Annotated in this window: 52 protein-coding genes and 1 tRNA gene (1 of these 53 running past the window's edge); 31 read left to right on the top strand and 22 right to left on the bottom strand. The window is 67.0% G+C overall.

Going from position 1 to position 56,582, the window contains the following annotated elements; genetic code table 11:
• Window positions 1-26 carry the end of a serine/threonine protein kinase gene (locus F614_RS0110845; RefSeq protein WP_019558890.1) on the top strand. 970 nt of this gene lie to the left of the window's left edge, so only the last 26 of its 996 coding nucleotides appear in the window; its start codon lies beyond the left edge, outside the window; the stop codon is at window positions 24-26.
• A gap of 29 nt (window positions 27-55) precedes the next feature.
• On the opposite strand, the gene F614_RS0110840 is transcribed toward F614_RS0110845, so the two are convergent.
• The 4 genes from F614_RS0110840 to F614_RS0110825 all read right to left on the bottom strand — a co-directional run bounded on the left by F614_RS0110840 (window position 56) and on the right by F614_RS0110825 (window position 2,739).
• Window positions 56-826: a DUF2063 domain-containing protein gene (locus tag F614_RS0110840; protein WP_019558889.1), complete on the bottom strand. Its 771-nt coding sequence runs from the start codon at window positions 824-826 to the stop codon at window positions 56-58.
• Window positions 819-1,703, bottom strand: coding sequence for a DUF692 domain-containing protein (locus F614_RS0110835; RefSeq protein ID WP_026329853.1), 885 nt, complete (start codon window positions 1,701-1,703; stop codon window positions 819-821). Before F614_RS0110835 ends, F614_RS0110840 begins: the two co-directional genes overlap by 8 nt.
• Complete coding sequence (locus tag F614_RS0110830) at window positions 1,693-1,986, bottom strand: hypothetical protein (RefSeq protein ID WP_018867312.1); 294 nt, start codon at window positions 1,984-1,986, stop codon at window positions 1,693-1,695. The genes F614_RS0110835 and F614_RS0110830 overlap by 11 nt, the downstream gene beginning before the upstream one ends.
• A 117-nt stretch (window positions 1,987-2,103) precedes the next feature.
• Window positions 2,104-2,739 (bottom strand): DoxX family protein, encoded by a 636-nt coding sequence (locus F614_RS0110825; RefSeq protein WP_019583602.1) that lies wholly within the window; start codon window positions 2,737-2,739, stop codon window positions 2,104-2,106.
• 170 nt (window positions 2,740-2,909) lie between these two features.
• On the opposite strand from F614_RS0110825, the gene F614_RS0110820 reads away from it, so the two are divergent.
• Window positions 2,910-3,842 (top strand): AraC family transcriptional regulator, encoded by a 933-nt coding sequence (locus F614_RS0110820; RefSeq protein ID WP_018867310.1) that lies wholly within the window; start codon window positions 2,910-2,912, stop codon window positions 3,840-3,842.
• A 9-nt stretch (window positions 3,843-3,851) separates the two neighbouring features.
• On the opposite strand, the gene F614_RS0110815 is transcribed toward F614_RS0110820, so the two are convergent.
• The 6 genes from F614_RS0110815 to sdhC form a co-directional block, all read right to left on the bottom strand.
• Window positions 3,852-4,808, bottom strand: coding sequence for a NifU family protein (locus F614_RS0110815; protein WP_081619712.1), 957 nt, complete (start codon window positions 4,806-4,808; stop codon window positions 3,852-3,854).
• Window positions 4,762-5,016 (bottom strand): succinate dehydrogenase assembly factor 2, encoded by a 255-nt coding sequence (locus F614_RS0110810; RefSeq protein WP_019592807.1) that lies wholly within the window; start codon window positions 5,014-5,016, stop codon window positions 4,762-4,764. The genes F614_RS0110815 and F614_RS0110810 overlap by 47 nt, the downstream gene beginning before the upstream one ends.
• Before the next feature lie 136 nt (window positions 5,017-5,152).
• Window positions 5,153-5,854 carry a succinate dehydrogenase iron-sulfur subunit gene (locus F614_RS0110805; RefSeq protein ID WP_018882387.1) on the bottom strand — a complete coding sequence of 234 codons (702 nt, stop codon included), beginning with the start codon at window positions 5,852-5,854 and terminating at the stop codon, window positions 5,153-5,155.
• An 80-nt stretch (window positions 5,855-5,934) separates the two neighbouring features.
• The gene (sdhA, locus tag F614_RS0110800; RefSeq protein ID WP_018876834.1) at window positions 5,935-7,710 is read right to left on the bottom strand and encodes a succinate dehydrogenase flavoprotein subunit; all 1,776 of its coding nucleotides are present in this window, start codon (window positions 7,708-7,710) and stop codon (window positions 5,935-5,937) included.
• Window positions 7,711-7,720: 10 nt separating this feature from the next.
• Complete coding sequence (sdhD, locus tag F614_RS0110795; protein ID WP_018867305.1) at window positions 7,721-8,059, bottom strand: succinate dehydrogenase, hydrophobic membrane anchor protein; 339 nt, start codon at window positions 8,057-8,059, stop codon at window positions 7,721-7,723.
• Window positions 8,056-8,436, bottom strand: a complete 381-nt coding sequence (gene sdhC / locus F614_RS0110790; protein WP_019558885.1) for a succinate dehydrogenase, cytochrome b556 subunit — start codon at window positions 8,434-8,436, stop codon at window positions 8,056-8,058. Before sdhC ends, sdhD begins: the two co-directional genes overlap by 4 nt.
• Window positions 8,437-8,624: 188 nt before the next feature.
• Here sdhC and F614_RS0110785 point away from each other — a divergent pair, with 188 nt between their 5' ends.
• Complete coding sequence (locus tag F614_RS0110785) at window positions 8,625-9,671, top strand: folate-binding protein YgfZ (protein ID WP_019558884.1); 1,047 nt, start codon at window positions 8,625-8,627, stop codon at window positions 9,669-9,671.
• A 3-nt stretch (window positions 9,672-9,674) separates the two neighbouring features.
• Window positions 9,675-9,839 (top strand): hypothetical protein, encoded by a 165-nt coding sequence (locus F614_RS14915; protein ID WP_012983248.1) that lies wholly within the window; start codon window positions 9,675-9,677, stop codon window positions 9,837-9,839.
• A 37-nt stretch (window positions 9,840-9,876) separates the two neighbouring features.
• On the opposite strand, the gene F614_RS0110775 is transcribed toward F614_RS14915, so the two are convergent.
• The 4 genes from F614_RS0110775 to F614_RS0110760 are packed head-to-tail and all read right to left on the bottom strand — an operon-like array spanning window position 9,877 to window position 13,467.
• Window positions 9,877-11,310, bottom strand: a complete 1,434-nt coding sequence (locus tag F614_RS0110775; protein WP_019558883.1) for an FAD-dependent oxidoreductase — start codon at window positions 11,308-11,310, stop codon at window positions 9,877-9,879.
• Window positions 11,310-11,690 carry a DUF302 domain-containing protein gene (locus tag F614_RS0110770; RefSeq protein WP_018876837.1) on the bottom strand — a complete coding sequence of 127 codons (381 nt, stop codon included), beginning with the start codon at window positions 11,688-11,690 and terminating at the stop codon, window positions 11,310-11,312. Before F614_RS0110770 ends, F614_RS0110775 begins: the two co-directional genes overlap by 1 nt.
• A 54-nt stretch (window positions 11,691-11,744) precedes the next feature.
• The gene (locus F614_RS0110765) at window positions 11,745-12,884 is read right to left on the bottom strand and encodes an acyl-CoA dehydrogenase family protein (protein WP_018877843.1); all 1,140 of its coding nucleotides are present in this window, start codon (window positions 12,882-12,884) and stop codon (window positions 11,745-11,747) included.
• A 34-nt stretch (window positions 12,885-12,918) separates the two neighbouring features.
• Complete coding sequence (locus tag F614_RS0110760) at window positions 12,919-13,467, bottom strand: OsmC family protein (RefSeq protein ID WP_018867299.1); 549 nt, start codon at window positions 13,465-13,467, stop codon at window positions 12,919-12,921.
• A gap of 414 nt (window positions 13,468-13,881) precedes the next feature.
• Here F614_RS0110760 and F614_RS0110755 point away from each other — a divergent pair, with 414 nt between their 5' ends.
• The 9 genes from F614_RS0110755 (at window position 13,882) to F614_RS0110715 (ending at window position 25,257) form a co-directional block, all read left to right on the top strand.
• Entirely contained in the window at window positions 13,882-14,742 is an 861-nt protein-coding gene (locus F614_RS0110755) for an ABC transporter ATP-binding protein (protein WP_018867298.1), read from the top strand.
• A 43-nt stretch (window positions 14,743-14,785) separates the two neighbouring features.
• On the top strand, window positions 14,786-16,069 hold the full coding sequence (locus tag F614_RS0110750; protein ID WP_019558882.1) for an ABC transporter substrate-binding protein: 1,284 nt from the start codon (window positions 14,786-14,788) through the stop codon (window positions 16,067-16,069).
• Window positions 16,066-16,905, top strand: a complete 840-nt coding sequence (locus F614_RS0110745; protein WP_019558881.1) for an ABC transporter permease — start codon at window positions 16,066-16,068, stop codon at window positions 16,903-16,905. The genes F614_RS0110750 and F614_RS0110745 overlap by 4 nt, the downstream gene beginning before the upstream one ends.
• Window positions 16,906-17,104: 199 nt before the next feature.
• A complete protein-coding gene (locus tag F614_RS0110740; RefSeq protein WP_018877847.1) occupies window positions 17,105-18,748 on the top strand; it encodes a sigma-54-dependent Fis family transcriptional regulator in 1,644 nt (547 codons plus the stop codon).
• A gap of 185 nt (window positions 18,749-18,933) precedes the next feature.
• Window positions 18,934-20,388, top strand: coding sequence for an ABC transporter substrate-binding protein (locus tag F614_RS0110735; RefSeq protein ID WP_018876841.1), 1,455 nt, complete (start codon window positions 18,934-18,936; stop codon window positions 20,386-20,388).
• Between the two features lie 3 nt (window positions 20,389-20,391).
• Window positions 20,392-21,240, top strand: coding sequence for a nitrate ABC transporter permease (gene ntrB / locus F614_RS0110730; RefSeq protein WP_019558880.1), 849 nt, complete (start codon window positions 20,392-20,394; stop codon window positions 21,238-21,240).
• A 29-nt stretch (window positions 21,241-21,269) separates the two neighbouring features.
• A complete protein-coding gene (locus F614_RS0110725) occupies window positions 21,270-22,181 on the top strand; it encodes an ABC transporter ATP-binding protein (RefSeq protein ID WP_019558879.1) in 912 nt (303 codons plus the stop codon).
• Between the two features lie 33 nt (window positions 22,182-22,214).
• Window positions 22,215-22,661, top strand: a complete 447-nt coding sequence (gene cynS, locus F614_RS0110720; RefSeq protein ID WP_018867291.1) for a cyanase — start codon at window positions 22,215-22,217, stop codon at window positions 22,659-22,661.
• Between the two features lie 130 nt (window positions 22,662-22,791).
• Window positions 22,792-25,257: an EAL domain-containing protein gene (locus F614_RS0110715; protein ID WP_019558878.1), complete on the top strand. Its 2,466-nt coding sequence runs from the start codon at window positions 22,792-22,794 to the stop codon at window positions 25,255-25,257.
• A 50-nt stretch (window positions 25,258-25,307) separates the two neighbouring features.
• Here the strand turns inward: F614_RS0110715 and F614_RS0110710 are convergent.
• Window positions 25,308-25,383 (bottom strand) — tRNA-Ala (locus tag F614_RS0110710).
• 548 nt (window positions 25,384-25,931) lie between these two features.
• Between F614_RS0110710 and F614_RS0110705 the strand changes: the two genes are divergently transcribed.
• From F614_RS0110705 to F614_RS0110655, 11 genes are all read left to right on the top strand, one after another.
• A complete protein-coding gene (locus F614_RS0110705) occupies window positions 25,932-26,711 on the top strand; it encodes a 3',5'-cyclic-nucleotide phosphodiesterase (RefSeq protein ID WP_019558877.1) in 780 nt (259 codons plus the stop codon).
• A gap of 132 nt (window positions 26,712-26,843) precedes the next feature.
• Window positions 26,844-27,533, top strand: coding sequence for a phosphate regulon transcriptional regulator PhoB (gene phoB, locus F614_RS0110700; RefSeq protein ID WP_018867288.1), 690 nt, complete (start codon window positions 26,844-26,846; stop codon window positions 27,531-27,533).
• Window positions 27,534-27,548: 15 nt separating this feature from the next.
• A complete protein-coding gene (gene phoR, locus F614_RS0110695; protein ID WP_018867287.1) occupies window positions 27,549-28,892 on the top strand; it encodes a phosphate regulon sensor histidine kinase PhoR in 1,344 nt (447 codons plus the stop codon).
• A gap of 302 nt (window positions 28,893-29,194) precedes the next feature.
• Window positions 29,195-30,163: a PstS family phosphate ABC transporter substrate-binding protein gene (locus tag F614_RS0110690; RefSeq protein ID WP_018867286.1), complete on the top strand. Its 969-nt coding sequence runs from the start codon at window positions 29,195-29,197 to the stop codon at window positions 30,161-30,163.
• 239 nt (window positions 30,164-30,402) lie between these two features.
• Window positions 30,403-32,673: an ABC transporter permease subunit gene (locus tag F614_RS0110685; RefSeq protein WP_018867285.1), complete on the top strand. Its 2,271-nt coding sequence runs from the start codon at window positions 30,403-30,405 to the stop codon at window positions 32,671-32,673.
• 27 nt (window positions 32,674-32,700) lie between these two features.
• Window positions 32,701-34,368, top strand: coding sequence for a phosphate ABC transporter permease PstA (pstA, locus tag F614_RS0110680; RefSeq protein WP_018867284.1), 1,668 nt, complete (start codon window positions 32,701-32,703; stop codon window positions 34,366-34,368).
• A 349-nt stretch (window positions 34,369-34,717) separates the two neighbouring features.
• Window positions 34,718-35,548, top strand: coding sequence for a phosphate ABC transporter ATP-binding protein PstB (gene pstB, locus F614_RS0110675; protein ID WP_018867283.1), 831 nt, complete (start codon window positions 34,718-34,720; stop codon window positions 35,546-35,548).
• 26 nt (window positions 35,549-35,574) lie between these two features.
• The gene (gene phoU / locus F614_RS0110670) at window positions 35,575-36,297 is read left to right on the top strand and encodes a phosphate signaling complex protein PhoU (RefSeq protein ID WP_018867282.1); all 723 of its coding nucleotides are present in this window, start codon (window positions 35,575-35,577) and stop codon (window positions 36,295-36,297) included.
• 67 nt (window positions 36,298-36,364) lie between these two features.
• On the top strand, window positions 36,365-36,970 hold the full coding sequence (locus F614_RS0110665) for a DsrE family protein (protein ID WP_018867281.1): 606 nt from the start codon (window positions 36,365-36,367) through the stop codon (window positions 36,968-36,970).
• 441 nt (window positions 36,971-37,411) lie between these two features.
• Window positions 37,412-37,846, top strand: a complete 435-nt coding sequence (locus tag F614_RS0110660; RefSeq protein ID WP_018867280.1) for a glutathione S-transferase N-terminal domain-containing protein — start codon at window positions 37,412-37,414, stop codon at window positions 37,844-37,846.
• A gap of 22 nt (window positions 37,847-37,868) precedes the next feature.
• A complete protein-coding gene (locus tag F614_RS0110655) occupies window positions 37,869-38,696 on the top strand; it encodes an amidohydrolase family protein (RefSeq protein WP_018867279.1) in 828 nt (275 codons plus the stop codon).
• A 430-nt stretch (window positions 38,697-39,126) separates the two neighbouring features.
• On the opposite strand, the gene F614_RS0110650 is transcribed toward F614_RS0110655, so the two are convergent.
• A complete protein-coding gene (locus F614_RS0110650; protein ID WP_019558876.1) occupies window positions 39,127-41,037 on the bottom strand; it encodes a methyl-accepting chemotaxis protein in 1,911 nt (636 codons plus the stop codon).
• A 179-nt stretch (window positions 41,038-41,216) separates the two neighbouring features.
• Window positions 41,217-42,719, bottom strand: a complete 1,503-nt coding sequence (locus tag F614_RS0110645; RefSeq protein ID WP_019558875.1) for a DASS family sodium-coupled anion symporter — start codon at window positions 42,717-42,719, stop codon at window positions 41,217-41,219.
• Between the two features lie 172 nt (window positions 42,720-42,891).
• Between F614_RS0110645 and F614_RS0110640 the strand changes: the two genes are divergently transcribed.
• The 3 genes from F614_RS0110640 to argF all read left to right on the top strand — a co-directional run bounded on the left by F614_RS0110640 (window position 42,892) and on the right by argF (window position 45,698).
• The gene (locus F614_RS0110640) at window positions 42,892-43,473 is read left to right on the top strand and encodes a superoxide dismutase (protein WP_019558874.1); all 582 of its coding nucleotides are present in this window, start codon (window positions 42,892-42,894) and stop codon (window positions 43,471-43,473) included.
• Window positions 43,474-43,575: 102 nt separating this feature from the next.
• A complete protein-coding gene (locus F614_RS0110635) occupies window positions 43,576-44,772 on the top strand; it encodes an acetylornithine transaminase (protein ID WP_019558873.1) in 1,197 nt (398 codons plus the stop codon).
• The gene (argF, locus tag F614_RS0110630) at window positions 44,769-45,698 is read left to right on the top strand and encodes an ornithine carbamoyltransferase (protein ID WP_019558872.1); all 930 of its coding nucleotides are present in this window, start codon (window positions 44,769-44,771) and stop codon (window positions 45,696-45,698) included. The genes F614_RS0110635 and argF overlap by 4 nt, the downstream gene beginning before the upstream one ends.
• A 164-nt stretch (window positions 45,699-45,862) precedes the next feature.
• On the opposite strand, the gene F614_RS0110625 is transcribed toward argF, so the two are convergent.
• Together F614_RS0110625 and msrP are read right to left on the bottom strand one after the other, a co-directional pair.
• Window positions 45,863-46,510, bottom strand: a complete 648-nt coding sequence (locus F614_RS0110625) for a sulfite oxidase heme-binding subunit YedZ (RefSeq protein ID WP_018867273.1) — start codon at window positions 46,508-46,510, stop codon at window positions 45,863-45,865.
• A gap of 12 nt (window positions 46,511-46,522) precedes the next feature.
• The gene (msrP, locus tag F614_RS0110620; protein WP_019592804.1) at window positions 46,523-47,500 is read right to left on the bottom strand and encodes a protein-methionine-sulfoxide reductase catalytic subunit MsrP; all 978 of its coding nucleotides are present in this window, start codon (window positions 47,498-47,500) and stop codon (window positions 46,523-46,525) included.
• A 214-nt stretch (window positions 47,501-47,714) separates the two neighbouring features.
• Between msrP and F614_RS0110615 the strand changes: the two genes are divergently transcribed.
• Entirely contained in the window at window positions 47,715-47,915 is a 201-nt protein-coding gene (locus F614_RS0110615) for a PA3496 family putative envelope integrity protein (RefSeq protein ID WP_018867271.1), read from the top strand.
• A gap of 295 nt (window positions 47,916-48,210) precedes the next feature.
• On the opposite strand, the gene F614_RS0110610 is transcribed toward F614_RS0110615, so the two are convergent.
• The 3 genes from F614_RS0110610 to F614_RS0110600 form a co-directional block, all read right to left on the bottom strand.
• Window positions 48,211-49,353 carry a lipocalin-like domain-containing protein gene (locus F614_RS0110610; protein WP_019558871.1) on the bottom strand — a complete coding sequence of 381 codons (1,143 nt, stop codon included), beginning with the start codon at window positions 49,351-49,353 and terminating at the stop codon, window positions 48,211-48,213.
• 137 nt (window positions 49,354-49,490) lie between these two features.
• A complete protein-coding gene (locus tag F614_RS0110605) occupies window positions 49,491-52,031 on the bottom strand; it encodes an FtsX family ABC transporter permease (protein ID WP_019558870.1) in 2,541 nt (846 codons plus the stop codon).
• The gene (locus F614_RS0110600) at window positions 52,028-52,744 is read right to left on the bottom strand and encodes an ABC transporter ATP-binding protein (RefSeq protein ID WP_019558869.1); all 717 of its coding nucleotides are present in this window, start codon (window positions 52,742-52,744) and stop codon (window positions 52,028-52,030) included. The genes F614_RS0110605 and F614_RS0110600 overlap by 4 nt, the downstream gene beginning before the upstream one ends.
• 451 nt (window positions 52,745-53,195) lie before the next feature.
• Here F614_RS0110600 and mgtE (F614_RS0110595) point away from each other — a divergent pair, with 451 nt between their 5' ends.
• From mgtE (F614_RS0110595) to F614_RS0110585, 3 genes are all read left to right on the top strand, one after another.
• Window positions 53,196-54,554: a magnesium transporter gene (gene mgtE / locus F614_RS0110595; protein ID WP_018878935.1), complete on the top strand. Its 1,359-nt coding sequence runs from the start codon at window positions 53,196-53,198 to the stop codon at window positions 54,552-54,554.
• Window positions 54,555-54,566: 12 nt separating this feature from the next.
• A complete protein-coding gene (gene mgtE, locus F614_RS0110590; RefSeq protein WP_018877556.1) occupies window positions 54,567-55,925 on the top strand; it encodes a magnesium transporter in 1,359 nt (452 codons plus the stop codon).
• 423 nt (window positions 55,926-56,348) lie between these two features.
• The coding region (locus tag F614_RS0110585; protein WP_026329851.1) for a transposase at window positions 56,349-56,582 on the top strand (234 nt) is incomplete at its 3' end.

Here is a 56,582-nt window from a genome sequence, read left to right as displayed (position 1 = left end):
AGCCCGCCCTGGATCTCGGCTACTGACCCCTTGGCTCCGAGTCTCGCGCGGCAATTCAGACCGAATCGGCCTCGGGACGGCTGCCCGGGATAGCGCCCAGCCCACGGTAGTGCTCGAGGAGCTCACGGCCACTGGCGACCAGGTCATCGGTGACCTCCAGTCCGAAGTCGCCAGCCACCCGCCGGATCTGTTCGGCGCCCGTCGCCGGTGCCTCGAGCACGCGCCACAGCAGCCGCGCCCCCAGTGGATTCAACTCGGCGAAGCGCACCCGCTCCTCGCCCGAGCGATAGGCCAGCAGATAGGTCGGGACGTCGCCCGGCTGTTCCGGCTGAAATGCCGCCCCGATGCGATGCACTGGGTACTCGTAGGCGAGCAGACGCGCGGTGGCGGAGAACACCGGGACCCCGGTCATCAGGTCGCCGGTGCGGTCGAGGTCCGCGGGGCAGACGTCTTCGGCGTAGACCAGCTCGGTCTCCACCCGCTCGTAATGGGCCAGTTCCGCCAGAAACGGCGGATCGCCGGGCTGCGCCGAACGCTCGTCCGCCAGGTAGCGCACGAACTCCGCCGCCAGTTGCGGGAAGTACGGCGTCTCGCTGCCATGATCGCGGTAGAAGTCGCGCACCAGCTGTTCCCAGGCGGCGGCTTCCAGCAACCCCCGCAGGACCGGGAACCCCTTGCCCAGCAGGTTCGCCACGTTGTTGAAGAACAGCCGCCGGTAGATCGCCAGGCGCCGGCTTTCGATCCCCTCCGGCGCCGGGTGGCGCTCGGGGTCGCGCAGATGCCGCGCGAATGCCGCCTGGATCTGCTGGAAATCGGTCTCAGGCATGCAGGATGCTATCCTCCTCGCCGGCCCGCGCCTGGAGCTGCATATCCCGGATGCGGTCGGTCTCCGCCAGGAGCTCCTCCAGCGGCGGGAAATTGAAATCACGCTCGAGCAGCGTCGGCACCGGGCCGATGCGCGCGTAGGTCTCGCCCAGCAGATCCCAGACATCGCTGCAGATCGGCTGGCCATGGGTATCGACGCGCAGATCCGGCGCCTCGGCCTCGTGCCCCGCGATATGCAGATAGCGCACCCGCTCCAGGGGCATCGCGTCGAGAAACTCGGTCGGCGCGTAGCCGTGGTTGATGCTGTTGACGACCACGTTGTTCACGTCCAGCAGCAGGTCGCAGTCGGCCTCCTCCAGCACCGCGCGAACAAACGTGATCTCGTCGAGTTCGGCCCCCACCGGGGTGTAATACGAGACGTTCTCCAGGGCCATCCGGCGCCCGAGGATGTCCTGTACCTGACGTACGCGGTCGGCCACGTAGTGCACCGCCGCCTCGGTAAACGGGATCGGCATCAGGTCATACAGATGCCCCTGGCCATCGCCACAGGCCGAGAGATGCTCGCTGTAATCCTCGATCCCGTGAGTATCCAGGAAGGTCCGCAGGTCCTGCAGGAAGGTTCGGTCCAGCGGGCGCGGCCCGCCGATGTCGAGGGACAGCCCGTGGCAGACAAAGGGCTGGGCCTCGGTATATTCGCGAAAGATGCGCCCCAGGCGTCCGCCCAGGTGCATCCAGTTCTCCGGCGCCGCCTCGAAGAAGCCCAGGCGTTCCGTCGCCTCCGGGGCCTCGGCCAGCGGGCCCAGAAGGGCCCGCCGCAAACCGAGCCCGGCACCGCTGACGCGGGCCGGGTTGACGGGCCTGACGCTCCTAGCCGCCACAGGTCCCCTCGCCACAGGCCCCTTCGGAATCCTTGTCGTCGCCGGATCCGCCGCAGGTGCCTTCGCCACAGCTACCTTCGCTGTCCTTGGGTTCTCCGGCACCGCCGCAGGTACCTTCTCCGCAGGCCCCTTCGGCCAGCATCAGCGGCGACTGGCCACCCTGCTGATAGCCGTGGTTCAGGTCGGCCGATGCGAACACCGGGCTGGTGGCCATGGCCATACCGATCGCCGCGCTGCCGACGGCCCCGGCGAGGGTCTTGGTGGAAAACAGATCGTTCTTCATGATTTCACTCCTCGTCTTGCGATTATGGGCCCTTGGCTTATAGATCCTTGGGTTATAGACCCTTGAGCTATAGAACCCGGCCCCGTTCAGTAATGGCTGCTCGCACAGCTCTTGGTGTTATCCCCTGCTCATCATCCTCCGACGGATGTAGTAGTCGATGCTGACATAGCGCCCCGCCCCCCAGAAGAACAGGACCAGCAGCATCACGAAAAAGGTCGCGGCCATCTCGATCCCGTTGTTGACGATGGCAAAGTTCCCGGTCTCGGTCAGCCAGTTATAGTTGCCGTGTTCCTGCAGGATGGACTTGGCCCGGTCCAGGCGCATCTGCGCCTGCTCGATCCCGGAACAGTTGAACAGACACATCATCGGGTCGGAGATGCGCTGCCAGCCGTGTTCGAGATGCACGGTGACCGCCGCCACGACCATCGTGATCATCAGCGGGATGGAGAACCAGCGCGTGGCCAGCCCAAGCAGCAGCGCGATCGCGCCCAGCACCTCGGCATAGGCCGACAACAACACCATCAGATACGGGAACGGCATGCCCAGGCCCCAGTCCGCGTTGCCGAACCACATCACCACGCTTTCCTTCGGCAGCAGCCCGTCCAGCTTGTTGGTCCCCGCCATCCAGAAGATGGGGGCGAGGTAAAGCCGCAACAGCAAGGGCGCCAGGAAATCCGCGCCGCGCGTCCAGTCAAGCCAGCCCTGTATCCGTACCATCAAGTTTCCCGTCGCGCCCATGATGCCGTTCTCCATTTGCTCTGCTACTGGATGAAAGCCTAGACCGACCGCGCCGCCAGTACGCGAGGTCAGGCGCCAGCGTTTATGTTCGAGCGTCCAGACTCCTCCTCTCGACCACAAAACCGCGGAAACCGGGGGCGTAAGGGTCTAAGGTGAATCCCAACCACAAGGGAAAAGGACGTTCGATGGATATCAGCCCCCACGAAGACGTGCTGTCGACGGTACTCGCGGCTTACAACCTGCGGGCTCGCATCGACACCAACCCGCGGCTGTGCGGGGAGTGGCAGCTCAGCACTGCGGGTTCGGGGAATGCCAGCTTTCACCTGGTCGGCGAAGGCGGCTGCTATCTGCACATGGAGGATATGGCCCCGGTCTGGATGGAGGCCGGCGATCTGCTGTTGCTGCCCCACGACGACTGGCACCTGATGGCCAGCCGCGACACCGTGCCCGATCGGGACAACCACCTGACGCTGGTCGAGGGTGCGGATCCGCCGGACACCCCGGTCACGCAGCTCCTGTGCGGGCACTTCGAGTTCGATTCCGGCCGGCGCAACCCGATCCTGGCCGCTCTCCCCGACCACATCATCATCCGCCGTCGCGAATCGGGCGAACGCCTGGCGCATCTGGCGGATCTCATGAACATCGAACTCGCGGAGCGTTCCTCGGGCTACCGGCCGGTGCTGGATCGTCTGGCGGATACGCTGTTCGTGATGGCCGTGCGCCATCACATCTGCACCCAGCGCGAGCACTCGGAGGGATCCCTGATCGCGGCCCTGGCGGATGACCGCATCCGTCGCGCGCTGGATGCCCTGCACGCCCGGCCCGAGGCGAGCTGGACCCTGGAAGGCCTCGCCAGCGAGGCGGCCATGTCGCGCAGCAGCTTCGCCGAGCGCTTCCACACCCTGGTCGGGCAGACCCCCATCGACTACCTGACGCAGTGGCGCATGGTCCTGGCCGAGCGGCTGCTGCGCGATGGCCGCGAGTCGGTCGCCAGCGTGATGGACGCGGTGGGCTATACCTCGGAGGCGGCCTTTCGCAAGGCCTTCAAGCGGGTACACGGGTTCGGGCCGGGACGCCTCCGGCAACTGCTGCGCCGTCTGGGCTCCGGCCCGGCCTGAAGTCAGCCGTCAGAAGGTATTCGCGACGCTGGCCACGCCCGGTGCCCGCGAGCGGACCAGGCGTTCGACGACATTCTTGAGATCCAGCGTGGAACGCGGGCAGCCGACACAGGCTCCCTTCAACCGAACCCGCACGGTGCGCCCATCGAGTTCGACGAACTCGATATCGCCCCCGTCCTGCATCAGGATTCGCCGCGCCTCCTCGATCGCGGCGCGCACGGCGTCCTCGTCGATCGGACCGTCGGCGGGCACGTCCGCCGCCTCGCGCTGCGCATGGGTCTGGGCACGGTCCAGACGCAGCGCGAGTTCCGGGTCCAGCTCCTCGATCGCGTCGAGTTCTTCTTCACTGTAGACGTGATCGGGCTCGTCGCTCAGCAGATGCGAGACGTCCACCATCACCTGCGCATTGTCGGGTCCAGCCATGCTCGGGCCTCCGGGTACTCGGCTTTTGGCCAGTATAGCAACGCCCCGCTCCAGCCCAGCGCGAAGCCGCACCCGCCAGCCGGGATCCGCTTCCTCGCGCCCCGGAGGCCAGCGCAGGCGCATGCGCAAGCGGCGCAGGTCCTCCGGGTGCAACCGGCCCGCGTGCAGCCAGAGACGCCGGACCCGACCGGTCTCCGGGAGCCGGACCACCAGGATCACCATCCCGCGCAGCACCCGGGTATCGGGCAGGATCCCCACCCAGTCCACCCGCTCCTGGCGCAGTCCTTCGGCCGTGGCCAGCCACGTCGCGCCATCGGGCGTCTGGCCCAGCCAGTCCCAGGCCGGTGGCCGTGACCGCGCCTGCCATACCCACCCGGCCACCGCCAGTCCAAACACTGGCATGAGCGTCCACAACGGGCTGTACGTCAGCACGTACCCCACGACCGCCAGCAGCAGGAGGATCTGGCCCGCGAGCGCGAGCCGAGGAACAAGCGGATCAGGCCGGAGACGCAGCCTGAGCGGCGGCGCGGATCGCCGGGACAAGACGGGCTATCCCGTCGTCCACCGTGGTCTGGCGACCCATGACCACGTCCAGCAACACATTGTCGGGGTAGTCGAGCAGGCGCTCGAAGGCATCGCGACCCTCCTGGTCCAGTTGCGCATATCCCTGCGCGAGAAACTGCCCGAGCAGCCAGTCGTTCTCCAGCATGCCACGGCGGCAGCGCCAGCGGGTGCGGCTGTCGGGTTCCATCACCAAAACGCCCGTCCAGGCCCCTGGTAGGAGCCTGCTTGCAGGCGAAGCCCCTGCCCGCGTCTGGCTTTGGCGGGGGCATTCGCCTGCAAGCAGGCTCCCACGGGGGCCCGCTTGAGACGGTGCATGGCGCCGGTCACAGCGACTTCTTCAGCATGGTGCGGCGAATGTCGCTGATCGCCCGGCTCGGGTTCAGGCCCTTCGGGCAGACCTGGGTGCAGTTCATGATGGTGTGGCAGCGGTAGAGCTTCCAGGCATCGTCCAGCTGGGCCAGGCGGTGATCGGTGGCCTCGTCGCGGCTGTCCTGGATGAAGCGCGCGGCCTGCAGCAGTGCGGCCGGGCCGAGGAATTTGTCCGGATTCCACCAGTACGACGGGCAGGCGGCAGAACAGCAGCCGCACAGGATGCACTCGTACAGCCCGTCCAGTTCTTCACGATCCTCGGGGCTCTGCTTGCGCTCGACCTCGGGCTCCGGGCTGTCGTTGACCAGCCAGGGCTCGGCCTTGCGGTACTGGTCCCAGAAGTTGCCCATGTCCACGATCAGGTCGCGGATCACCGGCATCCCCGGGAACGGGCGCAGCGTGACCGGCGCTTCCAGATCCGCCAGCGGCGTGATGCAGGCTAGACCGTTCGTGCCGTTGATGTTCATGCCGTCCGAGCCGCAGACCCCGTGCTGACAGGAGCGGCGAAAGCCCAGGGAATCGTCCTGCTCCTTCAGCAACAGCAGCGCATCCAGCAGCATCATCCCCGGCTCGACCTGGTCGTCGGGCAGGGTGAAGCGCTGCATCTTCGGCAGCGTATCCGTCTCCGGGTTGAAGCGGTAGATCGAGAATTCCATCCGTACCTTCCTTCAGCGCCTGCTGATGCGGTTCGCGGCGCGAACCGCATCCCGCAGAGCGTTGCATTCCCGACAGGCCATCAGTACACGCGCTCCTTCGGCGGGAACGAGGCCACGGTGTTCGGCTGGGTGCGCACCGGCTTGTAGTCGAGGCTGTCGTCCGCCAGCGAGTACAGGCTGTGCTTGAGCCAGTGCTGGTCGTCGCGCTCGGGGAAGTCGATGCGCGAATGTGCCCCGCGGCTCTCCTCGCGCCCCAGCGCGGAGCGGATGGTCGCGATCGCGCAGTCCATCAGGTTCTCCAGCTCCATCGCCTCCACCCGTGCGGTGTTGAAGGTGGCCGAGTGGTCCGCGATCACTGCATGGTTCAGGCGCTCGCGCAGCGCGCGGACCTTCTCCACCCCCTCGCGCATCACCTCGTCGCTGCGGAATACCGAGCAGTGGTCCTCCATCACCTTGCGCAGTTCGCGCTTGAGCGGTTCGACCTGCTCGGCGGAGCCGTCGCCCGGGTCCTTGCGATCCCAGCGCGTCAGTCGCGCCATCGCCTGCTCCACGGCCGTCTCGTCCAGCGGCCGGTGGTAGCGGTTCTCGGCCAGGTACTCGAGGATGTGGTTCGCCGCTGCGCGGCCGAACACCAGGATGTCCAGCAGCGAGTTACCGCCCAGACGGTTGGCCCCGTGCACCGAGACACAGGCGGCCTCCCCGGCCGCGTACAGCCCCGGCACCGGGTCCTCCGGGGTGTCCTTGACCGGCGCCACCACCTGGCCAAAGCGGTTGGTCGGGATCCCGCCCATGCTGTAGTGACAGGTCGGAAAGATCGGGATGGGCGCCTCGATCGGATCCACCCCGAGGAAGGTGATGCTCGTCTCGCGGATGCCCGGCAGACGCTGCATGATCGTGTCCGCGCCCAGATGGCGCAGATCCAGCAGCACATGGTCCGCGTCGCGCCCGCAGCCGCGGCCCTCGCGCACCTCGGTGGCGATGGAGCGGCTGACCACGTCGCGCGAGGCCAGGTCCTTCGCCCGCGGGGCGTAGCGCTCCATGAAGCGCTCGCCCTCGGAGTTGATCAGGAACCCGCCCTCGCCGCGCGCACCCTCGGTAATCAGCATGCCGCGCCCGGCGATCCCGGTCGGGTGGAACTGCACGAACTCCATGTCCTCCAGCGGCACCCCGGCGCGCAGCGCCATCGCCATGCCGTCGCCGGTGTTGATCAGGGCGTTGGTGGTGGTGCGGAACAGCTGCCCCGCCCCGCCGGTGGCGATCAGCGTGGTCTTCGCCTCGATCACGATCGGCTCGCCGGTCAGGATCTCGAAGGCCAGCACCCCGAGCACGAAGCCCTGCTCGTCGCGCAGCAGGTCCACCGCGAAGTACTCGTCGAAAAAGTGCGTACGCGCGCGCAGGTTCTGCTGGTACAGCGAGTGCAGAATGGCGTGCCCGGTGCGGTCAGCTGCCGCACAGGTGCGCGCCGCCTGGTCCTGGCCGAAGTTCTGGCTCTGCCCGCCGAATGCGCGCTGGTAGATATTGCCGTTGTCCAGGCGCGAGAACGGCACGCCGAAGTGGTCCAGCTCGTAGACCACCTTGGGCGCGGCGCGGCACATGTATTCGATTGCGTCCTGATCGCCCAGGTAGTCCGACCCCTTCACGGTGTCGAACATGTGCCAGTGCCAGGAGTCCGGCAGCACGTTGGCCAGCGCGGCGTTCACCCCGCCCTGCGCGGCCACCGTGTGCGAGCGTGTGGGAAACACCTTGGAGACCACCGCGACCTGGGCATCGCCGTTGGACAGCTGCAGCGCGGCGCGCAGGCCCGCGCCGCCGGCGCCGATGATCAGGGCGTCGAATTTGCGCCGTGCCACGTTCATGCCAGTCCCTTCATGCAAGCCCCGCTCGAATCAGAATGAATAACGCCCACAGGCCCGTCAGGAGCAACCCGCCGCCACCGAGCACGAACACCACAAGCCGTGCACCGGGGGCGTGCACGTAGTCCATCGCCACGTCGCGCAGGCCGATCCACGCATGCAGCCAGAGCAGCAACACGAACACGGCTGTCAGCAGCCCCACCACCGGGTGTCCCATCACCGCCAGCCAGGCCGCATGGTCCGCCGGCGCGGCCAGCACGAAGAATCCCAGGGCGAGAATTACGTACACGCCCACATAGACCGCCGTGATGCGCTGCAGCAGCCAGGCGCGCTGTCCGCTCAACAACTTCACAGCACCAGCCCCAGCCAAACCAGCGCGGTGGCCAGAAGGCCGGCGTACAGCGCATCACGCGCCGTGCGCAGCGAGCTCTCGCGATCCTCCCCGATACCGAATTCCATCAGCAGGTAGCGAATGCCGGCGAACAGGTGATGCAGCAGCCACCACAGCCCGAGCGCCAGCGCCGCCAGGCCGAGCGGATGGTGGATGATCGCGATCACCTGTGCGAAGCCCGCGGGGCTGGCCAGGGAGCGATCCAGCAGCCAAAGCACCACGGGAATCGACAGAATCAGGAAGACACCGGTAATCCGGTGCAGAATGGAGACCACGGCATTCAGCGGCAGTCGGATCTTGCGCAAATCCAGAAAGACGGGACGTCCCTGCCGAGTCATGCCACCCCCTTGAACAAAGATAAAGAATCCAGGGCTGACACCCTGTGAAAGGTTCGTCTACTATCGAGCCGCTTGGTTCAGCTTACCACCTCAATCCAGTGCAGCGCTGCCTTTCCGGGCGTCCCGGCCACCGATGGCGAATCGGTCCGGCGGCGCGCGGCGACGAGCACTGCCACAGGAGAATCCCGATGCGCGAAGACTGGAAACACCACTTGATCGACGCCGGCGCCGAGTTCGAGGAGGACGACCTCCTGCACTACGGCAACCCGGAGCGCGAGCGCCGTATGGCCGTCAACGGCGAGGTGATCTGCGACCTCTCCCACCGCGGTCTGCTGGAGGTGCGCGGCGATGACGCCACCGACTTCCTGCAGGGGCAGTTCGGCAATGACATCCATGCGGTGGACGCCCAGCACAGCCAGCTCTCCAGCTACTCCAGCCCCAAGGGGCGGGCCTATGCCGTGTTCCGCGTGCTGCGCACGACGGACGGCTACCTGCTCGAGATGCCGGCGGACCGGATCGAGCCCGTCGCCAAGCGCCTGCAGATGTTCGTGCTGCGCGCGAACGTGATCATCGAGCACGCCGGGGACTCCCGCATCCACTTCGGCTTTTCCGGACCGGATGCCGAGAAGGAGCTGACCAACGCTCTGGGCGTGTGTCCCGGCGCGCCGGAAGAGGTGGTCGAGAAGAATGGCGTTACCGTCGTCCGGGTACCCGGACTGCACCCGCGCTTCGAACTGTTCGGCGAGATTGACGCCATGCGCCGCGCCTGGGACAGCCTGAACGTCCACGCGGCCCCGGTGGGCCCGCGTGACTGGGCGCTGCTGGACATCCTTGCCGGCGTCCCGACGGTGGTGGAGGAAACCACCGAGATGTTCGTCCCGCAGATGCTGAATCTGCACGCCCTCGGCGCGATCAGTTTCGAGAAGGGCTGCTACCCGGGGCAGGAGGTGGTGGCGCGCATGCACTACCTGGGTAAGCTCAAGCGGCGTATGTTCCGCCTGGCCATCCATACCCAGACCCCGCCGCAACCCGGCTCGCCCGTCTTTCGCGCGGACGGCCAGCCGGAGCAGTCGGATGGCGAGATCGTCGCGGCCGAACTCCACCCGGACGGGCTCTATTCCGCCCTTGCGGTCGTGCAGGTGGCCGCCGCGGAAGGCGAGCTGCGCTGGGGTGCACCGGATGGTGCAACGGCCGAGGTGGTCGATCTCCCCTACGCCGTCCCGGAAGGAGCCTGACGCATGCGCTTCCTGTTCTTCTTTTTCGTCCTCATCCTGCTGGCGCTGTGGGCGGCCTTCTTCAGCCGCCCCAACAACCCCACGCTGTCCAACTGGCTCTACGTGCTGGCCGGTGTACTGGCCGTGCTGTTCCTGATCGGCTACCTGCGGCTCGACGGGGTCATATGAGTCCGCTCCGGGCCGGCCACGCCGGCCCGGTAGCGCATCACGACGCCAGGCGCGCCCGGGGATCCGCCACTGGTTTGCCCAGGCAGGTCTCCAGTTCGCGCGCCCGCCGCGCGTGCCGCCCCGACAGGGCGAAGCCGGCGAGCCGTCCGTCGGCGTGATATTCCAGGTGGCGCCCGGCCCCATCGGCGCTGATCTCCACCCATTCCCCGGTATCCACCGGCGGCGGGCAGACATTCAACGGCAGGCTCCCCGTCTTGACCTGTACGACACCGGCATCCGGTCGGTAGACCGTCGCCTCGCCCGACAGGGTCCGCGCCAGCGCCGCCGCCTGGCCACGCAGGGACTCCACGTACGGGCGCAGCCGCCCCTCGAACTCGCAGCCATCGCCCAGGGCGAAGATCGCCGGATCGGTCGTGCGCAACAGCGCATCCACCTCGATCCCGCGGTCGCAGGACAGGCCCACGCGCTCCGCCAGGTCGCGCTGGGGCTCCAGGCCCAGCGCGGTGATCACCACCTCGGCCTCCAGTGTCGCTCCGTCATCCAGCACGAGGCGCCGTGTTGCATCCGTTACCGGTTCGATGCGCTCGACGGTGGCCTCGGTGTGCCACTGCACGCCATGATTCGCGAGTGCCTGCTGCAGGTCATCGCCCAGCGACCGGGGCAACAGCCCGGCAAGCGGCTGCGACGCACATTCGACGAGGTGCACGGGGTGGCCACCGGCCGCCAGGTCGTCCGCCAGTTCGCAGCCCACCAGACCTGCCCCGATGATGGCCACCCGGGTATGAGCAGGCGCGCCGCCACCGGCCTCCAGCGCCCCGCGCAGGGCCCGATAGTCCTCCAGCGTGTTCACGGCCAGGGGGGGCGCGGCGCCGCCCGGGAACGCCATCCTGCGCGGCCGGGCGCCAGTGGCCAGCACCAGCTGGCCGTACGGCACACCCCCGCGCGCTGTGATAAGGCGCTGCTGCGCACGGTGAATATCCAGCACCCGCACGAAGGGCATCAGGTCGATCCCGAGCCGCGCCGCCCGCGCCGATCCGGTCTCTTCGACCAGGTCCTCGATCGCGGTGCCACGAGCGAAGGCGTTGGAGATCCGCGGCTTGGTGTAGTAATCGCCCGAATCGGCCGTCAGCAGGCGGATGGTCCGCCGCGGATCCCGCTCGCGCAGGGCCTCGGCCAGGGCCCAGCCGGCCATACCGCCACCGACGATCACCACCGCATCCGGGTCGGCCATACCGCTCCCGGCACTCCAGGCCATCGCGGCGGCGCCCGCGTCCGCCGTTTCGGCGCGCGGTTCCAGCGCGGTGAAGTCGGCCTTGGTCACGTTGCAGTCGGGGCAGTACCAGTCGTCGGGGATATCCTCGAAGCGGGTCCCCGGCGCCAGGCCGGAATCCGGATCGCCCTTGGCCTCGTCGTAGATATAGCCGCAGACCTTGCAGATATAGCGCTTGAATGCGTCGGTTTCGGTACTCATCACGCGGCCTCCACGGCGTCGAGAATGGCCTGCAGTTTCGGGTCCAGTTCGGATCCGATGGCCTCCAGGTCGGGGTTGGCCCACGGCGCGAACACCTCCCGCGCGGAACGCGTGCTGATACGCAGGATGTCGCCATCACCGGACACATGGATACGCAACGGGATGTCGATGCCCGCAGGCTTGCAGGCCTCCCAGACACGCACCGCGTAGCTCGGGTGAAAGACCTCGAGGATCTGATCCGTCGGCACCTCGACCCCGATCTTCGCGGCATTGGCCTGACCATTGATATGCGAGACCAGCTTCAGGCCCTGGGCATCGATCGCCGCCTTCAGGGTGTCGACGGCCGCCTCGGGATCCATTCGGGTAGTGATTTCCAGCATGGCGATTCCTTGATTCGGCCCGGGGCCCGGGGGCCCCGACCGTGGGTGGTGGTTTCAGTGCGCGTGGATGCGCGCAAGCTCCTTGCGCAGGTGCTTGATGGCCGGTGTCACGATGGCCACAAAGTACGACTCGCGCAGCTTGCGCTGGGCCGCCGCATCCGCCTTGTATCCGCGCGCCCCGCAGTGCAGCAGGGCCGACTGCGACGCGCGCAGGGACAGCTCGGACCCGGTCAGGCGCATCTGCAGCACGTCCGCGAAGAACCGCTCGGATTCGTCGAACGGCGTCTCGGCCAGCGCATAACAGGCCGCGCGCCCGTCCTCCAGGGCCTCTTCCAGTTCGCCGACCTGGTCGTCGAGATAGCCGTTTACGTGCCCCAGGGTCTCGTTGGCCTCGCGCATCGTGCGCAGGCAGCCGTCGATGAGCCCCAGCCCCATGCCCATCTGCAGCAGCACGAAGCCCGGACGGATCCGGCGGATGTACTCGGGGAGCGAGTCGGCCAGCACGTGGGCATCGGGCACGAATACGCGGTCGAAGTGGCAACCGAAGGTGCGCGACCCCTCCAGGGCCGTGAACTCGGGGCAGGCCGTCAGGCTGAAGCCGGGGTCGGCGCAGTTGATCAGCGCCATCACCGGGCGCGGGTTCGCGTCGGTGGTCCGGAAGATCGCGCCGAAGTAGTGATCCTCGCCCAGGTTGGACACCCAGGGCAGCGACCCGGAGACCACATAGCCCCCGTCCACGCGTTCGGCGGAGAGTTTCAGGTCCTCGATGTTGGCGAACCATTTCATCGGGTTGGACAGCGCGGTGGCGCCCAGCGCCTCGGCATTGGCCAGCTTCGGCAGCGCCTCGCGCTTGAGTGTGTCCGAGCTGCTGTTCTCCACGTACCAGGCGCAGGCGTTCTGGCACCAGGCCACGAACCCGGTGGTCATGCATTCGGCCGAGATCACCTCGGTGGCGCGGATCGCGCTGGCAATGTCGGTGGTGCCACTGGCGTTCTGGCTGGCAAGATGGCGGTTGAAGGCGCCGAGGCGGCCAGCCTCGCGCAGAAAATCCTCGGGGTACAGGCCTTCGCGGTCGATACGGGCGGTCAGTGGCGCGAGGTCGCGTTCCACCAGCGCCTGCAGCGCGGCGTCGGCATCCGCCGGCCCTGCGGCCGGCGACACCCCCGTCACGTCTTGAGTGCGGGTTTCGAGCATTGGGTTTTACTCCCGTAAAGATCCAGTAACCGGTTCAGGCCAGCTCGACGCTGACGTTGACCGGGTTGCGCATGGTGTTGGCGACCGGCGACCAGAAGTCGGCATGCGCCACCAGGTCCTTGAGCTGCTCCTCGCTGGCATCGCCTTCCAGGTGCGCCTTCACGCGGATGTCGGAGAAACCGAGGTGCTTGTTGACGTCGGTGTCGCCCACGCCCCATACGGCGGTCACGTTGATATCCCCTTCCAGAGTGAGTTCGAGCTTGGTCAGCGTGATGCCGCGGTCGATCGCGTTGGCGTGCATGCCCACCGACAGGCAGGCGCCCAGGCTGGCGAGAACGGCCTCGGAGGGATTCGGCGCGGTGTCGTCACCGAGCAGGTGCGGCGGCTCGTCGATTACGTGGGCATCCAGATCGCGCACGTAGGTCAGGTTGCGGAACTTGCCCTCGCAGACCGTGGTGGCCTTCAGGGTCACGATGCTTTCGGGGTTGGCCTTGCCCTTGGCGGCCAGGCCGTTCAGGCCGTCCTGGTCGATCGGCTCCAGGCCGTTGACGGTCAGGGAGGTGGTGGCTTCGGCTACGGACATGGTGATACTCCTCGCAGTTGGGATTCGTGGTTCCCCGGCGTTCGACCGGGTCGCCCATCCCGGTGCAGAAGCCGTGCCAACATCGCGCACACCGCACCACAAGGCCGTTTTCGGGACGTCGCTCCGGAATCGCCCCGTCACCCGACGACCATTTCGTCCACTTTGTCCACCCGTAATCGGCCGCTTTGTCCGGATTGTCCATTGCGCATGCCCCGCGCCGGATCGCCCCGGCTTGCCGGCGCACCCACCCTGCCTCCCGGTATTTCGCGTCAGCACGCCGTTTCGAACCCGCCAACGATGAAAATCCCGGGGATCAGGACGGGTTTGGCACGTCCCTTGTAAGGAACCTTCTGAACGCGCCGCCGAAGCGATCCGCCCGGCGGCTCATGAACGAAGGATCAAGAGGGACACGCCATGGGCGCCGCCATCTCCATCGACTACATCACCCATCACTATCCCGGGCAGGAAGCCCCCACGCTGAAGGACATCCAGGTCAACATCGCGCCGGGCGAGACCGTGGCCCTGATCGGCCAGAGTGGCTGCGGCAAGTCCACCCTGCTGCACATGCTCGCGGGGTTGCTGATGCCCAGCGATGGCTGCGTGCGCATCAACGGCCACCAGGTGATCAAGCCGAGTCCGCGCTGGAACATGATGTTTCAGAAGCCCTCGCTCTACCCCTGGATGACCGTGCGCAAGAACGCCTCGCTGGGCCTGATCTTCCAGGGCCGCAAGCGCGACATGCGCGAGCGCATCGACCAACTGCTGGAGACCGTCGGCCTGACCGACAAGGCCGAGGTCAACGTGCAGTCGCTCTCCGGCGGCCAGCAACAGCGTGTCGCCCTGGCGCGCAGCCTGGCCACCGACCCCGAGTTGCTGCTGCTCGATGAACCGTTCTCGGCTCTGGATGCCTTCACCCGGGTCGCCCTGCAGGACGAGGTCACCCGCCTGGCCCGCGAACGCGGCATCTCCGTGGTGTTCGTCACCCACGACATCGAGGAGGCCGTGGCCATGGCCGACCGCGTGCTGGTCATGGGCTCCAACCCCGGCACGATCACCGCCGAGCTGAGCATCGAAATCGACCACCCCCGCGACCGCAACAGCCAGGCCTTCGTCGACCGCAAGGCCGAACTGATGGGCTACTTCGGAGCCACTCGAAGCCCCAGCACCGCTCCGGAAGCCGCCGAGTCCGAGACCGCTTCGCCTGACACGGAAGACGAAAGCCAGGCGACCGAACCGACCACATCCGAATCCCGGGCACGCGTACGCGCTGCCTGATCCACCGCCGCCACTGCCCGACCCTGACCGAGGAACCACCACCATGTGCAACTGCGACAATCACCATGACATCGACCGCGAGCTGGACAGCCTGCTGGACCGCAGCTTTTCCCGTCGCAACTTCCTGCGCACCGCCGCCGTCGGCGGCCTGGCCGGCACCGGGCTGGCCCTGCCCGGCTCGCTGTTCGGCGCCGAGCCCGGGAGCCTCGGCGAACCCGAGGCTGCCGCCCGCGACTTCGACGGGGTCGTACGTATCGGCTACATCCCGATCACCGACGCCGCCGCACTGCTGGTCGCCCACTCCGAGGGCTATTTCGAGGACGAAGGCCTGGAGGTCGCCGACCCGACCCTGATCCGCGGCTGGTCGCCGCTGATCGAGTCCTTCGCCGCCAACCGTTTCAACCTGGTGCATCTGCTCAAGCCGATCCCGCTGTGGATGCGCTACCAGAACGACTTTCCGGTCAAGATCATGTCCTGGGCCCACACCAACGGCTCTGCCGTGGTCACCGGGCGCCACGTCGACGTGCAGTCGTTCTCCGACCTGGGCGGCAAGAGCGTGGCCGTCCCCTACTGGTATTCGATGCACAACGTGGTCATGCAGATGGCCTTGCGCGACGCCGGCCTGACGCCGGTGATCCGCGACCAGGGCTCGGCGCTGGAGGCGCACGAGGTCAATCTGATGATCATGCCGCCGCCGGACATGCCGCCGGCCCTCGCCGCGCGCTCCATCGATGCCTACATCGTCGCCGAGCCGTTCAACGCGGCCGGCGAGCTGCTGGCCCGCGGCAACGTGCTGCGCTTTACCGGCGATATCTGGAAGAACCATCCCTGCTGCGTGGTCTGCATGAACGAGCGCCTGACCGACCGCGAGCCGGAGTGGACGCAGAAGGTGATGAACGCCGTGGTCCGCGCCCAGGGCACCATCCAGGAGGACAAGAAGAGCATCGCCACAATGCTCTCGCGTGACGGCAAGGGCTACCTGCCAATGCCTGCCAACGTGGTGGAACGCGCGATGACGAACTACCACGACGACAGCACCTACGCCGACAGCGGCGCGATCCGTCACCCCGAATGGGAGAACGGCCGCATCGACTTCTCGCCCTGGCCGTATCCGTCCGCGACGAAAATGCTGGTGGGCGCGATGAACGAGACCCTGGTCGGTGGCGACACCACCTTCCTTGAAGGCCTGGACCCGGACTTCGTGAAGGATGACCTGGTGAACTACGACTTCGTGCGCAAGGCGATGGAGACCCACACCGCGTGGCAGGGTGCCCCGGGTGTGGACATGGATTCGCCGTTCGCCCGCGAGGAGGTGGTGGTCCTATGAACCGCGAAGCCACGCTCTCCGTCGACCCCACAACCGTGGAGCGGCTGATGCCGCTTCTGCGGTTCGCCGACCGCGCCCGCCGGGCACTGCAATACCCGGCACTGGGGATCGCCGGCCTGTTCGCCCTGTGGTACTGGGGCGGCTGGGCCATCGCCAACAACGAGGACACGATGGCCTTTGCCAGCTTCGCCCCCGGGCCGACGCTGGCGGCGTTCTGGGACCTTGTCGTCTCCGGCAACGTCTGGAAGCCGATCGAGTCCAGCCTGTACCGCGTGGGCTGGGGTCTGGCCTATGCGATCGCCATCGGCGTCCCGCTGGGGGTAATGATCGGCTACTTCCTGACCCTGAAGCAGATCACCCATGTGCCGTTCCAGTTCCTGCGCATGATCTCGCCGCTGGCCTGGATGCCGATCGCGGTGCTGGCCTTCGCCACCTGGGACGCGGCCATCATCTTCCTGATCGCCATTGCCGCCGTCTGGCCCATCACCTATGCCACCGCGCACGGGGTACAGCGCATCGACCCGATGTGGCTGAAGGTGGGCAACAACCTGGGGGCCAACCCGTACCACACCCTGCGCTACATCGTGATGCCCGCGATCGCGCAGGATGTGTTTGCCGGGATCCGCCTGGCCGTGGGGGTCGCCTGGATCGTGCTGGTCCCGGCGGAATACCTCGGCGTCACCTCGGGGCTGGGCTACGCGATCAACGATGCCCGCGATACCCTGGAGTACGACAAACTGGCCGCCTTCGTGCTGGTGATCGGCATCATCGGCTACATGCTGGACGCCATCTGCGTGCGCCTGATCAAGCGCAGCAGCTACCACGCCGAGGGATAATCCCCACAAGCGGGACCCCATGGGCCCGGCCACCCCGGCCGGGCCTCTTTCCCTCACCCGGCAAGGCGCGTGCAAGCCAACGGTGCGCCGCCCCGCCCCATCACGAGGCACCAGCACCAAAACGGACCGCGCCGCTGCTGCGCCAGACCTGTACAAACCGCCTTGGGCGCACTGGCAGGGTTTCTGCATATCCCCACCCATGGCCTCGCAACACGCATCCGATTCGACCCCGCCCGACCTCGCCACGCGGGAGCAGGAGATCACCCTGCTGCTGGAGGTCGCCAAGCTCATGGGCCGCTCCGGCGACCCGGACGCCGCGATCTACCGCATCCTCGGGATGATGTCGCAGCTGCTGGGCCTCAACCGCGGCCGCGTCCTGCTGCCGGACCCGAACAGCGGACAGCTACGCATCCGCCACGCCTACGGCCTGACCGACGCCGAGCGCGACCGCGGCAGCTACAGCCTGGGCGAAGGCGTCACCGGGCGCGTGATGAAGACCGGCCAGATCGCCCTGATCCAGGACATCGACAACGAGCCCGAATATCTCGCGCGCGCCATCGACCGCTCCACCCTGCCGCAGGAGACCGTCGCCTATATCGCCGTCCCCATCGTGCAGGACGAACACGCCATCGGCGTCCTCGGAGTGCATCGCCTGCGCCGCCGCTCGCGCCAGTTCCAGGACGACCTGAACCTGTTGCGGGTGGTCGCCAGCATGATCGGCCAGGTCTTGCGCATTCACCAGCTGATCGCCGAACGCACCGCCGAACTGGTCTCGGAGAATCGCTATCTGAAGAGCGCCCTGGACACCCAGGGCGGGCAATACGGCATCCTCGGCGAGAGCCCGGCCCTGCGCCATGTCCTGAAGCAGGTCCACCGCATCGCGGACACCCAGGCCACCGTCCTCGTCACCGGGGCCTCCGGCACCGGGAAGGAAAAGATCGCGCGCATGATCCACCGGATCAGTCAGCGCAGCGCCAAGCCGTTCATCTCCATCAACTGCGCCGCGATCCCGGCCGACCTGCTGGAGTCCGAACTGTTCGGCCACGAAAAGGGCGCCTTCACCGGTGCCTCCAGCGCCAAGACCGGCAAGATCGCCCTGGCCGACGGCGGCACGCTGTTCCTGGACGAGATCGGCGACATGCCGGAGGCATTGCAATCGAAGATCCTGCGCGTGCTGCAGGAGCGCGTGGTCCAGCCGATCGGCGGTTCGCGCGATATCCCGGTGGACGTGCGCATCATCGCCGCGACCCACCAGAACCTGCAGGCCGCGGTGAATGCCGGGGAGTTCCGGCTCGACCTGTTCTACCGCCTGAACGTCATCCCGCTGCACATGCCGGCGTTGCGCGACCGCGCCAGCGACATCCGCCTGCTCACACGTCATTTCCTCGACCGCTACACCCACCTGCACGGCTGGAACGTGGTCGTGGATGACGGCGTCCTGGAGCGCCTGGAGGCCTTCGACTGGCCGGGCAATATCCGGCAACTGGAGAACGTACTCGAGCGGGCCGTGCTGCTGTCCACCGACGGCCGCATCGGCACACCGCTGATTGACGAGATCCTACACGAGGAGTCCCGCATCAGTCCGTTCGAGCGTGAACCCCTGGGCTCACACGCCGAGCCCTCGTCGGCAGCGCCCCGCGAAGCCGCGCCGGCGCCCCCTTACGGCGCAGACTGCACCAGCGCGGTGCGCCCCTACCAGCGTGTGCATGCCTCCGAGGCAGAGCGCCTGGCGCGGGCGATCGAGCGGGCGCGCGGGAACAAGACCCGCGCCGCCCTGGAACTCGGGCTGACCCCGCGCCAGCTGCGCTACCGCCTGAAAAAGCTCGGCATCGAAACGACTTAGCGCCGCCCCCGGCGCCAATGGACGATTCGTCGGCATTGTCCGAAATGACGTCCAATTGTCGGCCCGCCCCGTGCCTGCAGGCGTACTGGGGCTCCCATTTCCACCCGTTGGCATGGCACCTGCAAAGACCCTCGACATGCGGGCAAAGATGCCCGCATCGATTCGAGCCACGAGGAGAGCCGACCATGCCGACCAAGAGTCTTCACGATCCCTTTGACGCCAATGCCGACCTGCGCCATGGCTCCAGCTGCCGCCACGGCCATACCGGCCCCGGGAGCTGCAGTTGCTTCGACACCGCGTCCCCGGACCTGGAAGAAAAACTGGAGCAGCGCGCCACCCATGACCCCGTGCAGGCCGACGCCCACCAGACCGGCGAGGACCTGAGCGACGAGGGCATGATCGACCGCGCCGTGGAAAGCGCCATCGTCCGCGGCATGTTCGGCCACAACGAGATCAACCGTCGCCGCTTCCTGCAGATGCTGGGCGGCGGCACCGTGGCCGCGGCCCTGGGTTCCATCCTGCCGCTGGAGAAGGTGAAGGCCGCGATCAAGGACGGCGGGCCGCTGGAGAAGACCAAGCTGCGCGTCGGCTTCGTGCCGATCACCTGCGCCACCCCGATCATCATGGCCCACCCGATGGGCTTCTACGAGCGCCACGGCCTCGACGTGGACGTGATCAAGACCGCCGGCTGGGCCGTCGCCCGCGACATGTCGCTGTCGGGTGAATACGACGCCTCGCACATGCTCTCGCCGATGCCGCTGTCCATGACCCTGGGCTCGGGCTCCTCGCGCGAGCACTACATCATGCCGGCGGTCGAGAACATCAACGGCCAGGCCATCACCCTGCACAACAAGCACAAGGACAAGCGTGACCCGAAGGACTGGAAGGGCTTCACCTTCGCCGTGCCCTTCGAGTACTCCATGCACAACTTCCTGCTGCGCTACCTGGTCGCCGAGCACGGGCTGGACCCCGATCGCGATATCAGCATCCGCGTCGTCCCGCCGCCGGAGATGGTGGCCAACCTGCGCGCCGAGAACGTCGACGGCTACCTGGCCCCCGACCCGTTCAACCAGCGCGCGGTCTGGGACGGCATCGGCTTCATTCACATGCTGACCAAGGATATCTGGGACGGACACCCGTGCTGCGCCTTCGCCTGCTCCGCGGCCTGGGCCGACGAGCATCCCAACACCTTCGGGGCCCTGTTCCGCTCGCTGATCGAGGCCACGCAGTACAGCTCGGACATCAACAACCGGGCCGAGATTGCCGAGGCCATCTCCCCGCGCGCTTACCTCAATCAGCCGCAGTCCGTGGTGGAGCAGGTGCTCACCGGTCGCTACGCCGACGGCCTGGGCAACGTGCAGAACGACCCGCACCGGATCGACTTCGACCCCTTCCCCTGGCACTCGATGGCGACCTGGATCCTCACGCAGATGAAGCGCTGGGGCTACGTGGATCGCGACTTCGACTACAACCGCCTGGCCGAAGACGTCTTCCTGGCCAGCGAATGTGCCGAGGTGATGACCGAGCTGGGCTACGAGGCCCCCAGCGACACGTACAAGAACTTCGAGATCATGGGCAAGGTGTTCGACTACACCGACCCGGAAGGCTATCTCGACAGCTTCGAAATCCGCAGGAGCTAAGCCATGTTGAGCAATCTCAACTTCCGGGCGACCGTCCTCTCGCTGGTGATGCTCGTGGCCTTCCTGGGTGTGTGGCAGCTCGCCACCGCCCCGGAGGCGCTCGTCCCGCAACAGGGCGAACTGAGCGAATACGAACAGCTGATGGGAGCTGGCACCGACCGCAGTTCCAGCAGCGGCATCCCCGCCCCGACACAGGTGTTCAGCCATGCATTCAGCGAGCTGAGCAACCCGTTCTACGACGCGGGTCCGAACGACAAGGGCATCGGGATCCAGCTGGCCTACTCGATCTACCGGGTGCTGCTGGGCTTTGCCCTGGCCGCGCTGATCGCCATCCCGCTCGGTTTCGTGATCGGCATGTCGCCGCTGCTGAACAAGGCGTTCGATCCCTACATCCAGATCCTCAAGCCGATCTCGCCGCTCGCCTGGATGCCGCTCGCCCTGTTCGTGATCCGCGATTCGAACATCTCGGCGATCTTCGTGATCTTCATCTGTTCGATCTGGCCGATGCTGGTGAACACGGCCTACGGCGTCGCCTCGGTGCGCAATGACTGGCTGAACGTGGCCAAGACCCATGAGCTGTCCAAGGTGCGCACGGCATTCACCGTGATCCTGCCCGCCGCGGCCCCGACCATCCTGACCGGCATGCGCATCTCCATCGGCATTGCCTGGCTGGTCATCGTCGCCGCCGAGATGCTCGTGGGCGGTACCGGCATCGGCTACTACATCTGGAACGAGTGGAACAACCTCGATCTCGCCAGCGTGATCTTCGCGATCATCATGATCGGCATTGTCGGCTTCCTGCTGGATGCCTCCCTCGCCCAGGCCACCAAACTCGTGCGCTACGCCGACTGAGTCGGCGCAGCCCAACCAGGAGTACAACCATGAGCAAGGGATTCCTCGAAATCGAGAACCTGAGCCAGCGTTTCCCGCAACCCGATTCGAACGACCTCATGACGGTGTTCGAGGGGGTCGACCTGAACATCGAAAAGGGCGAATTCGTCTGCCTGATCGGTCACTCCGGCTGCGGCAAGTCCACCATCCTCAACGTGCTCGCCGGCCTGGCCACCCCCACCGACGGCAACGTGATCATGGACAACAAGGAGATCAAGGGCCCGAGCCTCGACCAGGGCGTGATCTTCCAGAACCACAGCCTGCTGCCCTGGCTGTCAGCCCGCGACAACGTGATGTTCGCGGTGCGCGCCCGCTGGCCGCACTGGAGCAAGGCCAAGCGCCGCGAACACGCGGAGAAGTATCTGCACATGGTCGGGCTGGATCATGCGATGGACCGCAAGCCCTCGCAGCTCTCCGGGGGCATGCGCCAGCGCGTGGGGATTGCCCGCGCCTTTGCCATCGAACCCAAACTGCTGCTGATGGACGAGCCGTTCGGCGCCCTGGACGCCCTGACCCGCGGCGTCATCCAGGAAGAACTCCTGAAGATCTGGTCGGAGACCCACCAGACCGTGTTCATGATCACCCACGACGTGGACGAGGCGATCCTGCTGGCCGACCGCGTGCTGCTGATGACCAACGGTCCGCATGCCCAGGTCGCCGAGTCGGTCAAGATCGACATCCCGCGCCCGCGGAAACGGGCCACCCTGCATCAGGAGGAGGCCTACTACCCGATCCGCAACCACCTGGTGGACTTCCTGGTTGACGGCGCCAAGGCGATGTCCGCGAAGGCGCAGGAGGCGGCCGCCCGCGGCGAAAATCCGCGCCACCGTCCGCGCATCGTCAACCCGGCCCGGCCCGAGGCCGATCCCGAACCCGGCCCGCGCATGGTCCGCGCGGTCTGAACCCTTCCCTCTACCCCTTTCAAGGAGCACACGATGAGTCTCAGCAAGAGCGCCATGACCACCACTATCCTCGAGGCGAAAGAGAACCGCGGCACCACCTGGGCCGCGATCGCCGAGGCCACCGGGTTGCACGAGGTCTATGTGACCTCCGCCTGCTACGGCATGAATCACCTGGAGAGCGACCAGGCCGACAAGCTGGCGACCTTCCTGGGCCTTGGCCCGGAGGTCGCCCAGGCCCTGCAGGTCTTCCCGCACAAGGACTGGGACAAGACCATCCCGACCGACCCGGTGCTCTACCGCTTCTACGAGGCCATCAACGTCTACGGCGACACCATGAAGGCCCTGATCCACGAGAAGTTCGGCGACGGCATCATGAGCGCGATCGACTTCACCATGGACATCGACAAGGTCGAGGACCCCAAGGGCGACCGCGTCAAAATCACCTGGAACGGCAAGTTCCTGCCCTACAAGAGCTGGTAGTCGACCCCTCCGGTCACGCGGCGGCGACCTTGCTTGCCGCGTGATCGCCCCTCATCCACAGGCCGGTCAAAGACGGCCCTCCAGCCGGGAGCGTGTACGGCAAGTCCCTTCTCATAGTAGGCTCTTGTCGATGCGCCTCCGGTCCCCACTCGTCCGTCTGCTGATCCTGCTGTCCGCGCTGTCCTGCGCCGCGCCCGCGATGGCCGGAGAACATGACGGTGCCGAGGTGTACACCATTGGTGTTCTGGCCTTCCGCGATGCCGGCCAGACCGCCGCCCAGTGGCAGCCCACCGCCGACTACCTGAGCGCGCAGATCGACGCGGCCACGTTCCGCGTCCAGGCCCTGAACTACCCGGAGCTGAATCGGGCCGTCGCCGCGCGCGACATCGATTTCGTCCTGACCAACACCGGACATTACGTACGCCTGGAGGCCGAACAGGGCATTACCCGCCTGGCCACCCTGATCGCCGAGGAACAGGGCCAGCCTATCCGCCAGTTCGGCGGGACCATCCTGGTGCGTGACGACCGCGCGGATCTTCAGTCCCTGGACGACCTGAGAGGCCAGCGACTGCTGGCCGTGGACGCGGACTCGCTGGGCGGCTGGCTGGCGGGCCACGAGGCGCTGCGTAACGCGGGCGTGGAGCCACAGGACGATCTCGCCGCCCTTGAATTCACCGGCATGCCACACCACCGCGTGATCGAGGGGCTGCTCGCCGGAGACGCCGATGCCGGCATCGTGCGCACCGGCGTACTGGAGGGCCAGCTCCGGGCCGGCACCCTCGCCCCGGGGGCACTGCGCGTGCTGGGGCCCCGGGAGACCGCGGAGTTCCCGTTCGCCCACTCCACCCGCCTGTATCCGGAATGGCCCTTCTCGCGCCTGGAACACACGCCGGATCCGCTAGCGGAGGCGGTGAGCATCGCCCTGCTGAGCCTGCCGTCCGACCATCCCGCGGTGCGCGCCGGCGGCTACCACGGCTGGTCGGCGCCGTTGTCCTATGCGTCGGTTCACACCCTGCTGGAAGAACTCGGCCGTCCGCCCTACGACCGTCCGGTGGTGGTCGACCTGCGCGCCTACTGGGAGGCCCGACCCGAGGTCCTGCTGGGGTTCCTGGCGGGCCTGTTGCTGCTGAGCGGCCTCGCCGCGCTTTATTACCGGCGTCTCACCACCCGGCTGTCGCTGGAGGTCGAGCAGCGCCGGGCGGCCGAAGCGCGCCTGCGCACGCACGAGGCGGAACTGGCCTACCAGGCCGGACACGATCCGCTCACCGGCCTGCCCAACCGCACGCTGCTGCAGGAGTGCCTGCACGATGCCATGCAGCAGGCCCGTGAGGCGAACGGATGCCTGGCCATCCTGTTCGTCGATCTCGACCGCTTCAAGACCGTCAACGACAGCCTGGGTCACCGGGTCGGCGATGACCTGCTGCAAATCCTCGGCGAGCGCCTGAAGACGCGTTTCGAGGCGCGCACCATCGCGCGCATCGGCGGCGACGAGTTCGTTGTGATCATCGAAGACGCGGCCGATCACCGGGAACTCGAGGCGCGCGCCCGCCAGTTGCTGGCGCTGATCGCGGAACCCTTCGCCGTCGGGGGCTGGAGCGACCTCCAGGTGGGCGCAAGCATTGGCATCGCCCTGTATCCCGACGACGCCACCGAGGCCGGCGAACTGATCACCCAGGCCGACGCCGCGATGTACGAGGCCAAGGACGCGGGACGCAATACCTTCCGCTTCTACCGCACCGCCCTAACCGATGCGGCCAGCCAGCGCCTGGAGATCGAGAACCGCCTGCGCCGCGCGCTGGCACAGGGCGAACTGGAGGTGTACTACCAGCCCCAGATCCAGATGACATCCGGCGTGATCACCGGCATCGAGGCCCTGGTTCGCTGGCGCGACCCGGAACACGGCCTGGTCACGCCGGACGTGTTCATCCCACTGGCCGAGGAGACCGGGCTCATTGTGGATGTCGGCGCGTTCGTCCTGCGCGAGGCCTGCCGTCAGGTCGTTGACTGGGACCGGGCCGGACTGCCGCCGCTGGAGATCTCGGTCAACCTGTCGGCCCGCCAGGTCGCCGCACCGGGCCTGCTTCACCAGGTCCGACAGGTCCTGCAGGAAACCGGTCTCCCGGCCCGACGCCTGACCCTCGAGCTGACCGAAAGCACGCTGATGGAACAGGCCGAGACGACCCGCGGCACCCTGCAACAGCTCAAGCAACTGGGCGTGGCACTGGCCATCGACGATTTCGGCACGGGCTATTCGTCGCTGGCCTACCTGAAGGAATTCGCCATCGACATCCTGAAGATCGACCAGACCTTCGTGCGCGACCTGCCCGAGGATCGCAGCGACGCCGAACTGGCCGTGACCATCATCGGCATGGCGCACAACCTCGGGCTGGACGTTCTCGCGGAGGGGGTGGAAAACGCCGCGCAACTCGGCTTTCTCGCCACCCAGGGCTGCGATGCCTGGCAGGGCTACCTGTGCAGCCGCCCCCTGCCGGCCGATGCCCTCGCCGCACTCGTGCGCCAGCACGAGCCCGAGCCCTTCGCCCGCCGGACCGCACCGCGCAGACGAACATTGCCCCGGCGCCACGCGGGCCCATAACCCGCCCAAAAAGAAAAAGGCCTGCACGAGGCAGGCCTTTTTCAGGTGTTTGGTGGAGCGGAGGAGGATCGAACTCCCGACCTTCGCATTGCGAACGCGACGCTCTCCCAGCTGAGCTACCGCCCCAAACAGGACGCGCATTCTAGCAACTCCACCGGGTGGCGGGAAGACCCGTCGGTGCAACTTTCGTCTGCGCATATCGCCCGCGAAATCGCCTTTTCGAGCGACACGTCACGGAAGCCGGGGCTGGACTGGGTCTAGCATTGAGGCATGTCCGTCAGCCACATCCAGCACCCAGGGAAACACGGATCCATGTACACGCTCGCGTTGGCACCCCAGGTTTTCCGAGACAAGGCGCGGTGCGCAGCCGGTAGAGGTTCTACCGGCCCGTTTTTGATGGATGCGGGCCGCAACGCAGGATTGGGGAACCTGGGGTGCCAACCCCGAAGGGGCTCGGCCGCCCGTTGTGATCAAAAACGGGCGCGCGCACGGCGTTGCGGCTCCCTTGTGCAGAATGACTGCACCGCAGTCACCGCGCCTTGTTCGCACGCAAAAGCGACTCGAGCGCGAGCGTGTACATGGATCCGTGTTTCCCTAGGGGTGTCCGGCGTCGGCTCGCACTCCCCCAATCCAGCCGCGGGACGGCCCGCCGCCGGCTGGATATACTACCCCGCATGAGCTTGACCGTTCGCATCCTGGGCGCCAGTGGCGGGATCGGCCCGGGCCGGCGCACCACGTCGATCCTTATCGATGACGATGTCCTGATCGATGCCGGCAGCGGCGTCGGGGACCTGAGCCTGGACGAACTCCGCCGCATTCGCCACGTGTTCCTGACCCACTCGCATCTGGACCACATCGCCTTCCTCCCGATGCTGGCCGACATGGTCTACGGCCCGGATGCCGCACCCATTCATGTGCATGGACTGCCCGCCACGCTGAAGGCCCTGTGCGACCACGTGTTCAACTGGGTGATCTGGCCGGACTTCACCCGACTGCCCCGGCCCGACCAGCCCCTGATCCGGCTGGAGACCGTGCAGCCGGGGCAGACCATCGCGGTGGACCAGCGCGAGATTTGCGTGCTGCCGGCGCGTCACACCGTTCCCGCGGTTGGCTACAGCGTCACCAATCACGACGGCGCGGCCTTCGCCTTCAGCGGCGACACCACCTCCTCGCACCAGCTCTGGCCGGCGCTCAACGCCCTGCCCAACCTCGACCTGCTGATGATCGAGACCGGTCTCCCGGACGAGATGGAGGGCATGGCCGACCTGGCCAAGCACTACACCCCGCAGCATCTGGGCGAGGATCTGGCCATGCTGGAACACCGCCCGCGTATCGCCATCACCCACCTCAAGCCCGGCCATGAGCAGGCGATCCGCAAGCAACTGGCCCGCTCCCCTCACCACGACGGCATGATCTTCCTGCACGGCGACGAGCGCTTCGTACTCGGCACCTGAAGGCGTGGCCACCAGTGCGCAGGCCAACGGGCCTCCAAACCCGCACCTTCGGGACCATCCACTATCCGCAGGTTCACATGTCTGTAACATCGCTGTTATCTAATGCCGACCAGGCAATCACGAGACGGGGCCATGGCCACTCGAATTCTGCTGGTGGAGGATGACACCGCCATTCGCGAAATGCTGCAGCTGCCGTTCCAGAAGGCGGGCTACGAGGTGCGCGAGGCCGGCGACGTGCGCAGCGCCAAGTCCCTGCTGCTGGAGGACCCGCCGGACCTGATCCTGCTGGACTGGATGCTGCCCGACATCAGCGGCATCGACTGGGCGCGCACCCTGAAGGCCAGCCCGGTCACCAAGGACATCCCGCTGATCATGCTGACCGCGCGCGGCGAAGAGGAAGACCGCGTGCGCGGCCTGGACGTCGGCGCCGACGACTACGTGACCAAGCCGTTCTCGCCGCGCGAGCTGGTCGCGCGCATGAAGGCGGTGCTGCGACGCACCTCGCCCACTACCAGCGAGGAACCGGTCGAGATCGAGGGCCTGCGCCTGGATCCGGTCTCGCACCGCATCACCGGCAATGGCGAACCCATCAGCATGGGCCCCACGGAATACAACCTTCTGCACTTCTTCATGACCCACCAGGACCGCGTGTTCAGCCGCGAACAGCTTCTGGACAAGGTCTGGGGCACCAACGTGTACGTCGAGGAACGCACGGTAGACGTACACATCCGCCGCCTGCGCAAGGCGCTGGCCGACACCGGCCATGATCACCTGGTGCAGACCGTGCGCGGTTCGGGGTACCGTTTCTCGCAACACCCCTGACCTTCGGCGGTCCCCGTGCAGCCCCGCAAGACCTGGCCCGACATCCTCATTACCAGCCTGCTGATCGCGCTGCCGATCCTGGCGCTTGGCTGGGCAACCGGCCAGTTCTGGCCCACGGTGGCCTTCCTGCTGGGCGCGGCCCTGGCCTGGAATATCGCCAACCTGCTGTGGCTGGAGACCTGGCTGCGCCGTGGCGGGCGCGCCGAGCCCCCCGATGTGCGTGGGCTCTGGGGCGTGATCTTCGATCAGCTCTACCGCCGCCGCAAACGCCACGAGAATCGGGTGCATCGGCTGCGCCAGCTCCTGGAACGCTACCGCGACTCGGCCCGCGCGATGCCCGACGCGGTCGTGGTCCTCAACGACGACCTGCGCATCGAGTGGATCAACGATATGGCTTGCCAGCTGCTCGGGCTCGAGTGGCCGCGTGACGAGGGCCAGCGCATCACCCACCTGCTGCGCCACCCGGAATTCCTCACCTTCATGGAACGCGCCCGCGAGTCGCTGGCGCGGGTCACCGTGCCGTCGCCGCTGGATGACGAGCGCCAGCTGGAGATGCGCATGCTCCCCTACGGCGATGCGCAGTACCTCCTCCTGGCGCGCGACACCACTCACCTGCACCGGCTGGAGGTGATGCGCCGCGACTTCATCGCGAATGTCTCGCACGAGCTGCGCACGCCGCTGACCGTGCTCTACGGCGTTACCGAGACACTGGAAGACGCACTGGAGGACCAGCCGGAACTGACCCGCTCGGTGCAGATGCTGCGCGAACAGTCGGAACGCATGAAGCTGCTGGTGGACGACCTGCTACTGCTCTCGCGCCTGGAAACCGGCGAAACCACCGGCCCGCAGGACTGGTTCAACCCGCTACCGATGCTGCAGAAACTGACCGAGGAGGCACGGCTGCTGTCGGGCACGGAGGCCCATCGGATCGTCCTTGACGCCGACCCCACGCTGGAATTCCGGGGGAATTCGGACGAGCTGCGTTCCGCCTGCGCGAACCTGATGTTCAATGCGGTCAAGTACACCCCCGGCGGGACCACAATCACCCTGAAATGGCGAGCCGATCCTGACGGTGCGCGCCTGATCGTCGACGACACCGGCCCCGGCATTGCCAGCCATCACCTCGGTCGGCTGACCGAACGCTTCTACCGGGTCGACGCCGGACGCACTCAGTCCCGCGGCGGCACCGGACTGGGGCTTGCCATCGTCAAGCACGTCCTTGCCCGCCACGACGGCCACCTCGCGATCGAGAGCCAGGTCGGCCAGGGCAGCCGCTTCACCTGCCTGTTCCCCCTGAGCCGCATTCGCCACGCCGAAGCCGCCGACCGATCCAGCCAGGAAGACCCGGCGGGGGCCTGACGAGCATCCACAAGGTTCCCGGTCCCGGGCCATCCGGACCGATTGCCGCGTCGCTGCGCTCCTCGCAATGACTGCTACAGCAACCCGTCATTGCGAGCGCAGCGAAGCAATCTACCGGGCATAGCCCGGGTCTGGCCGGACCCACATCCCCGATCGCCGCGCTGCCGCAGTGGCCCGCCACATGTCACACCGCTGTCATGTTGCCGTCACGCAACTGCAAGCAAGCCTCCCGATAATCCCGCATCAAGGACCGACCGATCGGCTCCGAACAAACCTCAAAGCAAGCACCAGGGAGTACACCCATGCTGTTCAAGCGCACGATTCTCGCCGCCGCCGCGGCTGCCGCCCTCGCCATTACCCCGGCGATGGCCGATGTCGACCCCAACCTGCCGGCCTATCAGGCAGTCAGCGGGATCTCCGGTAACCTGTCCAGCGAAGGCTCGGACACCCTGAACAACCTGATGGCGCTGTGGGCCGAGGAGTTCCAGGACTTCTACCCGAACGTCAACATCCAGATCCAGGGCGCCGGCACCTCCACTGCCCCGCCCGCCCTGACCGAAGGCACCGCCGACTTCGGCCCGATGTCCCGCCAGCCGCGCGACAGCGAGCAGGCCGCGTTCGAAGAGCGTCACGGCTACGAGATGACCCTGGTGCCGGTCGCCATCGACTCCATCGCGGTCTACGTCAACCGTGACAACCCGATCGAGGGCATGTCCATCGCCGACGTGGATGCGGTGTTCTCCTCGACTCGCCGCTGCGGCGGTGCCGAGGACATCACCCGCTGGGGCCAGCTGGGTCTGGAAGGCTCCTGGGCCAACCGCGACATCACCATCTACGGTCGTAACGCGGTCTCCGGTACCTACGGCTACTTCCGTCAGCACGCCCTGTGTGACGGCGACTTCAAGAACGCCGTGAACGAGCAGCCCGGTTCCGCCTCCGTGGTCCAGGGTGTCGCCGAGTCGCTGAACGGCATCGGCTACTCCGGCATTGGCTACCTGACCTCCGGCGTGCGCACCGTTGCCCTGGGCGAGAACGAAGGCGAATACTTCGAGCCGACCGCCGAGAACGCCGCCTCCGGTGACTACCCGCTGTCCCGCTTCCTGTACGTCGCGGTCAACAAGCACCCGGAAGACGGCCTCGCCCCGCGCCAGGCCGAGTTCCTGAAGATGGTGCTGTCCAAGGAGGGCCAGGAAGTGGTCGTGCGTGACGGCTTCGTGCCGCTGCCCGAGACCGTCGCCCAGCGCCAGCGCGAAGCCCTCGGCCTCGAGTAAACACCACCACAGGAGCCTGCCGGCGGGGCTTCACCCCCATGGCCGCTCCAACGCGATCATCGGCCGCGGCCGAGACCGCACAAGGCCCGGACACCGTCCGGGCCTTTTTTTTGTGCCGCCAACCCTTCCCATTGGCGTTCAAGCGGCTGTCACGTCGCTGTCACCTTTCTGTCACGAAGCGCCCGTAGCATGCACGCCAACTCAAGCCTTCCGCCTGCCGACCCTCAGGGGAATCCCGAATGTCCGGACCTCATGCGATCTCCACCCTTGGCCGCTTCCAGCGCTGGCGCCGCGCCAAGGACACCTCGGCGCGCTACCTGATCGGCTTTTTCGGCGTCGCGGTGGTCGGCGCGCTGACCCTGATGTTCGTCTACCTGCTGAGCGAAACGCTGCCCATGTTCCTGGGCGCCGAGCTCGAGGAACAGACCCAGTACAGCGCCCCCGGCGGCGCCGACACCGGGACCGTCCACCTGGCGGTGAACCGCCACCGGGAGATGGCCGTGCGCCTGACCGAGGACCGGCGTGCGATTTTCTTCCGTCCGGAAAGCGGCGAGATCATCCAGGAACAGTCGCTGCCAATCCCCGACGATGCCCGGGTCACCAGCTTCACCGCCGCCGAACCGCGCACCCGACTGGTCGCCATCGGACTGGACAATGGTCAGGTCCTCGCCATCGAGTACGAGTACAACGAAAGCTTCACCCCCGAAGGCCGCACCTACGAGCCCGGCCTGGTCTACCCACTGGGGGACGAGAGTTCCTCGCTGCTGGACGTCGATGGCGAAGGCCAGGCCATCGAGGTCGTCGGCATTCAGCGCGGCTCCAGCGGCGTCCGCGTCGCCGCGGCCACAGCCGATGGCCGCCTGCGCCTGGTGAATTTCGAGGAACGCACCTCGATGATGACCGGCGAGGTCGAAGTGCGCCGCTCCGCCCACGACATGCCGTCCCTGCCGGAAGGCGCCACTCCGTCGCGCATCCTGCTGGACATCACCGGGCGCAACATGCTGGTGGGCGACGACCAGGGGCGCCTCCACTTTTACGACATCTCCAACCCCCGCAATGCCCAGCGTATCGATACCCGTCGCGTGGTCGAGGGCGAGGACGCCGAGGTCACCTCGCTGGAGTATCTGCTGGGTACGGTCTCGGTGATGGTTGGCGGGTCGGACGGCTCCGTGACGCAGTACATGCTGGTGCGTGACGACGATAACGTGAACCGGATTACCCGGGTACGCGAGTTTCCCCGTCACGCGGCTGCCGTGACCAACACCCAGCCGGAATATATCCGCAAAGGCTTCGCCACCGCGGACGCCAGTGGCGCCCTGGCCATCCACTACCCCACCTCGCAGCGCACGCTGGTCCAGTATCAGGTCGGCACCAAGCCCCTGCATCGGGTCTACATGGACCCGCGCAACCGGCTCCTGATCGCGATCGACACCGACGAGACCTGGACCCTGCACCGCCTGTCGAACCCGCACCCGGAGGTCTCGCTCCACGTGCTGTGGCAGAAGGTCTGGTACGAGGGCCGCTCCAGTGGTGACTACGTCTGGCAGTCGTCCTCCGCGACCGACGAGTTCGAACCCAAGTTCTCGCTGGTGCCGCTGACCCTGGGCACGGTCAAGGCCGCGTTCTACGCCATGCTGTTCGCCACCCCGCTGGCGATCATGGGGGCGATCTACAGCGCCTACTTCATGTCCAGCCGCATGCGCAGCCTGACCAAGCCCAGCATCGAGCTGATGGAGGCCCTGCCGACCGTCATCCTCGGCTTCCTCGCCGGGCTCTGGCTGGCCCCGTACATCGAATCCAACCTGCCGGCGGTCGCCAGTATCCTGATCCTGATGCCCCTGATGATGCTGGTGGTCGCCTTCGTCTGGACGCGGCTGCTGCCGGAGGGCGTGCGCCGCGTGATCCCAGCCGGCTGGGAGGCCGCCGTGCTGATCCCGGTGGTGATCCTGGTGGGCTGGTTCTCCGCGTCGATGAGCCCCCTGATCGAGGTCTGGCTGTTCAACGGCGACGCCCGCCAGTGGCTGACCGACGCCGGCTACACCTACGACCAGCGCAACGCCCTGGTCATCGGCATCGCCATGGGCTTCGCGGTGATCCCGACCATCTACTCGATCTCCGAGGACGCGGTCTTCAACGTGCCCAAGCACCTGACCCAGGGCTCGCTGGCGCTGGGCGCTACCCCATGGCAGACCGTGGTACGCGTGGTGCTGCTGACCGCCAGCCCGGGGATCTTCTCCGCGGTGATGATCGGCTTCGGCCGCGCCGTGGGCGAGACCATGATCGTGCTGATGGCCACCGGCAACTCTCCGGTCGTGAACTTCAACATCTTCGAGGGCATGCGCACGCTCTCCGCCAACATCGCGGTGGAGATGCCCGAAACTGCGGTGGGTGGCACGCACTACCGCATCCTGTTCCTCGCCGCACTGGTGCTGTTCGCGCTGACCTTCTTCGTGAACACGGTCGCCGAGATCGTGCGCCAGCGCCTGCGCAACAAGTACAGCTCCCTCTAAACCGCATCGACGACAGGCTCCGATCCGATGAATAAATGGTTCAAAACGGGCACCCCCTGGATCTGGCTCAACGCGGGCGCCGTGGCGGTGTCGCTGACGATGGTCTTCGGGCTGATCATGATGATCGCGGTCAACGGCCTGTCGTTCTTCTGGCCCTCGGACATCATCGAGTTCGAGTACCAGACCACCGAGCAGAGCGAGCCCGTCCGGGTGATGGGCGAGCTGTCGCGCTCCGAGACCATGACCGCCCAGGCCATGCGCGAGACCGGCTTCGATGTCCCGGAAGGCCAGGAGATCGTGGTCCGCCACCTGATCAAGCGCGGCAACCGCGACCTCGATTCGCGCGACTTCCGCTGGTACGTAGAGGACTTCATGTCCGAGTGGGAACGCCCGCGGGACGCCGTGGCCCTGGAACGCCTGCAATGGGGCAACTTCTACGGCTACATCCGCGAGTTCCGGGTGGATGACGAGGTGGTGGCCGAGGGCAGCGCGGCCCGCGAGGCCTTCGAGGCGCGCATCCCGGAAACCCGCTCCCTGGTGCAGAAGATCGAGCGCATCGAGCGCATCGAGATCGGCCGTATCAACCACGCGCTGGAACAGGTCCGCCTGGCCGAACGCGGCCTGGAGCGCGACACCGCGCTTTCCGACGCGGAACGTTCCGAACGCCATGAGGCCCTGCAGGCCGAGCGCGAGGCACTGGATGCGGAGTACAGCGAACTTGAGGCCGAGCGCAACCGCCTGCGCCAGGAGGTCGCCCGCTACGCGCTCACCCTGCAGACCGCCGATGGCCAGCGTTCCAGCATCAGCCTGTCCCAGATCGTGAACGCCTGGTGGCCGAACGACATGGGCACCGTGCAGAAGCTCGGCCACTACGTGGTCAACTTCTGGGACTTCATGACCGGCTTCCCGCGCGAGGCCAACACCGAGGGCGGCATCCTGCCGGCGATCTTCGGCACCGTGCTGATGGTGCTGCTGATGTCCATCGTGGTGACCCCGTTCGGCGTGCTGGCCGCCATCTACCTGCGCGAATACGCCAAGCAGGGGCCGCTGGTGCGCACCATCCGCATCTCGGTGAACAACCTCGCCGGGGTCCCCTCCATCGTGTTCGGCGTGTTTGGCCTGGGCTTCTTCGTCTACCTGATCGGCGGCAACATCGACCAGGTCTTCTTCCAGGATGCCCTGCCCTCACCGACCTTCGGCTCGCCGGCGATCATCTGGGCCTCGCTGACCCTCGCCCTGCTGACCTTGCCCGTGGTGATCGTGTCCACCGAGGAAGGCCTGACCCGCATCGGCAGCAGCATCCGCCATGGCTCGCTGGCCCTCGGGGCCACCAAGGCCGAGACGCTATGGCGGCTGATCGTGCCGCTGTCCGCCCCCGCCATGATGACCGGCCTGATCCTGGCGGTGGCGCGTGCCGCCGGCGAGGTGGCCCCCCTGATGCTGGTTGGCGTGGTCAAGCTGGCGCCCAACCTCCCGGTGGACGGCAACTTCCCGTATCTCCACCTGGACCGCGCCTTCATGCACCTCGGCTACCACATCTACGACGTCGGCTTCAAAAGTCCGAATGTCGAGGCCGGCCGGCCACTGGTCTACGCGACCGCGCTGGTCCTGGTGCTGCTGATCATCGTGCTCAACCTCACGGCGATCTCCATCCGCAACCACCTGCGCGAAAAGTACCGCGCCGACAGCGACTGAGACGCGCCATGCACAACGTCTCTCTCAGGCACGGTCATTGCGAGGCCCCGCAGGGGCCGCGGCAACCTCGCGACGCAACCCCGACGTTCGCTCCAGTCGCCTGCGGCGTCCGTCACAGAGATCGCCACGGCCCTGCGCGCCTCCCCATGACGCCTGGCTTCTCCCGTCATTGCGAGGGTCCGCAGGACCCGTGGCAACCTCCGGACGCAACCCCGGACGTCCGTCGGGCCCAGCGCCCGGGCCACCCACGGAGATCGCCACGGCGCTGCGCGCCTCGCGATGACGGTGCTTTTCCGTACCGTCGCGATAACGGGCTGCGTCGAACCCTATTCCCCATGGAGTACCCGAAATGAGTGACACCCAGACCCACGCCGTCAACGTGGCCCAGAACAACCAGGCCCCGCGCGGCCTGAACCTCGACCGCGAGGACATCTGCCTGACCGCGGAGGACCTCAAGCTCTATTACGGCGAGGACCAGGCACTCAAGGGGATCGACATCCGCATCCCGAAAAACCGCATCACCGCGTTCATCGGACCGTCCGGCTGCGGCAAGTCCACGTTCCTGCGCTGCTTCAACCGCATGAACGACCTGATCGACGCAGCCCGCATCGAGGGCACCATCCGGCTCGACGGCGCGGACATCTACGACAAGACCGTGGACATCCCCGAGCTGCGCCGACGCGTCGGCATGGTGTTCCAGAAGCCGAACCCGTTCCCCAAGTCGATCTACGAGAACGTGGCCTACGGCCTGCGCCTGCAGGGGGTCAAGAACCGGCGCCGGCTGGACGAGGTAGTCGAGAAATCGCTCAAGCGCGCGGCGCTGTGGGACGAGGTCAAGGATCGCCTGCACGAGAACGCCTTCGGCCTGTCCGGCGGCCAGCAGCAGCGCCTGGTGATCGCCCGCGCGATCGCGATCGACCCCGAGGTCCTGCTGCTGGACGAGCCCTGCTCCGCGCTGGACCCACTGGCCACGCTGAAGATCGAAGAACTGATGATCGAGCTGAAGAAGGACTACACGCTGGTCATCGTCACCCACAACATGCAGCAGGCCGCGCGCGTATCCGACTACACCGCCTTCATGTACATGGGCGAACTGATCGAATACGCCGACACCGACACCCTGTTCACCTCGCCCGCGAAAAAGCAGACCGAGGACTACATCACCGGCCGCTTCGGCTGACGTCGCGACCGCAAGGGGATACCACAATGGACAAGAGCTTCTTCAAACAGCACATCTCGCAGCAGTTCAACGCCGAGCTGGAGGACATCATCAAGCAGGTGATGGCCATGGGCGGCCTGGTCGAACAGCAGCTCGCCGATGCTGTCCACGCGATGGTCGAGGGGGATGTCGAACTCGCCGAAAAAGTGATGACCTCGGACTACCAGATCAACGCCAAGGAGGTCGAGATCGACGAGGAATGCACCCACATCCTCGCGCGGCGCCAGCCGACCGCCTCGGACCTGCGCCTGGTGATCGCGGTGATCAAGACCATCACCGACCTGGAACGCATGGGCGACGAGGCCGAGCGCGTCGGCCGCATGGGCCTGCACCTGCTGGACGCGGACCGCAACAGCGCCCCGATGGCGGACATCGCCAGCATGGGCGAGCACGCCCGCGAGATGACGCGCGGCGCTCTCGATGCCTTCGCCCGTATGGATGTTGAACAGGCCGTGCGTGTGGCGCAGCAGGACATCCAGATCGACAGCCTGTACGAGATCATCACCCAGAAGCTGATGAAACAGATGACCGCCTCGCCGGATTCGGTCCCGCGCCTGATGGACATCATCTGGGCTACCCGTTCGCTGGAACGCATCGGCGACCGCGCCCGCAACATCTGCGAATACGTCGTCTACTTCGTCAAGGGCAAGGACGTGCGCCACACCAGCTACGACCAGATGGCCGAAGAGGCCACCGGCGACCGCCACTGAGGCAGGTCCCGTCGCACCCGGGACACGGTCGTTTGCGTCCCGGTCCGGTGCCCGCTTCAATGGGGGCATGCGCAGCTACAGCCTCCTCAAGTCGTTCGCGTCCCGCTCCGGGGGGCTCGTCGCCATGTGCCTGTGCATCCTGAGCGCGATGCCGGCGCTGGCCGCGAACCCGCTCGGCGCACCCGAAGAGGCGCCCGCGGGAGAACCCTCGGCCGCCGTACTCGAGATGCTGGAGCGCGACGAACGCCCCGCCGGCGTGGTCTTCGAGATCATCGAGAATGACCGCGCGGCACTCGCCGCGCTGCTTCCCGAGATCCGCGCGAACATCGCCCGGCTGCGCGAAGACGACCCGGATTTCCCGGTGGCCATCGTCGCCCACGGCGCGGAGCAGTTCACCCTCACCCGCGGCGAGGCCGGCCAGCACCCCGGCCTGCACGCCGAGGTCGAGGCACTGGTGCGCGACGAAGACGTAAGCGTCGCCGTCTGTGGCACCTTCGCAGACTGGCGCGGCATCGAGGCCGACGCCTTCGCCGACTTCGTGGAGGTCGCCGATCTGGCCCCGGATCGCCTCGACGACTACCGCGCGCTCGGCTTCGAGATCATCCGCCTGCGCCCCTCCCTGCTCGACGCCCCCGAACAGGACCCCTGGCAGTTCGACTTCGGCAATCCCTGACCTACTGATTGAAAGACCTTTTTCACCACGAAGGGCACGAAGGCACGAAGAAGGGCCAGGTCAAAGTCAAAGGCAGTTCACAGGAAGGCTGGAAGATGCGAAGGATGGATCGGCCAGAACCGGCCGGAACCCGGCAAACGCACCGGGCAACCCCCTGTGGGAGCGGGCTTGCCCGCGAAGCCCCCGCCCGCGCCCACTCAGCCACCGGCCTTCAAAACACCCCTCCCCGCCGGGCCCTGCCAGACCCATTACCCGATCCATATCTCTTCCAATCTTCCCCTCTTCCTGTAAATCGATTCTCCGCCCTTGACCCGCCCCTTCTTCGTGCCTTCGTGCGCTTCGTGGTGAATCCGCCCTTAAACCGCCCTTGCAGCAGCATGACTAACACTCCGGCCTTCGGGATGCTGTAACGCCGTCGGTCTCCTGTGGCATGCTTTCCGCATGCGATTCCTGATCCGAACCTTCTTCCGTGGCGTGCGCCTGATCCTGACCCCGTTCATGCTGATCGGGGAGCGCGTCTCGCGCCCGCGCGGCATCGAGCGCGACCCGGCCGAACAGGCCCGGGTCGACGAGCAAACCCGCCATCTGGCCCTCTATCACTTCCCGGCCTGTCCGTTCTGCATCAAGGCCCGACGCGCCATGCAGCGGCTTTCGCTGGACATCGAACTGCGCAACGCCCAGGCCGCCGGGCCCTGGCGCGAGGAGCTGCAGAACGAGGGCGGGCGCCTTCAGGTACCCTGCCTGCGCATCGAGGAAGACGACCACTCGGTGCGCTGGCTGTACGAATCCGACGCGATCATCCGTTACCTGCGCGAGCGCTTCGATCCGCAACAGGCCGCGCCGGCCGCCGCCACCGACGCCCCGCCGCGTTCCTGACCCGGAGCGACAGCCGAAGACCATGTATCACTCCATCCGTCGTTCCCTGCTCGCGCTCCTGCTGACCCTGCCATTCGCGGCGGCCAGCGCCGCTTCGCCGATCTTTGACGCCCACCTGCACTACCGGCCGGCCGAGGCCGCACACTTCGGCATTAGCGACGTCGCGCGCACCCTGGCCGCCAACGAGGTGCGCAGCGCCATCGTCATGGCCCCCGAAGACGATCTGATCCGCCGCCTCAAGGCCGGGTCCGATACGCGCATCGTGCCGTTCCTGGAGGTTTCGCAGCGGCTGGGCAAGAAGATGGACTGGATGCATGTCGAGGATCTCGGCGACCGCGTCGCCCGCATGCTCGATGAATCCGACGTGAAATGGCGCGGCCTGGGCGAGTTCCATATCCTGGCGGATGACCGCTTCGCCCCCGGTTTCGAGCAGCTGCTGGACCTGGCCGTGGCGCGCGACCTCACCATCATGATCCACGGCGACCCCGCCGTAATCGACCACGCCTACGCGACCCATCCCGAGGTCCGCATCCTCTGGGCCCATGCCGGCAGCTACGCGTACCCGCCGCTGGTGCAGGACTACCTCGAACGCCACCCGCGCATGAACATGGACCTGTCCATGCGCAACCCGCGCATCAATCCCGGCGGCCAGATCGACGACGCCTGGTTCGAGCTCTTCCTGGCCCACCCCGACCGCTTCATGATCGGCGTGGACACCTTCACGCGCACCCGCTGGGAACAGTACACGCGCCTAAAGGACGAGACCCGCGCCTGGCTGGAACAACTCCCCGAGGACGTCGCCCGCGCGATCGCATGGGAGAACGGCGAAAGGCTCTTTCCCGCCCAGTAAGGGCCTGGATTCACCACGAAGCGCACGAAGGCACGAAGAAGGGCCAGGTCAAGGGCGATTCACAGGAAGGCCGAAAGATTCGAAGGATGAATCGGCTAAAACCGCCCGGGGCCTGGCCGACGCCGTGACCCGTCCAGCCCGCCGGCCGAGCCCCCTGTGGGAGCGGGCTCGCCCGCGAAGCCCCCGCCCGCGTCCGCTCGAGCACCAGCCCTCCAACCAACCCTCCCCGTCAGACCGTGCCCGATCCACTACCCCATCAATCTCGCTTCCAATCTTCTCCTCTTCCTGTAGACCGGTTTTCGCCCTCGACCCAGCCCTTCTTCGTGCCTTCGTGCACTTCGTGGTGAACCAAGCCGTTCAACCACACACGCATGAAAAAGCCCGCCACCCCAAAAGGATGGCGGGCTCGGCTCCCGGCACCTGATCGTGATCAGACCTTGAACTGACCCACGCGCTGCTGCTGCTCGGAGGCCAGCTTGGACAGCTCCTCGGACGCATTGCGGATCTGCTCCGAACCCGACGCGGTCTGATCCAGCACCTCGGTGATGTTGGCCACGTTGCGGTTGATCTCCTCGGCCACCGTGGACTGTTCCTCGGCGGCGCTGGCGATCTGCGTGTTCATGTCGCTGATGCGGGTGACGGATTGCGTAATCGCGACCAGCGACTCGCCGGCCAGGTTCACCTGCTCCACGCTCTCGTGGGCCTTGGCACGGCCGTCTTCCATCGCCTGCACCGCCTCGCGCGTACCGGTCTGGACCCGCTCGATCATCTGCTGGATCTCGTGGGTCGAGTCCTGAGTGCGGCTGGCCAGCGTGCGCACCTCGTCCGCGACCACCGCGAAGCCGCGGCCCTGCTCGCCGGCGCGGGCGGCCTCGATCGCCGCGTTCAGCGCCAGCAGGTTGGTCTGATCGGCTATGTCGCCGATCACCTCGAGGACCTTGTTGATCTCCTCGGCGTCCTGCGACAGACGACTGACCACCTCGGCGGCGCTGTCCACCTGAGTGGACAGGCCATTGATCGCGGTGACCGTCTTCTGCACCACCTGCTGGCCGGCGTTCGCATCCTGATCGGTGGTCTGCGCGGCGGCGGCGGCGTCCGCCGCATTCCGGGCCACTTCCTGCACGGTGGCCGTCATCTCGTTCATCGCGGTGGCGACCTGGTCGGTCTCCGCCTTCTGGCGGCGGACCTGCTCGTTGGTCTCCTCGCTGGTCGCGGACAGCTCGTTGGCCGCGGCCGCTACCTGGTCGGAACCGGCCGCCACCTGCTGGATCAGCACCCGGATCTTCTCCACGAAGTTATTGAAAGCGATGGAGAGATCCCCCAGCTCGTTCTTGCCGGATACCTTCAGCTGACGCGTCAGGTCCCCTTCGCCACTAGCGATGTCGTTCAGACGGTCCACGGTCTGGCACAACGGCCGCACGATGCTGCGCGTCAGGAACCAGGCCAGCAGCGCGCCCAGGACCACAGCAATCACGCCGACCATCACCACGGTACCTGTGGCATTGCGCGCCATGTCGACATAGGCACTGCGATCGACCATCAGCTCGAGGACGCCCACCGCGTCCCCGGAGAAGTCCATCACCGGCCGCGCGATCACCGCCATCGGCTTGCCCTGGTAGGTCACGTTGCGCACGTGTCGCTCGCCACCGAGCACCTCGCGCATCTCGGCGGCGCTGAAGGTGGCCTCGCCATCGATGGTGCCGCCAAAGCGGCTGAAACGTCCGTCGTCCCGCAGGTACAGCGCGACCGGCGCCCCCAGCTCCTCGGTAAACTGCTCGAAGAAGGGATCACCGAAGGACAGGCCAAACTCCACCGAGCCCACGTGCTCACCGTTATGGGCGATCGGCACGACACCTCGAATCCCGAGGCCCGCCACACCCTCTTCCAGACCGGAGATCGGCGCCTGGTTATTGTTGGTATCGACCACGGTCTGGCGGAAGCCGGACAGGTCGTCATCGAAGCGGTCCGGACGATGCACGCGCAGGAAGGACGTCGCCGGCGGCGTATGGAACTGGTACTGGCGCACCCCGTAGTCCGTGCTCAGCGACTCGAAGGTCGGCACCGTCATCGCGGCCAGCCGCTCGCGATCGCCCGTGGCCATTGCCTCCTGGATATCCGGGATGCGGGCGACCGTCTCGGCCATCGCCGTGGCTCGCGCCGCCTCCTGGTCGAGCCGATCCAGCAACTGTCCGGCCAGGTCATTCAGCTCGCGCTGTTCGGCGCGATCCGCCATCGTGCCCAGGGCGTTCATCACCACCACCAGCGTCAGCACCACGGCGAGTACGACCACGCCGATGATGCCCACCATGAGCCGTACACCAATCCGGATATTGTCAAACATGTCTGCGCGTCCTTTCCTGCACCGGTCACGGCCGGCTTCAGAATCAAGATTCAGGTCAGTCGTCCTTCCTAGCGGCGGCGAATCCTAAAACTTGAATACGAAGGTACTTTCTTCCCCACAGGTTCTCAGGGGACAAGATTGCTTCGGTGGGCCGCTTCCGAGCTCCGCGCTCAGACGGGCTACAACAACAGAATCTCGGCAAACGCGTAGACCACCAGGCTGATCAGCACCAGCGCCAGCACCGAGAGCAATGCCCCGCCACGCACCATGTCCAGCACCCGCAGCCGGTTGCTGGCGAACACGATGGCGTTGGGTGGCGTCGCCACCGGCAGCATGAAGGCCACCGACGCGGCAAACGCCACCGGCAGGGCCAGCAACAGCACGGGCACGTCCATGCTCAGCGCGAACGCGGTCACCAGCGGCAACAGCGTAGCCGCTGTCGCGGTATTGCTCGTCACATGACTCAGGGTCATGGTCAGGAGCGCCACCCCGGCCATGATCAGGATCAGCGGCCAGGCCTGGGCGATCACCAGGGCATCCGCCGCCAGCTCCGCCAGCCCGCTGGACTCGATCGCCGCACCCAGGCTCAAACCCCCGCCTACCAGCAACAGCACGCCCCAGGGGAGCTCGCGCGTGTTGTCCCAGCTCAGCAGCCGGCGCTGTTCGCGCGACCCCGACGGGACCAGGAACAGCAACCCGGCCCCGAGGATCGCGATGCCGGCATCGGTCAGCGAGATCGGCAGCCAGCCCTCGAGCAGCGGCCGTGTCAGCCAGGCCAGCGCAACCAGCAGAAACACCCCGGCCACCCGCTTTTCCGCGACCGACCAGGGGCCCACGGTCGCGCGCTGTTCGTCCAGCAGCGCGCGCAGACCGTTCAGCTCCACCCGGTGCACCGGAAACACCCAGCGAGTCAGCGACCACCACGCAAGGGCCAGCAGCACCGCCGCCAGCGGCAGCCCCAGGGTCATCCATTCCAGGAACCCGATCTCCATCCCGTGGCGATCCCCGAGGTACGCGGCCGTCAGGGCATTCGGCGGCGAACCGATGATGGTCGCCATGCCCCCGATGTTCGCGGCGAACGCGATGCCCAGCAGGAGCGCCAGGGCCGGGCGTCGCGATTCCATGTCCGGCCCCTGTGGAGACGCGCCGCGCTCGATCAGTCCAAGCACCGAGAGCGCGATCGGCAGCATCAGGGCCGCCGTCGCGGTATTGCTGACCCACATGGACAACCCCGCCGTGGCCAGCATGAAGGCCCCCACCAGCACATGCAGGCGATTGCCGGCGCGCGCCACGATCGCCAGCGCCATGCGCCGGTGGAGATCCCAGCGCTGCACGGCCAGGGCAATGGCGAAGCCGCCCATGAACAGGAAAATGATCGGATTCGCGTACGGCGCGGTGGCCTCGTCCATGGGCACGATGTCGAGCACCGGCAGGACCGCGATCGGCAGCAGCGCCGTCACCGGCAGCGGCAGGGCCTCGCTGATCCACCAGGTCGCCATGAACAGCGTCAGACCCAGCACCCGCCAGGCCGCCGGATCGAACCCCGCCGGGGCCGGTACCAGCAGGAAGATGGCGAAGATCGCCGGCCCCAGCAACAGACCGATGCGCCCGCGCCAGTTCACCGGAGGGGTCTTTTCCGGTTGGGTGTCGCGTTGCCCTGCCGTGTCCTCGGTCGCTGCCATGGGCCTCTTTCGTCGGTCAAGCATCAGGGTATACGGCCCGGGCCAAAACCAACCCGTACCATCGGAAATTGCATCGTCCGGGCAACGTGACTATCGTTGTCCCGTTATGCGGCGTGCCCGTTTCGGGACGCTGCCACAGCAGTTTCTCACGACACTGTCCAAGGAGTCTTTCATGGCCTACGAACTGCCCGATCTGCCCTACGCCAAGAACGCGCTGGAGCCGCACATCTCCGCCGAGACGCTGGAATACCATCACGACAAGCACCACGCGACCTACGTGACCAAGCTGAACGGCCTGCTGCCGGGCTCCGAGTTCGAAAACGCCACGCTGGAAGACATCATCAAGAAGGCCCCGGCCGGCGGCATCTTCAACAACGGCGCCCAGGTCTGGAACCACACCTTCTACTTCAACTGCATGGCCCCGAACGCCGGCGGCGAGCCCTCCGGCAAGCTGGCCGATGCCATCAACAGCGCCTTCGGCTCCTTCGACGCCTTCAAGGAGAAGTTCAACGAGTCCGCCGTTGGCAACTTCGGCTCCGGCTGGACCTGGCTGGTGCAGAACAGTGATGGCTCGGTGGAGATCGTCAACACCTCCAACGCCGCGAACCCGCTGCGCGACGGCAAGACCCCGCTGCTGACCTGCGACGTCTGGGAACACGCCTACTACATCGACTACCGCAACGCCCGCCCGAAGTACCTCGAGAACTTCTGGGCCGTGGTGAACTGGGACTTTGTGGCCCAGCAGATGAACTAAAGTCCCAAGCGGACTAAACTAGGCGCCTTTGGCCGCATGACGCGGCCGCGCCTTTCATCGAGCCGGCGGCCCTCCGCCGGCTCTTTGGTTTCGGAGAACCCCATGAGCGACGCCCTGCAGAACACCTACAAGCGCCTGCCCGTTGCCTTCGAGCGCGGCGAAGGCGCCTGGCTGTGGGATACCGACGGCAAGCGCTATCTCGACGCCCTGTCGGGGATCGCGGTGTGTGGCCTTGGCCACGCCCATCCCAAGGTCGCCCAGGCCGTCTGCGACCAGGCCAGCACCCTGGTGCACACCTCCAACCTCTACCGCATCCCGCTGCAGGAACAGCTGGCGCGGCGCCTGTGCGCGCTGTCCGGCATGGATCGCGCCTTCTTCTGCAACTCGGGGGCCGAGGCCAACGAGGCGGCGATCAAGCTCGCCCGCCTGCATGGCCGTGCCCGCGGGATCGCCGAGCCGAAGATCGTGGTGATGGAGGGCAGCTTCCATGGCCGCACCATGGCCACCCTGTCCGCCACCGGCAACGCGAAGGTCCGGGCCGGATTCGAGCCGCTGGTATCGGGCTTTGTGCATGTGCCCCACGGCGACGCCGAGGCCGTCGAAGCCCTGGCGGCCGACCCGGACGTCGTCGCGATCCTGGTGGAGCCGGTCACCGGCGAGGGCGGCATACATGTCCCGCCGCCCGGCTACCTGCGCCGCCTGCGCGAACTGGCCGACCAGCACGGCTGGCTGCTGATGCTGGACGAGATCCAGGCCGGCATCGGCCGTACCGGGCACTGGTTCGCCTTCCAGCACGAGGGCATCACCCCGGATGTGGTCAGCCTGGCCAAGGGTCTCGGCAACGGCATCCCCATTGGCGCCAATCTGGTGGCCGGTGCCGCCCGCGAGCTCTTCAGCCCGGGCACGCACGGCACCACGTTTGGCGGCAACCCGCTGGTGTGCCGGGCGGCGCTGGCCGTACTCGATGTGATGCAGGACGAGGCCCTGTGCGAACAGGCGTCCCGTCAGGGCGAGCTCCTGCTGAACCGACTGCGCGACCGCCTCGCGGACCATGCGGGCGTCGTCGCCGTGCGTGGCCGCGGTCTGATGATCGGGGTCGAACTGGACCGCCCGGCCGGCGAGCTGGTCATGGCGGCGCTGGAGCGGGGGCTGATCCTGAACGTGACCGCGGATCGGGTCATTCGCCTATTGCCACCGCTGATCATCGACGACGACCAGGTGGAACAGATCGCCGTAACCGTAGCCGACCTGGTGGACGCGTTCCTGGCGTCGCCCCAAGCCAACGAGGTCTCCGCATGAACCCACGCCACTACCTCTCGTTCCTGGATCTCTCCGGCGACGAAACCCGGGCCCTGCTGCAGCGCGCCATCGAGCTCAAGCAGCAACTGAAGGCCGGCGAGCACCACGATGACCTGCTGCGCGGCAAGACGCTCGGCATGATCTTCGAGAAGTCCTCCACCCGCACCCGCGTGTCGTTCGAAGTGGGCATGCAGCAGCTGGGCGGCAACGCCCTGTTCCTGTCCCCGCGCGACACCCAGCTGGGGCGCGGCGAGCCGATCGAGGACACCGCCCGCGTGCTCTCGCGCATGGTCGACTGCGTGATGATCCGCACCTACGAACACGAAAAGATCGAGCTGTTCGCCAAGCACGCCACGGTGCCGGTGATCAACGGCCTGACCGATCTCGAGCATCCGGCCCAGCTGCTGGCCGACCTGCAGACCTACTTCGAGCATCGCGGCGACATCCGCGGCAAGCGCGTCGCCTGGATCGGCGACGGCAACAACATGTGCCACAGCTACATGTACGCCGCGCGCCTGCTGGGCTTCCAGCTGGTGGCCGCCTGCCCCGAGGGCTACGACCCGGAGCCCAGTGTGGTCGATACCACGCGCGAACACTTCGAGCTGACCCGCGATGCCCGCGCCGCCGCCGAGGGTGCGGATCTGGTCGTCACCGACGTCTGGGCCAGCATGGGGCAGGAACAGGAAAAGAGCGCCCGGCGCCGGGCCTTCTCCGGCTTTTTCGTCGATGCCGACCTGATGCAGCTCGCCAACGACGACGCCCTGTTCATGCACTGCCTGCCGGCGCACCGCGAGGAAGAGGTCTCCACCGACGTCCTGGAAGGCCCACAAAGCGTCGTCTGGGACGAGGCCGAAAACCGCCTCCACGCCCAGAAGGCCCTGCTCGAATTCCTCATCACCCTTAACGCCGACCAGCGCACGTCGTAAGGGCGAAAAGCGTTAACAGGAAGATGGGAAGTTAGGAAGGGTTATTGGTGAGGTGGCATCCCCGGCGCGGCGGCTAGCATCGCGCGGTGGGCGAAATCTCGGCCCCCACAATCAAAACCTCCCTGTCTTCCCATCTTCCTGTGAAACGCCCTTGACCTGAACCTTCAGGCGGGCGCGCGGCGGCGGGCATGGAGGCGCCGGCGGGTCTGCCAGCGGTAGACGACGCGCCAGCCGAGCAGGAAGGCCAGGATGGCCGCGTACAGCGCGACCTCGGCATAGTCGGCCCGCGCGAGCCACAGGAAATGCAGGATAGCCAGTACGCCGGCCACGTACACACCGCGGTGCAGCCAGACCCACCCCTTCTTCAGCCAGCGCTGGGCACCATCGGTGGAGGTGACCGCCAGCGCCAGCAGGATCACCCAGGCGGCGAAACCGACCATCACGAACGGGCGCTCGGTCAGGTCGTAGAGCACCAGTTCCCAGTCGAAGAACAGGTCCACCCCCAGCCAGATCAGGGCGTGCGCGGTCACGTAACCGAACGCGACCAGCCCCAGCATCCGCCGCAACCGGGTGAGCCACGCCAGCCCGGTCATCTGCCGCAACGGGGTCACCGCCAACGCCACCAGCAGCGCGATCATCGCGTGCGTGCCGGATAGCTCCAGCAGCTTCTCGATCGGGTTCACACCCAACCCGCCGAACCAGCCAAGCGTACGCAAGCCGATCCACATGGCCGGCAGAAGCGCCACCAACAGGACGGCCCACCACACACCGGTGGGCGGACGGGACCGGGCTCGACGGGTTGTGGCGGTCATGCCCCCATCCCGTCAGAAGTGCTCGCGCAGGTCCATGCCCTCGTACAGCGACGCCACCTCGTCCCCGTAACCGTTGAACATCTCCGTGCGCCGGCGCCGGAACTCGCCGATGCGGCGCTCGGTGCGCTGCGACCAGCGCGGATGATCCACGTCCGGATTCACGTTGCTGTAAAAGCCGTACTCGTCAGGCTGCGCCTGGTTCCACAGGGTCGGTGGCTGGTCCTCGACGAAGCGGATGTGCTGAATGGACTTGATGCTCTTGAAGCCGTACTTCCACGGTACCACCAGCCGGATCGGCGCCCCGTTCTGGTTGGGCAGCACCTCGTCGTACAGACCCACAGCGAGGATGGTCAGCGGGTGCATCGCCTCGTCCAGGCGCAGGCCCTCGGTATAGGGCCACTGCAGCCCACCGGAACTGGCCCGGCGCCGGGGCCGCTGCCCCCGCAGGTTTTCGGGGTCGTGAATACTCTCGAACGCCACGTAGCGCGCACCCCCGCGCGGCTGCGCCTGCTCGATGATGCGGTTCAACTCGAAGCCGATCCAGGGGATCACCATCGACCAGCCTTCCACACAGCGCATGCGATAGATGCGCTCCTCCAGCGACCAGGGGCTGATGAAGTCCTCCACCGCGTACTCACCCGGGTTGTCGCACAGCCCGTCCACGGTGATCGTCCAGGGATCGGTCTTCAGCTGATCGGCGTAGGTCTTCGGATCCCCCTTCCCCGGGCCCATCTCGAAGAAGTTGTTGTAACTGGTGATCTCGTCGTACGAGGTCTTCGACTCGTCGGTCGAGAAATCGCTGGGTTCGAATTCCAGCGGATACCCCCGCAGGGCGGCGGAGGCCGGCAGCGCCGCGCCCAGCCCACCGAGCGCCAGACCAGCGCCCAGCCCGATCCCCGTTCGCAGGAAATCGCGCCGCCGCGCGTAGATCTCCGGCGGCGTAATCTCGCTACGGGAACACTCGGAACGACGTCGGGTGCGGATCAGCATGGCCTGCCCTCGCAACTGTTCGGCGGCGACGGGAAACGCCGCCACTCGTGCACCATGGACCAGCAGCGCCCGCTCGAGTTCGGATCGCGTACTCCATAAGGGAAAACGAGGAACAATAAGAATTTTCTGCTTGCGGGCCGGCCTAAACGATATATAAGGCTTTTCTGATACCGCAGTCCGGGGTGGCCCGGCCGGCTTGTCAGGAGACCCGACAATGGACCCGACGATCGATGATGCGGCCGATGGCGCCGACGAGATCGCCAGCCTGTTCGACACTCAGCTCGTGAACGACCGCGGCCCGGCGCGTCACGCCGCCCGCCGCACCCTGGAACGCCTGATGGAAGAACGCGCCCTGCGCGCCCATCTTCAGGACGACTTCGACCTCGACATCCCGCACGAGGCGATGGACTGGTGACCCCCGGGGTGGCCTCGCGCCACCCCTCTCCTGCAGGCAGCCCTGTTGCACCACAGAGGGCACAGAGAACACGGAGAACAGCCAGATCAAAAGCGAAAAGCATTCACAGGAAGATTGGAAGACCGGAAGGTTTTTTGGGTGCCGGTAGCGCTGTATCCAGGTCACGATCAGCCCCGGCGCGCAGGGTTAACCCGGGGACCCCACAGCAACCCTTCCTACCTTCAAATCTTCCTGTTAATCGCTTTTGACCTGCCTTTTTCCCTGTGTCCTCTGTGCCCTCTGTGGTGAAAACGCCCTAATCGTCCTCGTACCCCGTCAGCTCCACAAAGCCTCGCCCGATCGCCTCTCCGTCCGGATCGAGGATATCCACGGCGCCCTCCCAGTAGCGGATCACGGTATCCATCTCCTGTTCGTCGCGGATGGCGCGCACGGTGAATTCGCGTGACGCCGAGCCGTCCGGCGGCGCGATGCGCATGGCCCACTCCACCGGATAGCGATTGCCGGAGGGCTGTGTGGCCCAGCGCCGGGGCTCCAGTTCGACCTGATCGGGCTCCAGAAGCCGATCTTCGGCGTCCGCCGGCATCCAGCGGCCCTTGGACAGCGGATGCGGCTCGCCTCCCTCCTTGCGCAGCTGGTAGTACATGACGTCCAGCCCGTCGTCGAACTGCAACGCGAACCAGTCCCAGCCCACCTGATCCTCGGACAGCGCACTGGTGCTCCACTCGCGGTCCATCCAGGCCTGACCGGTCACCGCCAGGCGCCCGAGCTCCGCGCGCTCGACCTCCCCGCGCACCGCGATACGGGGCATGGAGTAGTAGTAGGAGGCATTGCCCGGCTCCGGGCCCTTCTGGCTGAGCCCCGCCTCGCCCTGGAGCACCGGGCCACGCAGGGGCTCCAGTTCCAGCGCCAGCCGGTAGTCATCCACGCTGAAGTCGAGCGTCCAGCGGTCCTGGTCCATATCCGCGAGCTGCCAGTCCTCGGCCCACACGCGGCCGACCGGCTCCGTGGCCCCCGCCAGCCCCGCCCCGTCGCGCACGAAGCGCTCCTCGGAGGCATGGTGCCCGGCCTCGCGGTCGATCACCGCCGTATGCGCCATCCAGATATCCGGGCTGGCCCAGGCCGAGTCGTGCCAGCGCGCATCCCCCGCCAGCTCCGGCGCCAGCCCGACGCGGAAGAAGGTGATGTGAAAGCCCAGCCGCTCGCCCTCCGGCCCGTCGAGATTGCCGGTCACATACCACCACTCGTTGCGAAACCCCGGGTGCGGCCCGTGATCACGCGGAAACTCGAACACCCGCGGCGCATCCGCACGCCGGAACCCGTCCGTCTCCTCCCCGCCCAGGGCCTCGCCCACCCGCAATCCGGTCACCCCCGGATCATCGGTCTCGGGCGGATCCACACCCCCGCAGGCGCCCAACACCCCCACCATCATCAGCACCATAACCACCCGCAGGCGCAGGCGCAGCCCCAGTGGGAGCCTGCTTGCAGGCGAAGCCCCTGCCCGCGCTGGACCCTGCCAAACCCCATTCGCGGGCAAGCCCGCTCCCACATGTCCCAACCAACGCCTCATCCAGTCCATCACGGCACCTCTCTAAGGGCCGGCACCAGCCGCATGCGCGCCATTCGCCACGCCGGGATGGCCGAGGCCAGCAATGCCGCTCCGATGCCCAGCAGCACGGTCTCGACCACCTCGTCCCAGGGCAGACGCAGGTCCATCCCCCAGCCGAAGGCCTCGCGGTTGATCACCTCGATCAGCAGCCAGCCCATGCCCAGCCCCAGCGGGATCGCCGCCAGCGCGGCAAACGTGCCGAGTACCCCGCCCTGCAGCACGACCAGACTACGCACGCCCCCGGGCAACAGCCCGAGGCTGCGCAGCGTGGCGAACTCGCGCGCCCGCTCCATCTGCAATGCCATGAGCGCGCCCAGGATCGCGATGAAGGCCACCACCAGCGTGATCACCCGCAGCAAATGGGTAATGGCAAACGTCCGGTCGAAGATCGCCATCGACTCCTGCTCGATATCGCCCGGGCGCGTCACCAGCGCCGCGCGGTCCTGCTCTGCCAGCCAGTCCTCCAGCCGTTCCACGACCGCTTCCACATCCACTCCCGCCGGCAGCCGCAGCCCGAACGACCCCACTCCGTCGGGTGGCATGCCCGCCCGGACAAAGGCCGCCTGGGTCATCAGCACAGTACCGCTCGGATTGCCGTAATCACGGTAGATCCCGAGGACTTCGAAGGGGCGCTGGCCGCCGGGCACCGCCAGCGACAGCCGATCCCCCGGCCGAACGTCGTGGTGCGCCGCAAACGGCTCGGTCACCAGCACCGCATCCTCCGTCGCGAGCCGCTCACCCAGCGCTTCACGCGCCACCGTGCTCTCCAAAAGCGGCAGATAATCCAGCCAGTTGGCATGCGGTCGCACCACATAGAGATTGACCAGGCCGCGCTCGCTGACGACCTCCTGACTGGACCCGGTACTGACCGACACGGCCCCCGAGCGCGCCACCAGGTCGGCCATCCAGTCCTCGGGCAGACGCGCACCACCGCGCGCCGAAGCCGGCGCCGCGGGCACCACGTAAAGATCCGACGTCAGCGCCTGGCCCAGCCACTGCTCCACGCTGCCGCGAAAGCTGCCGACCATCACCGCCACGCCGATCGCTGCCGCCAGCGCCAGGGTCAGCGCCGACGTAGCAGGCGCGCTGCGCGACAGGCTGCGCTCCAGGCTGCGCACCGCAATGCGCGGCAGGGTCACCCCGCGAACCAGCGCCGCCAGCCCGCGCAGCGTCCACACCAGTACCCAGGGCAGCAGCAACACCAATCCGGCAATCAACAGGAACAACGCCACGAAGCCGCCCACCAGCGCCCCCGCGCCGGTGACGATCAAGCCACCCCCCGCGAGCAACAGCGCCACGGACAGCACAGCCAGCCATGCCGCCCAGCGACGGGCACGGCGCTCCAGCCCCCCGCGCCCCGTGGTGCCCGCACCGGCCGCGCGCGCTGCCTCCCAGGCAGGCGCCAGCGCCGCCAACAGCGAGAGCCCCACTCCCAGCAGGAATACCGCCCCCAGGGCCAGCGGGCGCGGCGTGACCCCGGTAACCGCCACCGCGAAGAAGTGATCCGTGACGGTCTGCGCCACCTGCGCCACCAGCACCTGCGCCAGCGCAATGCCCAGTACCGCGCCCAGCAGCGTCCCGATCACGCCGACCAGCAACGCCTCCAGCAACACCACCCCAAAGATCGCCCGCCGGCCCACACCGACCAGGCGCAGACTCGCGATCACCTCGCGGCGCCGGAGCACGGCAAAGGTCTGCGTGTTGTAGATCAAGAACGCCGCGATCAGCAGCGCCAGCAGGCTCATCGCCGTCAGGTTGGTGCGAAATGCCTGCGCCAGCTCGCGCGCGGCCTGCCCCCGGCTCTCCACCGGCACCAGCTCCAGTTCGGCGGGCAGAGCCTTGGCCAGCACATCGACCTCGGCATCCGTCAGCCGTACATCGATCCGATCCAGCCGCCCCAGCCGGTCGAGCAGACCCTGCGCCGTGGCGATATCCGTCACCCATAGCGAGCCACCACCCTCATCGGTCGCGGTGTCCGCCTGGTCACGCTCGGCCGCGCGATCAATGACCGTCACCTCGCGCGCACCCCCCGCCACCTCCAGCGTCACACGCGACTCGTGAGCCCGGCCCGAATCGCGGAACCACCCCGCCGGCGGCAGAATCGTCCCCGGCTCGGTCACCAGGCGCTGCACCGGGGCATCGCCGATATCGGAAGCCGCGCCGCGAAACGGCCCCTCGGCCAGCGGATCGACACCCAGCACATAGATCGTGCTGCCGTCCGGCAGACGGGCCGGCCCCTCCACGATCGGAGCGGTATCACGCCATCCGGCCATACGCAGCTCGCGGTACAAGGCCTCGTCGAACCCGCTGGCCGGCCCCAGGACCTGGTGCGTCGCAGCGCCTGCGACCTCATCCATGGAGCGGTCAAACGCCCGCTGGGCCGACTGGTTCGCCAGGTCCACCGCGAGCACCACGGCCACGCCAATGATCACCCCCACCAGCGTCAGCAACCGCTGCAACGGCCGCCGGCGCCAGTCGCGCAGCCAGGCTCGCAAGACCAGAAGGCTCATGCGGGAGCGGCTTCCGTGGAACCGGCCGACTGCAGAAGCCCGTCGCGCATGGTCAGGACCCGGTCCAGCCGACCCGCCAGTTCATGACTGTGGGTCACCAGCAGCAACGAACAACCAGTGGCCCGAGCCTGCTCCAGCAACAGGGCAAACACCGTCTCGCCGGTCCGCGAGTCGAGGTTGCCGGTGGGCTCGTCCGCCAGGATCAGCGCGGGTTCGTGCACCAGCGCCCGCGCGATCGCGACGCGTTGCTGCTCGCCCCCGGACAGGGCCTCCGGATACCGCGCGCCCTTGTCGCCCAGCCCCACCGCCTCCAGCTGCGCCGCGGCGCGCTCGCGGCGTTCGCCGGCAGGCAAGTCTGTCGCCAGCTCCAGTGGCAGCATCACATTCTCCAGCACGGTCAGCGTCGGAATCAGGTGAAACGACTGGAACACGATCCCCACGCGGCCCCGCCGCAGGCGCGTGCGCGCCGCCTCGTCCAGCCCCGCCAGCGCCTGCCCCGTAAGGTGCACCTGGCCGCGCGCCGCAGCCTCCAGCCCGGCCGCGAGATGCAGCAGGGTGGACTTGCCGCTGCCGCTTTCGCCGACGATCGCCACCCGCTCCCCGGTGCGAAGCGCGAAATCCACCCCGTGCAGTACCTCCCCCTCGCCGGGGTAGGCAAACGCCACATTGATCAGCGACAGCACCGCGCCTTCTACCGAGCCTTGTTGCTCCATCGCACACCTTCTCAATCACACGAATCTTCGCCTGCGAGCAGGCTCCTACCCGGCAGGGGAAGCCCCCCGTAGGAGCCTGCTCGCAGGCGAACAATCCTCATTGAACACCCCGCACCCTCTGCCCCCCTGCAGACCATGAAGAGTAGATGAATGTTTCAAAACCCCGCACAAGCGGTTGATTGAGGCCCGTCATCCGTTAGAATAAGCAGCATCTCCACACGCGGGAACACGCCTTGAAACGTCGATCACGAAGTCGATCTATCCGCGCCTAGCGGCAAGCGCCCGTTCCCCGACCGGTCGCTTCCGTCAGGCCTCTTTGATCAAAGAGCCGGGAGCGGCCGGGCCCAGCCCGACCCGAACCTGGACCATCCACCGCATCCGTGCGGCGCCTCGCCGGTCTGTGCCCGAGCACAGTCCAGTCCGAGCGCCCCGATGCCGCCGGGAGAAGGGCATGGAGCTTCACCTCGAACAGTCCATCATCGAGCTGAAGGAGTTGTTGCGTCTGGACGACCGCGACGGGCTCCACGAACTGCTCGACTACATGCGCGTGCAGGATATCGCCCACGCGCTGATGGAGCTGGGCGATGACGACCTCTGCGCCGTGTTCAACCTGCTCCCGCCCGGGCGCAAGGCGGATGTCTTCGCCTACCTCGACACCGCGCACCAGATCCGCCTGCTGGAGGCCTCCCCGCGCGAGGATGCCCGCTTCATCCTCTCCGAGATGGAGGCGGACGACCTCACCGCCCTGCTGCAGACCCTGGACCCGGACACCCTGCGCGGCTACCTGCGCCTGCTGCCGTTCCGCGCCATCCGCCGGGCGCTCAAGCAGCTCAACTACCCGGAAGACTCGGTCGGCCGCGTGATGTCGCCGGACGTGGTCGCGGTGGACCCCGACTGGACCCTCAAGCGCGCCCTGGCCTTCATCCGCCGCAACGCCGACGAGCACTCCAACAACGTGATCTTCGTGGTCGACCAGGACCGCGTCCTCCTGGCCGCCGTGCCCATCCGCCACTTCCTGCGCGCCGGTGCCGACAGCCCGGTGCGCGACCTGCTGGGCGAGGGCGAGCCGATCACCATCGCCGTGTCCGAGGACGCGGTGGAGGCCGCCCGCCGCATCCAGCACTACGACCTGGAGACCCTCCCGGTAGTGGGCGAGACCGGCGAGCTGCTGGGCGTGGTCACGGTGGACGACGTGATGGACCTGATCGAGGCCGAATCCACCGAGGACTTCCACAAGCTGGGTTCGGTGGGCACCCTGCCCCTGTCGCCGCAGGAGGCCAGCCCGTTCCTGCTCTATCGCAAGCGGATCGGCTGGCTGCTGGGCCTGGTGGCCTTCAATACCATCGGCGCCATGATGATCTCCCAGTACGAAGAGATCATCGAAGCGGTGGTGGTACTCGTGTTCTTCCTCCCGCTGCTGATCGCCTCCGGTGGTAACGCCGGCGCGCAAAGCTCCACGCTGATGGTGCGTGCCATGGCCACCGGCGAGGTCACCGCCCGCGACTGGCTCAAGCTGTGGGCCAAGGAGATGGGCGTCTCCGTGACCCTGGGCGTCAGCATGGGCGTGGCGGTCTCGCTGGTCGGCCTGTGGCGCGGCGGTCCGGAGATCGCACTGCTGGTCGCCCTGGCCATGACCGTCATCGTCACCGTGGCCAGCATCCTCGGCATGCTCCTGCCGGTGGTCCTGAACAAGCTCCGCCTCGATCCGGCCACGGCCAGCGTCCCGCTGGTCACCTCGCTCGCCGACATCGGCGGTATCCTGATCTACTTCTCGCTGGCCGTAGCCCTGCTCGGCCTGGCGACTCCGTAAGAGACCTCGCGCATGAGCGCCACCGAACCCGATCTCGAGACCCTGCCGCAGGTGATCGCCGACGCCCTGGACGAACCGGAGGCGGACGTCCTGCAGGCGATCTGCGGCTCCTACGCCGCGCCGGACCTCTCCGACGCGCTGGAGGCCCTGCCGGCCGAGCAGATGGAGACCTTCTTCCAGCGCCTCGACATCGAGTGCACGGCGGATATCTACGCCCACCTGGAACCGGACCACCAGTCCCGGGTGTTCCAGGCACTGGACGACGAGCACGCCAGCCGCCTGGTCGCCGCGCTGTCCTACGACGACGCGGTCTCCGTCATCGACGGCCTGGAGGACGACCAGGCCGAATCCCTCCTGGAGACCCTGCCAGACGACGACCAGGAGGCCCTGGAGACCCTGCTCGGCTACCCGGAGGAGAGCGCCGGGCGTCTGATGACGCCCGAATTCGCCACCGTCCAGCCGGACTGGTCCGTGGCCGAGGCCATGGATCACCTGCGGGAACACAGCGATCTGGCCGAGACCGTCAACACCATCTTCGTGATCACACCCAACGGCGAACTGCTCGGCTGGGTGCGCCTGAAAGAACTGCTGCTGTCGCGTCCCTCCACCAGCGTGCGCGAACGCATGCACACGGACGTCGTCAGCATCGCGGCCGAGGAAGACCGCGAAGAGGCCGCCCACCGCATCTCGCACTACGACCTGGACGTGCTCCCGGTCGTGGACGACGACGGCCACCTGCTCGGCATCATCACCGTCGACGACGTAATGGACGTGCTGCGCGCGGAAACCACCGAGGACTTCCACCGCATGGCCGCGGTCGGCGACGTCGTGCTCTCCCTGCGCGACGCCAGCATGCAGCTCCTCTACCGCAAGCGCATCGGCTGGCTGGTGATCCTCGTTGCCGTGAACATCCTCTCCGGCATGGCCATCGCCCACTTCGAGGCCGCCATCGAAACCGTCGTCGCGCTGATCTTCTTCCTGCCCATGGTAATCGCCACCGGGGGCAACGCCGGCGCCCAGGCCTCCACGCTCGTGGTGCGCTCACTCGCCACCAACGACATCAAGCTCCAGGACTGGTGGCGCCTGGGCGGCAAGGAAATCCTCGTCTCCTCCGCCCTGGGTGCCACCCTCGCCGGCGCCATCTGGCTCTCCGGCAACTGGCTCGGCAGCCTCGAGGTCGCCAACGCCATCGCGCTGGGCATGTTCCTGGTCGTCCTGTTCGGCTCCATGTTCGGCCTGCTACTTCCCTTCACCCTCACCCGCTTCGGCGTCGACCCGGCCGTCGCCAGCGCCCCGCTGATCACCTCCGTCGTCGACGTCGTCGGCATCACCATCTACTTCGCCACCGCCGTCGCCATCCTCGGCCTCTGATTCGCATTCTCCGTAGGAGCCTGCTTGCAGGCGAAGCCCCTGCCAACGCCTGGCCGGCACCGAAACACCACCCTCCCCGCGGGCGCCCCCTTCTGGCAACGCCCTTCGTGGGAGCGGGCTTGCCCGCGAAACCCCTGCCAAAAGAAACCCGTCATTGCGAGGAGCAGAGCGACGAAGCAATCGGCCTGAGATCCCGGAGCGCTTCTCGTAGACCCGCGCCCAGTAACCCGAAGAGCCGGGATCTCCACCGATGAGCGAAACCCACCGCATCCCGCACCACCACCGAGGACCACCCAGAACAACGACGAAATCGGCAACAGCCCAGTAGTGTGCTGAGTTGTGTGCAGAAGCTGGCAGGAGGTGAGCGGCCATGGTATTCGGGTTGGTTAGCGACCACCTGAACCCCTCAAGGAGGGCGAGACCATGACCACTCACAAGAGCCAGGCTACTGCGGATCGCACGTCACTGCGAGCGCTTTTGGGGACAGACGAGGAACTGATGCGCACGCTGGTGCGCGAGGCGGTCCAGCAGGTCCTGGAGGCCGAGATGAGCGACCAGCTCCAGGCGGCGCCGGGCGAGCGCACCGAGGGCCGCCTGGGTTACCGGGCCGGGTACTACCCGCGCACCCTGATCACGCGCGTGGGCAAGCTGGAGTTG

The organism is Thioalkalivibrio sp. ALE12 (genome assembly GCF_000381105.1).
Lineage (GTDB): Bacteria > Pseudomonadota > Gammaproteobacteria > Ectothiorhodospirales > Ectothiorhodospiraceae > Thioalkalivibrio.
This window is presented reverse-complemented; position numbering and strand designations above follow the sequence as displayed.

What these genes read in the sequence shown, in the direction of transcription:
- phoU (WP_018867282.1), top strand. Translation starts at nt 35,575, where the DNA reads ATGGACAAGAGCTTCTTCAAACAGCACATCTCGCAGCAGTTCAACGCC.
- F614_RS0110820 (WP_018867310.1), top strand. Translation starts at nt 2,910, where the DNA reads ATGGATATCAGCCCCCACGAAGACGTGCTGTCGACGGTACTCGCGGCT.
- F614_RS0110715 (WP_019558878.1), top strand. Translation starts at nt 22,792, where the DNA reads ATGCGCCTCCGGTCCCCACTCGTCCGTCTGCTGATCCTGCTGTCCGCG.
- F614_RS0110830 (WP_018867312.1), bottom strand. Translation starts at nt 1,986, where the DNA reads ATGAAGAACGATCTGTTTTCCACCAAGACCCTCGCCGGGGCCGTCGGC.
- F614_RS0110665 (WP_018867281.1), top strand. Translation starts at nt 36,365, where the DNA reads ATGCGCAGCTACAGCCTCCTCAAGTCGTTCGCGTCCCGCTCCGGGGGG.
- F614_RS0110765 (WP_018877843.1), bottom strand. Translation starts at nt 12,884, where the DNA reads ATGCTCGAAACCCGCACTCAAGACGTGACGGGGGTGTCGCCGGCCGCA.
- F614_RS14915 (WP_012983248.1), top strand. Translation starts at nt 9,675, where the DNA reads ATGCGCTTCCTGTTCTTCTTTTTCGTCCTCATCCTGCTGGCGCTGTGG.
- F614_RS0110840 (WP_019558889.1), bottom strand. Translation starts at nt 826, where the DNA reads ATGCCTGAGACCGATTTCCAGCAGATCCAGGCGGCATTCGCGCGGCAT.
- F614_RS0110740 (WP_018877847.1), top strand. Translation starts at nt 17,105, where the DNA reads ATGGCCTCGCAACACGCATCCGATTCGACCCCGCCCGACCTCGCCACG.
- F614_RS0110600 (WP_019558869.1), bottom strand. Translation starts at nt 52,744, where the DNA reads ATGGAGCAACAAGGCTCGGTAGAAGGCGCGGTGCTGTCGCTGATCAAT.
- F614_RS0110735 (WP_018876841.1), top strand. Translation starts at nt 18,934, where the DNA reads ATGCCGACCAAGAGTCTTCACGATCCCTTTGACGCCAATGCCGACCTG.
- F614_RS0110605 (WP_019558870.1), bottom strand. Translation starts at nt 52,031, where the DNA reads ATGAGCCTTCTGGTCTTGCGAGCCTGGCTGCGCGACTGGCGCCGGCGG.
- F614_RS0110645 (WP_019558875.1), bottom strand. Translation starts at nt 42,719, where the DNA reads ATGGCAGCGACCGAGGACACGGCAGGGCAACGCGACACCCAACCGGAA.
- pstB (WP_018867283.1), top strand. Translation starts at nt 34,718, where the DNA reads ATGAGTGACACCCAGACCCACGCCGTCAACGTGGCCCAGAACAACCAG.
- F614_RS0110625 (WP_018867273.1), bottom strand. Translation starts at nt 46,510, where the DNA reads ATGACCGCCACAACCCGTCGAGCCCGGTCCCGTCCGCCCACCGGTGTG.
- F614_RS0110705 (WP_019558877.1), top strand. Translation starts at nt 25,932, where the DNA reads ATGAGCTTGACCGTTCGCATCCTGGGCGCCAGTGGCGGGATCGGCCCG.
- F614_RS0110615 (WP_018867271.1), top strand. Translation starts at nt 47,715, where the DNA reads ATGGACCCGACGATCGATGATGCGGCCGATGGCGCCGACGAGATCGCC.
- F614_RS0110685 (WP_018867285.1), top strand. Translation starts at nt 30,403, where the DNA reads ATGTCCGGACCTCATGCGATCTCCACCCTTGGCCGCTTCCAGCGCTGG.
- sdhC (WP_019558885.1), bottom strand. Translation starts at nt 8,436, where the DNA reads ATGACTCGGCAGGGACGTCCCGTCTTTCTGGATTTGCGCAAGATCCGA.
- F614_RS0110805 (WP_018882387.1), bottom strand. Translation starts at nt 5,854, where the DNA reads ATGGAATTCTCGATCTACCGCTTCAACCCGGAGACGGATACGCTGCCG.
- F614_RS0110775 (WP_019558883.1), bottom strand. Translation starts at nt 11,310, where the DNA reads ATGAGTACCGAAACCGACGCATTCAAGCGCTATATCTGCAAGGTCTGC.
- argF (WP_019558872.1), top strand. Translation starts at nt 44,769, where the DNA reads ATGAACCCACGCCACTACCTCTCGTTCCTGGATCTCTCCGGCGACGAA.
- mgtE (WP_018878935.1), top strand. Translation starts at nt 53,196, where the DNA reads ATGGAGCTTCACCTCGAACAGTCCATCATCGAGCTGAAGGAGTTGTTG.
- msrP (WP_019592804.1), bottom strand. Translation starts at nt 47,500, where the DNA reads ATGCTGATCCGCACCCGACGTCGTTCCGAGTGTTCCCGTAGCGAGATT.
- F614_RS0110640 (WP_019558874.1), top strand. Translation starts at nt 42,892, where the DNA reads ATGGCCTACGAACTGCCCGATCTGCCCTACGCCAAGAACGCGCTGGAG.
- F614_RS0110755 (WP_018867298.1), top strand. Translation starts at nt 13,882, where the DNA reads ATGGGCGCCGCCATCTCCATCGACTACATCACCCATCACTATCCCGGG.
- F614_RS0110610 (WP_019558871.1), bottom strand. Translation starts at nt 49,353, where the DNA reads ATGGTGCTGATGATGGTGGGGGTGTTGGGCGCCTGCGGGGGTGTGGAT.
- F614_RS0110725 (WP_019558879.1), top strand. Translation starts at nt 21,270, where the DNA reads ATGAGCAAGGGATTCCTCGAAATCGAGAACCTGAGCCAGCGTTTCCCG.
- sdhA (WP_018876834.1), bottom strand. Translation starts at nt 7,710, where the DNA reads ATGAACGTGGCACGGCGCAAATTCGACGCCCTGATCATCGGCGCCGGC.
- F614_RS0110635 (WP_019558873.1), top strand. Translation starts at nt 43,576, where the DNA reads ATGAGCGACGCCCTGCAGAACACCTACAAGCGCCTGCCCGTTGCCTTC.
- F614_RS0110785 (WP_019558884.1), top strand. Translation starts at nt 8,625, where the DNA reads ATGCGCGAAGACTGGAAACACCACTTGATCGACGCCGGCGCCGAGTTC.
- F614_RS0110770 (WP_018876837.1), bottom strand. Translation starts at nt 11,690, where the DNA reads ATGCTGGAAATCACTACCCGAATGGATCCCGAGGCGGCCGTCGACACC.
- F614_RS0110650 (WP_019558876.1), bottom strand. Translation starts at nt 41,037, where the DNA reads ATGTTTGACAATATCCGGATTGGTGTACGGCTCATGGTGGGCATCATC.
- pstA (WP_018867284.1), top strand. Translation starts at nt 32,701, where the DNA reads ATGAATAAATGGTTCAAAACGGGCACCCCCTGGATCTGGCTCAACGCG.
- mgtE (WP_018877556.1), top strand. Translation starts at nt 54,567, where the DNA reads ATGAGCGCCACCGAACCCGATCTCGAGACCCTGCCGCAGGTGATCGCC.
- phoB (WP_018867288.1), top strand. Translation starts at nt 26,844, where the DNA reads ATGGCCACTCGAATTCTGCTGGTGGAGGATGACACCGCCATTCGCGAA.
- F614_RS0110660 (WP_018867280.1), top strand. Translation starts at nt 37,412, where the DNA reads ATGCGATTCCTGATCCGAACCTTCTTCCGTGGCGTGCGCCTGATCCTG.
- cynS (WP_018867291.1), top strand. Translation starts at nt 22,215, where the DNA reads ATGAGTCTCAGCAAGAGCGCCATGACCACCACTATCCTCGAGGCGAAA.
- F614_RS0110760 (WP_018867299.1), bottom strand. Translation starts at nt 13,467, where the DNA reads ATGTCCGTAGCCGAAGCCACCACCTCCCTGACCGTCAACGGCCTGGAG.
- F614_RS0110745 (WP_019558881.1), top strand. Translation starts at nt 16,066, where the DNA reads ATGAACCGCGAAGCCACGCTCTCCGTCGACCCCACAACCGTGGAGCGG.
- ntrB (WP_019558880.1), top strand. Translation starts at nt 20,392, where the DNA reads ATGTTGAGCAATCTCAACTTCCGGGCGACCGTCCTCTCGCTGGTGATG.
- F614_RS0110655 (WP_018867279.1), top strand. Translation starts at nt 37,869, where the DNA reads ATGTATCACTCCATCCGTCGTTCCCTGCTCGCGCTCCTGCTGACCCTG.
- F614_RS0110690 (WP_018867286.1), top strand. Translation starts at nt 29,195, where the DNA reads ATGCTGTTCAAGCGCACGATTCTCGCCGCCGCCGCGGCTGCCGCCCTC.
- F614_RS0110750 (WP_019558882.1), top strand. Translation starts at nt 14,786, where the DNA reads ATGTGCAACTGCGACAATCACCATGACATCGACCGCGAGCTGGACAGC.
- F614_RS0110810 (WP_019592807.1), bottom strand. Translation starts at nt 5,016, where the DNA reads ATGGAACCCGACAGCCGCACCCGCTGGCGCTGCCGCCGTGGCATGCTG.
- F614_RS0110825 (WP_019583602.1), bottom strand. Translation starts at nt 2,739, where the DNA reads ATGGAGAACGGCATCATGGGCGCGACGGGAAACTTGATGGTACGGATA.